The sequence below is a fragment of the Yersinia sp. 2541 StPb PI genome (assembly GCF_052217145.1).
GTDB classification, from domain to species: domain Bacteria; phylum Pseudomonadota; class Gammaproteobacteria; order Enterobacterales; family Enterobacteriaceae; genus Yersinia; species Yersinia enterocolitica_E.
The window spans coordinates 3,286,161-3,343,831 of the sequence record NZ_JAZGQB010000001.1; the positions used below are offsets into that span (position 1 = coordinate 3,286,161).

Sequence of the window (57,671 nt, forward strand, 5' to 3'; positions counted from 1 at the left end):
GGAAAATAGCTGTCAGCGGCGTAGCATCAAACTTTTAAATGCTAATAGGTCTTATTATTCATGAGTACATGGTTGATTTACGCCCTGCTATCTGCCTTCACCGCCTCTCTGGTCGCTATCTTCGGTAAAATCGGCTTGCAGCAGTTGGATGCCAATACTGCGACTGCCGTTCGTGCTGTCGTGATGGCGCTGTTCCTGGTCGGTGTGGTGTTAGCTCAAGGGAAATTCAATCTGATCAGTGGTGTATTGGCCGATAAAAAAGCCCTGTTATTCATTATTCTCAGTGGCGTTGCGGGTGCGTTATCCTGGCTGTTTTACTTTATGGCTATCAAGCATGGCAATGTCTCTCAAGTAGCCCCGATTGATAAACTCAGTGTAGTTTTTGCGGTGATCCTGGCGGTTATCCTGTTTGGTGAAAAAATCTCGCTGGTGGCGAGTTTGGGCGTCGCACTGATTACCGCCGGAGCATTGCTAGTAGCATTGGGGTAATCGGCTCCTGGCAATGGAAAACAGGGCTAAAAGAAGAAATATAATATTAGGTGTCAGCTTATCGGCTGATCTAACTTCTGGCGAAGAAATAGCACCAATAGGCGCTATTTCTTACCGGTTATGACTATTTACCCGCTAGCACTTCACTGACAATATCTACGGCTTCCTGCTCTATCTTTTCACGATGCTCTGGGCTGATAAAACTTTCACAGTAAATTTTGTAAGCGTCTTCAGTACCGGATGGACGGGCCGCAAACCAGCCGTTATCCGTCATCACTTTCAGGCCGCCAATGGATGCACCATTGCCAGGTGCTGTGGTTAAACGGGCAGTAATAGGATCACCCGCCAACATGTTGGCTGTCACCATCTCAGGTGACAGTTTAGACAACGCGTTTTTCTGCGCCTGAGTCGCCGGAGCCTGAATACGGTTATAGCTCGGTGCGCCAAAGCGTTTAGCTAAATCATCATAGTGATGCTGTGGATTTTTACCGGTAACTGCTGTGATTTCTGCTGCCAGCAAACACATGATAATACCGTCTTTATCAGTAGACCACGGCGTGCCATCGAAGCGCAGGAAGGAAGCCCCAGCACTCTCTTCACCGCCAAAACCAAAGCTACCGTCGTGCAAACCGTCAACAAACCATTTAAAGCCGACCGGAACTTCTACCAACTTACGGCCTAAATCAGCCACCACGCGATCAATCATCGCACTGGAGACCAGGGTTTTACCCACGGCCACCTCAGCTCCCCATTGTGGACGGTGCTGGAACAGGTAATTGATCGATACTGCAAGATAATGATTCGGATTCATCAACCCTGCCGGAGTCACAATACCATGGCGGTCATAATCGGGATCGTTAGCAAAAGCTAAATCAAATTTATCGCGTAACGCCAATAAGCCAGCCATGGCGGACTCTGACGAGCAATCCATCCGGATCACACCATCATGGTCCAGATGCATAAAGCGGAAGGTCTGATCGATAGAATCATTAACCAGTGTTAGATCCAGCTTATAGTGCTCACCAATACGTTGCCAATAAGCAATACCGGAGCCACCGAGAGGATCAACACCTAATTTCAAACCAGCACGTTGAATAGCCGGAATATCGACCACATCCACCAAGCCTGCAACATACGGCTGAATCAAATCTTGCTCACGCAGATGATTACCACGCCAGGCTTTATCCAGCGTTTGGCGTTTGATGCCCTCTAATTTCAGGCTGAGTAACTGATTAGCTCTTTTTTCAATTACCGAGGTCAGATTGGTATCGGCCGGGCCGCCATTCGGTGGGTTGTACTTGATGCCACCATCTTCAGGCGGATTGTGTGACGGTGTGATAACAATGCCGTCAGCCAAGGCTTTCCCCTGCACATTATGGCAGAGAATAGCATGTGAAATCGCCGGGGTTGGTGTAAAACCATTATCTTGCTGTACCACGACATCCACACCATTCGCCGTCAGCACTTCTAATACCGAGATAAATGCCGGTTCAGAGAGTGCATGGGTATCTTTACCCACATAACACGGGCCACTAATGCCATGTTGATGACGAACTTCGGCGATCGCCTGAGCGATTGCTAAGATGTGTGCTTCATTAAAACTGTGGCGTAATGAACTGCCACGATGGCCGGAGGTGCCAAATTTGACCGCATGGGCCGAATTTTCAGCATCTGGCTGCAATACATAATATTGCGACGTTAACTGCGCAACATTTATCAAATCGCTTTGCTGAGCGGGTTGCCCGGCACGAGGGTGATTGGCCACAGTCACTACTCCCTATATATCCCCTTCGCATTTGGAGCCGCAAGCTGCGTTCACTCACCCGAATCGCATATTTGCGTAAGTTCATCGGGATTATGAGCCTCTGATGAGGCTCACCCTGCGGGCCAGTGCAAGTGCTGTTCAACATGGTTTACAACCCATTTGTCGTTCGCTTGCTGCCTACCTGCAACTCCAATTTCTTTGGGTATCGGTTCAACGAAATTAAATAGTCCCGCACACTTTTTCGGTCAAATCCGGCGGGAACTGCATTGCCAGCATGAGATGTTGCACCATACTGCGTTTACGCTCGGTATTGGTATTGGTAATAACCCAGTATGGCGTACCTGGGACATGTTTGGGTTTGGTGTGCGTCCCGTTTTGCAACAATGTCTGTTGGTCACCGGCAAAATAAACCCGGGTGCGACCATGTAATGATTCAGTCGCCTCGGTAAACGCCTGTGCATCCAGCGTGTAAAGTGTGGATAACACCAACATAAAGCGGTTAACCGCCCTATTTTGCTCTGCATACTCATCGGACAACAGCAATTCACGCACTGCACGAACCCGATCTCGTGGTGCTGGAGCTGTAGCCGCTTTCACCGCATCAGTGCTGGCAGGGATACTGGGTACCGGCTGACCGGCCGTAAACTTCAGCATACGTCGTAAAATATCAGACGCGCTCTCGCCAATGTGCTGCGTATGGCTGGCAATATAGCGATAAAGTTCTTCGTCGAGTTCAATAGTTTTCATCTTTATCCAGTACGGGTTTCTACTTTCTTATACATATCTTAGGATTATAAAGTCAAAGTGCGCTGACGAGTACCTTTATAATGGCTTTATCGGGATAAATGGCCCACCCCACCCACAGCAACTCAATAATCTACATATGACTGATGATAAGGCAAATAATTGTGTAACAGCACACCTTTGTTCAGCCATGATATCCTAACCACATTATCTCTCAGTATGAACGTCGCTATGAAATTAAACTTCCGCTTACAAAACGCGCTTTCTGCCACACCTTCCCTGCCAATCATGCTGATTCATGGGCTATTTGGTAATCTGGATAACCTGGGTGTTTTGGCCCGTGACTTGCAAAGAGATCATACCGTGGTTCAGGTTGATATGCGTGACCATGGTTTATCACCCCGCTCACCGCAAGTGGATTACCCTGCAATGGCGCAGGATGTGCTGGAGCTGCTCGACCACCTCGCAATAGAGAAAGCCATTATCATCGGCCATTCGATGGGAGGTAAAGTGGCAATGGCACTGACAGCAATTGCTCCTCATCGTATTGCAAAGCTGGTCGCGATTGATGTCGCCCCGGTTAACTATCAAGTACGCCGCCACGACACTATCTTTACTGCCCTCAATGCTGTGAGTACTGCGGGTATAACCCAGCGACAAGAAGCCGCTCAATTGATGCGTGAGTCGATAAAAGAAGAAGGGATCATTCAGTTCTTATTGAAATCATTCCACAACGGCGAATGGCGGTTTAATGTGCCCGCACTCTGGGATCAATACGAAAATATTGTCGGCTGGCAGCCTATTCCACCGTGGCCGCACCCAATCCTCTTTATTCGCGGTGAGCTGTCGCCATACATTCAAGATAGCCATCGTGATGATATTGCCCGCCAATTTCCGCAAGCCCGTGCCTATGTGGTCGCAGGGACTGGCCACTGGGTACATGCGGAAAAGCCGGATTCTGTCTTGCGGGCTATCCACCGCTTTATTGATGAAAACAGCATCGATGAAAAAGAGGCTGAATAAAAAAAGTACAGCGCACGATGGGGATTGATTAAAAATCATCCCCTGGGGAAAAAAAATGTATTTCCTGTGGAAAAATTGTGCAAAAAAGAACGAATTAGCACAATCTAATCACAGTAAAGCATTGTCGTTGCTCAGTTGGCTGGGGTATTATGGCGCGCTCTAATTTTGCTGCGGACTTCGGTCGCTGTTCACAGATCGTAACCGGTGCAAATGCAAATTCAGGCTGCTGGTATATAGGTTATTCAATGCGCTCAAGCTATGTTCTCAACCTGAAACATGTAAACCGAATCGTCAGACAAGGCTTCGTTACGCTTTCTGATGTAAATCCCTTGTAGTACTGCTACCTATGGCAAAAGAACAAACGGATCGCACAACGCTGGATCTGTTCGCAGATGAACGCCGTCCGGGGCGTCCGAAAACAAATCCATTATCACGTGATGAGCAGCTTAGAATTAATAAGCGAAATCAACTACGGCGCGATAAAGTGCGTGGCTTACGACGCGTGGAACTGAAGATTAATGCCGATGCCGTCGATGCTCTCAACAGCCTTGCAGAGCAGCGTAACATCAGCCGTAGTGAGCTGATTGAACAAATGTTGCTGGCTCAATTAGCCCATTCACAAGAAGGGTTTTAACCCTATCGGTTACCACGACGGCGTGGCGTAATCACTTACGCTACGCCGTTTTTACTTTACCCCGCTCATACTGAAGTCACCGGGCTGTTAGCGGTTTTTAGAATGTTTCCCAGTTTGCGTTGTTATCCACTCTCGCGCTGGCAGGTGCTGCGGTTAATGGATTTGCCCGTGTTTTCACTGCCGGTTTTACTCGTTCGTCATCTGCCTTTAGTTTAAACACGGCCACCGCCCGGTTTAACTGAGTGGCCTGCTCTTCTAGCGAGGCCGCAGCACGGGAAGCTTGCTGTACTAACGCGGCATTTTGCTGTGTCACACTGTCCATTTCTGCCACCGCTTGTCCGACCTGGCTAATACCTTTGCTCTGTTCATCAGATGCAGAAGCTATCTCACCCATTAAATCGGTCACATTGGTGATGGAACGAACAATTTCATCCATAGTAATACCAGCACTTTCCACCAAGGCCGAACCACTACTGACACGGCTAACCGACTCATTAATCAAGCCATCAATCTCCTTCGCGGCCTGTGCACTGCGTTGTGCAAGATTACGCACCTCGCTGGCAACCACAGCAAAGCCACGACCTTGTTCACCGGCACGGGCGGCTTCAACGGCTGCATTCAGTGCCAAAATGTTAGTCTGAAAAGCAATGCTGTTAATTACCGTCGTGATATCGGCTATTTTCCGCGAACTGGCTGAAATCTCATTCATGGTGTTAACCACATCTGCTACCAATATTCCGCCCTTTTTCGCGGTGGCGGAGGCATTCGCCGCCAGTTGACTGGCATGGTGTGCATTATCAGCATTGTGTTTTACGGTTGCGGTTAACTGCTCCATGCTAGCCGCTGTTTCTTCAAGCGCCGCAGCTTGCTGCTCAGTGCGGGATGACAAATCGGTGTTACCGGCTGAAATCTCGGCTGCACCATGATAGATCCCATCGGTGCTACTACGAATTGCCTGAACAGTATTCACCAAACTGGTTTGTACATCACGCAGCAGCGGGAATAACCGCCCAACACAGTTGCGACCAAAATCAGCAATAGGCAGACCAAGCTGACCAGAAGCAATCACGCGAAAATGCTCGCGAATATCGTCCAGTGGGCGCACCAGGTTGGCAACCAGATAGCGATCTGTTGCCAGTAAAATCACCAGACCGGCGATCAGCGCTGAGATAAGGGTAATGCTGCTCACTTTGGTCAAATGAGAGAATTGATCTTTAGCCACCCCGATAGCTTTTGATGCCGCCTGATTAAACTTTTCAGCCACTGAACCATACTGGCGACTCAATGCAGGTACCGTTTTTTTCGCTAAATCCTGATAAGCGGCGCTGTTATTGTCCATTGCAGCTTGATACAGCGGCGTAACCCCTTGTTCAATTAACCCACTCCATCCATCAATCACGCCGCTAACCAAAGCGGAGTCTAACTGTGCATGGTCAATAGTTTTAAATTCTGCCAACTTTTGTTTCAGGTTTTCCAATGCAACATGGGATGATTTCAATTCTTTGTCAGCATCCACGATATTACCGCTCTGGCGGTAATCTACTGAACGAGACAGACGTGTCACCATACGGAAATATTGATCCGTCCCCTGATTAACCAAATTCATATTTTCAACCAACACAGTATTCGCGTTGGAGGATTGTGTCAGTTGGTTGAGTGATAACAAGGTATAGGCCGATACACCGCCCCAGAGCAGACAAAATGCGCCAAGTACCCAAAGCAATGCCGCCCTGATAGTAATATTTTTTAAAAACTGCATGTTCGTTCCCCTTATATATCGGATAGTTATCGTTAGAGACTCTGGTGTTATTTGATGACCGAAAAGCAATAAAGGACGTTCATACAGCTAACGACAACTCCTTTGCCGGCAGACCTTCATCTGACGGGTTTCCCCCTGGCACCGCAAATTGCAACTATTCAGTTACACAACGGTTATCGGCAATGGAGTTATAAGGTTGAGCGACTCACAAAAATTTAATATCGCATAAACTTGATAAAAGCCTGATGGGGTTCTCTGGCATTATGTCGCCCTATACATGTGTTATAATATTGGGCAGAACGCTCAGTAATTTGCATAACTATTTGAATTTAAAAGGTATTTAGCTATATGGCAACTGTAGGCATTTTCTTTGGCAGCGATACTGGCAATACTGAAAACATTGCCAAGATGATCCAAAAGCAACTGGGCAAAGATGTTGCTGAGGTTCACGACATTGCCAAAAGCAGTAAAGAAGATTTAGAAGGCTTCGATATTTTGCTGATTGGGATCCCAACCTGGTATTACGGCGAAGCGCAGTGTGATTGGGATGATTTCTTCCCAACACTGGAAGAGATCGATTTCAATGGCAAGTTGGTGGCGCTGTTTGGTTGTGGTGACCAGGAAGACTACGCAGAATATTTCTGTGATGCGATGGGTACCGTGCGCGACATCATTGAGCCACGTGGTGCCGCAATCGTGGGCCATTGGCCAACCGCGGGCTACCATTTTGAAGCGTCCAAAGGTCTGGCGGATGACGACCACTTTATTGGTCTGGCAATTGATGAAGACCGTCAGCCAGAACTTACCAATGAGCGGGTTGAGGCATGGGTAAAACAGATTACTGAAGAACTGAGCCTGTCTGAGATAGTGGGTTAATCAAGCCTGTCGGAAACGCTATGGTCGTGTTCAACACTGCCGGGCGTTTCCGTTGCCTTTTATCCTTTTGAGCTGTGCTTTTTGTCATAACGTTGTTTTCTCTCTCTTTAGCTCCCATCCATGGTGAACAGCGCGTCCGGCTATCCGATTGTGCTTTGTTAAGCGGCCCACATATCCACATCTTCCTGCGCGCAAAATGAAAATAAACTGCTACAAATTTGTAACTTTATCCCTCGTCACTGTACACTTAAATGATGTGTTATCCCCATTCATCAATACACTGCATGATTAATCTTACAAAGTGTGCAATTATATCTTTGTTAACAACCACGGTTTTCATTTGGGGCTAGCAGTTCTATAATGAGACGTAATTGTAATTATTGCGCCACGGATGTCATAGGCTGAACAGCCTTAATTTGAAACGATAGTAACAGGACTGAATCCGCATGACTGACAACAACAAAGCCTTAAAAAACGCAGGCCTTAAAGTAACACTGCCCCGGCTTAAAATTCTGGAAGTGTTGCAAGATCCGGCGTGCCACCACGTCAGCGCGGAAGATCTTTATAAAAAGCTGATCGATATTGGTGAAGAGATTGGTTTAGCCACGGTTTACCGCGTACTGAACCAGTTTGATGATGCCGGTATTGTTACCCGCCACAATTTCGAAGGCGGTAAATCAGTCTTTGAGCTGACGCAGCAGCATCATCATGATCACTTGATTTGCCTGGATTGCGGCAAAGTGATTGAGTTTAGCAATGAATCCATTGAATCGCTTCAACGTGAAATTTCTAAACAGCATGGTATCAAGCTGACCAATCACAGTCTGTATCTGTACGGCCATTGTGAGACCGGTGATTGCCGTGAAAACGAGTCGGCACACGATAAAAGATAATGTGCTTTGAAAGCATTATCTTATAAAGATTTTAAGCACTGAATACACTACGGCTTATGTTTAATCCAGATTGATAGGTTCTACTGTTTGGTTAACATAAGCTATCAGCAAGATGGCCACCTTTCCCGTTCTATACCTGAGTATCTCTCGGTTGGGAGTCAGGTGGTCGTTCTTATTTATGTCCTTGATATTTATCCCCTTGGTACTGAAAGCCACTAGAGTGTTAGCGATGTTCTGGGTTCGTTCGCCTGCTAGCTATCTGCAACACCAATAACATTGGGTATCTATCCCGTTATTGTTCTTTCCTGAGTGACAAATTCACTGTTTATCGCCCCCATTTATTGACTCTCCCCCCTTTAGCGAGCTGCATCAATTTTACAGCAAAAAAAACCCCGGACCTGCCGGGGGAAAAACCATCAACTCAACTTCACTTAAATTTGTTTGGCCAAAAAATAAAGCAAACAGGAGATAACATTAGACACAGCTCGATATTACCAATTTTCAGACTTTAACCGACTCAGCACGGCTACTACGCTTACCGTCTGGGCTGGTGGAGCGGATCATCACCTCGCCACTCACGGTAGGTTTTGCCTTCGCATCATACTTCTGCCACTGCTTACCGCCATCAGTTGAATACTCGATAATCAGGCCCGGCAGTGAGATATTGGCTTCCAACTGCCCCGCCACAACCCGAGCACCGGGGACAGGCAGGCGATATGACACACCGGCTTTATCCAGTTTTGCCAGTTCACGTTGGCCCATGATGTTGGCAAAACGTTGCCAATCGATGTCCAACGCCTTGGTATCGACGCTATGCGTCTGGCCACCTTGATATTCGCGGCCCGCTTTGTAATCTTGCTCCCACGAAGCGCGATGCCAGGCACGCTCGGCCAATGGCAACATCCGCGGGAAGATCATGTATTCCATCTGCTCATCAGTGCGGACGGTTTCATTCCATGACTGACCCGAGATGCCATGTACACCCGGCCAAGGTTTATCGCTTTTCGCGCTAAAGTGATTACCATCGCGGTCCACTGAGGTCTCGGCATTCTGCGGCATGTTATCTGGTGCGAAGCTGAATACTTTCGCTTCGTCATTAAAGCGGGTTGCCCAGTAGTAACCGCGTTCATTCGGATTAACTTCATATGGCATATCGAAGTAGACATAATCTGGATTTGACGCGACCACTTCATAACCTTTATTGGCCCAATCATTGATTGAGTCAGCACCACCCCAATAGAGGGTATCCCAGAAGTTGACACCAACGCGTTTAGTGGCAAACGCTTTGGCGTCTTTGGCGTCTTTCAACCCATCCTGCCAAGCCTGCATCTTCTCGATGCCGTGAGCATTAACCAACTTACTGACTTCAATGGCAAAATAGCTGGAAAGATGTTCAACATCCTGCACCTTGCCTTGTTTGACCATATCCTGACAAACTTGTGATTTGGCCCAAGGTTTATCTTCAACACTCTTATCAATAATGCCTTTACCCGCTTCAATCGGCCCGTTTTTGTCCTGATAACCCGCACCCAAACGGATATTTTTCGCTTCATCGCCACCAAAGTGCCAGGTAGTCAGTGGCATACCGGCTTCTTTATGCATCTGCGCCATTTCGCCAATCACTTTATCGACAAACCGCTTAGAAGAGTCGAGGCATGGGTTGAGATAGCTTTTACGCTCATAGAACTGAACTGACGTGGTATTGGAATCATCAGTCGGGTCAAGCAGACGGAATTCGTTAGCTTCTTTTTCTTTGCCCTGTTTCATTAGATTGTTATAACGGGCTTCCATCGACACTACGGCTGCACGGGCGTGTGCTGGCACATCGATTTCAGGGATCACATCAATCTGGCGTGCTTTGGCATATTTCAGAATCTCAATATAATCATCACGAGTGAAATGGCCGCTACCCATATTATTGCTGTCTGGGCCAGAACCCAATTGCGGCAGCAAGCAGGTATTCTCCGTCAAATCGTGACAACGTTTGCTACCAACATCGGTCAATTCGGGCAAGCCTGGGATTTCAATACGCCAGCCTTCATCATCACTTAGATGGAAGTGGAATTTGTTCAGCTTATAAGCTGACATCTGATCAAGTAAGCGCAGCACTGCATCTTTGGTTTTAAAATTACGGCCAACATCGAGGAACACACCCCGGTATTCAAAACGTGGCGCATCTTTCGCCTCAAGAGTGGCAATAGTCTTAGTGCCGTCAGTCGGAACCAACGATAGAATGGATTGCAGGCCATAGAACACGCCGCTCGGATCAAAACCAATAACCTGTGCCCCTTTCTCGCCAATTTTCAGCTCGTAAGCACCGGAAACCGCTAAGTCACCTTTAAACGCGGCAGGTTGAATCACAGTTTTTATCGGGAAACCGGCTGAATTGGCCTTCAGACCCAGTAATTCGAAGCGCTGCTGAGCTGCCTCTGCGGCAGCTTTAGGCAATACACTCAGATCCAGCGCAACCCCGTGACTCAGATCCACATCCTGTTTATAGAGCTTAATCTCCATAGGCGTAGGGATTATTTGCCCACGCAAGTTAGCCACAGATAACGTTTTTACCGCTTCGTTTTTAACAAAGCGTGATTCCGGCGTCATCAGCACATTATTGTCATCTTTGGTGCGTTTCCACTGATCGCCAGTAAACTGTGTCAGATACTCATTGATATCTTCGGTATCGGTATTTTTTAGTACTTTGGGTTTAGCATCGCCAGCAGTGGCATACCAGCGCGGCATAAAGTCAGTGGCAAACAACTGCCAGTATTCGCCAGTAATAGGGATTTCAACCGCTTGATTGGCGGGGAATCCGGTGAATTTGGCGGTAGGTTCAATTTTATGCAAATCGCCCGTCAGATGCGTAATTTTAAACTGGCTATTATCGACGGTCAGAATCTGGCGGATACTATGGAAATAAATAGCCCAGTCTTGGCCGACTATCTCATCCCCGGTGTTGGTCAGAGTAATCATGACTTTATTACATGATGCCCAGTCGGCACCCAGTTTGGCGCAATCAACGCCATTTTCAGCAGCACGGTTATCCAACAATTTATAATTAACTTTCAATGTGCTGAGTTGATCAACAAGTTGTTGATTACGGGTATCAGCATTGGCATATCCCATCAAGCCAAAGGTTGCGGTTATCGCCGCTAAAGCATTTAATTTGAATTTATTCATCACTAACCTCATCCGTAATTAATAACTGCTGCCAAAACGGCTATTGACAGTATTGCTGCTGGCAGCGTTATTGTTAGCTCAATTGCCGTTATCCTGGTCACTTTTATCAGGACTATTATTTATCTGGGTTATTATTACTGCGTATTTCTTGCCACAGCTTCCCGCATTGCGCGTCATAGGCCTGACCATTACCGGTATGTGCAGCATCAATGCAACGCTGGTAATCCAATACTCGAACGGTCTCTTTCTCAGTAAAAGCCTGATGCGCTTTCTCTTGTTTCAGCACATCTAGCACCGCCTTGCAGGGGATCAATCTTTCTGGCGAACCTTCGCTGGCATTGATGCACGCGCTGTAGGCTTGTTTGAGTTTGCTATCTTCCGGTTGAACTGGGGTTTGTGGTGCGCAGGCACTTAATCCCAATACTGTGGTAATAATAAAAAGCATTTTCTTCATGGCGGGTGCTCCATTATGTCCCCGGGTTGGTTACCGGGGATGGCAATCAAAAAGTGGTCAACATCAGAAGATGGTAAAGGGTGCAATCACGATGAATTTAACGTCTTTTTCATCCTGGAATACGTTGCCAAAACCGCCGCCAAAGCTTGGAATATTGGTGTGGTTGTCATACATGGTGTAATGCAGTTTGAAGAGCGTGCCTTTCGCCCGGCCTTCTTGCAGAGTGTAGAGAACATCAAAGTTCCAAGCAGATTCTTTCAGACGCGTATTCTGGTCATAAATTGGGTTAGTACTTGGTTTTGCATCCCAGCCATACGCATAGGAGGTTCCCACTGACCAACCCGCAAGATTCCAGTTTTTCAGGTCATACATCACGCCACCAAACAGCGCTTTTTCGCCGTTGGCGTTGAAATCAGAGCGGGAATCCCACCAAACATCCAAACGGCCATTAGAGGTCGCATAGCCTGGCGTCATACGTTGCAGGAAGTAACCTTGGTTACCGTCAGCTTTGGCCCAGGTACCTTCAAGACGCAAGTCAAATGGCCCGGTGGTGTAGCCCAATGTCAGCGCTTGTAGCCAGGCTAATCCGTCATAGACGTCGTTTACATTGCTGGCACCGCCATCAACTTTATCTTTTGCGCCGTAGAACTGATAAGAGGTACGAAGATCATTGCCAGCCACCGGGAAGGCGTAAGAAGCCTTGGCGAAATACTGGTCCATGTAATCTTTTGCCTGGCCAAATGCCGCTTCCATCACCAGTTTGTTTTTGAAATCGTATTTAGCACCGATTGAGTGCAGGTAACTTACTCCGGTCTTGCCATCAGCCTGGCGGAAGTTGTACATATTCTGATACCAAGGTGCTTTATATTCATCAGTCCACATGTAAGACATGGACAAGGCACCGGCAGTATCAAAATCGAATTTGGCGCCACCTTCAGCCCCACGGTAGGTCCCTGGCATAAAGCTCCAGTGTGGTGCGAGCAGTGTCTGACCCGTTGGCTGGATATAACCACCCCGCGCCCAGAAATCACCTAACTTAAATTTGGCCGCGGCTTTATAAACACTGACGCCACTCTTATCACCGGTCCATTTCTCATCCCAACGGGTTTTAGCGTCACTGAAACCAATTTCGTTTGGCGCTGCCGGGCCACTGTTGGTCATTTCAACTGCGCCGAAAGCAGCCAAGTCAATACCAAACATGTCAGCCGCATAACCGGAAGAGAAATCCAGATTGGCGTTAAAGGTAGAATGGTGCAAGTTGGCGACATATTTGCCGTACTCCGCACTCCCTGGCGTTAAATCTTTACGGTCACGCTGACGCTGCCAATAATAAATCCCACCGGTCAGTGACGAATCATCAATAAAGCCTTTAGCCTTGGCCTCTGGGGCTACCATGAACCCCGTTCCTAACAATGCACCCGCGACTGCGAGCGCCAGCGTTTTACGTTTAGCACCGTGCGTAACCATATGAAAAAATTCCTCTTTGACATCACATTTAAAGTGCGTTGCCTGTGTCCACCACAGCTCACAGGTTTAGCCTCAAAAAAACCCTAGTGGGTAAAATTTTTGCTGGGGAGAAATAACCACCAGCCATTACTGCTAAAAAACTTCTGTTGCGAAAAACAACCGCTCTGTAGATTGCTGCTGCCACACAGACTATTTTTCGCGACGCGAATTATCAATTAAAAATAACGCTAATTATTCAAAGTATGACAACGAGCACATAACTGTGAAAAAATATTACAGAGTTCACAAAAGCTTTAAAAACAATGCATAACGTCATATTCTTAATTATAAATCTTCTCTCATTGACATATTGAATGGTTTCAGCCGATGCAATAAAGCCTGCGTTTTCTCTCCATGAAATAGGGATTTTTCCTCAGTTAATTCGTAAAGCGAATATTTAAGAAAGACTTACAGACAGCCGCTTTGTTGCTAAAAAAAGGAGCAATATGTCGACATTGACCAGGGGATAAAACGCAGAAGTGGAAAAGAGAAAGGGAGTCATTAGTGTTTAGTACAATAAACAATTTCAGTTTTATTTCTAATAAACCTAGTGTGCAACCAGACAACGCACAGCTATCTGGATGAACTTACGCAGTCATGTGATTTGGGTGAATACCCATTGTTAACATCAAATTTGCAGGAAATCAGGGCATAAAAAAAGCGTGGACTAAGCCACGCCAATTCTACTGTTCTGAGTGAGAACTAAAACTTAACTGGTCGCTTTTGCCGCCCAGGTATCACGCAAACCGACAGTACGGTTAAATACCAAGGCATCAGGGCGTGAATAGCGGCTATCGGCACAGAAATAACCTTCACGTTCAAATTGATAGGTTCGCTCTGGAACCGCATCAACCAAACCTGGTTCAACAAAACCCTGACGGATAATCAACGACTCAGGATTGATGGTAGACAAGAAGTCTTCCGCCGCCGCAGGGTTTGGTACGCTAAACAGACGGTCATACAGGCGAATTTCTGCCGGCAATGCATGCTTAACAGAAACCCAATGAATAACGCCTTTAACTTTGCGGCCATCGGCTGGATCTTTGTTTAAGGTTTCTGCGTCATAACTGCAATAAAGCGTAGTCACATTGCCTTCTGCGTCCTTTTCGACACGTTCAGCTTTGATAACATAGGCATTACGTAAGCGCACTTCTTTGCCTAGCACCAAACGCTTGTACTGTTTATTGGCTTCTTCACGGAAGTCGGCGCGATCGATATAAAGCTCGCTATCGAAAGGAACCTGACGCGTGCCCATCTCCGGGTTATTCGGGTGATTTGGCATAGTCAGCCACTCTTCCCCGGCCACACGATTTTCAATAATCACCTTGATTGGGTCAAGAACCGCCATGGCCCGTGGGGCATTTTCGTTGAGATCATCACGGATACAAGACTCCAGTGACATCATTTCAACGTTGTTATCCTGCTTGGTCACCCCAATACGGCGGCAGAACTCCCGGATGGAAGCCGCGGTGTAGCCACGGCGACGCAAACCAGAAATCGTTGGCATACGTGGATCATCCCAGCCTTCCACGACTTTCTCGGTCACCAATTGATTCAGCTTACGCTTAGACATAATGGCGTATTCTAGATTCAGGCGAGAGAATTCATACTGACGCGGATGACATTCGATAGAGATATTATCCAGCACCCAATCATATAAGCGGCGGTTATCCTGGAATTCCAGCGTACAGAGTGAATGGGTGATCCCTTCAATCGCATCAGAAATACAATGGGTAAAGTCATACATCGGGTAGATGCACCACTTGTTACCAGACTGATGGTGTTCGGCAAACTTAATACGATACAGCACCGGGTCACGCATCACGATAAACGGTGACGCCATATCGATTTTGGCACGCAGACACGCAGTTCCCTCAGCAAAACCACCAGCACGCATCTTTTCAAACAGCGCCAGATTCTCTTCCACACTGCGATCACGGTACGGGCTATTTTTCCCCGGCGCAGTCAGTGTGCCGCGATATTCGCGCATCTGCTCAGCGGTTAACTCATCGACATACGCCAGGCCCTTATTAATCAGCTCGACAGCGTACAGGTACAGTTGGTCGAAATAGTCTGAGGAGTAACGCACATCACCGCTCCAGGTGAAGCCTAGCCACTCTACATCGTGTTTAATCGACTCGACGAACTCGACGTCTTCTTTCACCGGGTTGGTGTCGTCGAAACGCAAATTACACTGACCCTGATAATCTTGTGCGATGCCAAAGTTCAGGCAGATAGATTTGGCATGACCAATATGCAGGTAGCCATTTGGCTCTGGCGGAAAGCGGGTATGAACCGACGTGTGTTTACCGCTGGCTAAATCTTCGTCAATTATCTGACGGATAAAATTACTCGGGCGGGCTTCTGCCTCACTCATTGTTCTATTCCTCAATGCAAACGCAACAAATATAACCGCATATAATCCAACAAGCCCGACTTGGAAACAACCGTTTGTTACAGGAAACAAAACAAAAAAACGGGAAGAGATCGCTCTCTTCCCGCTGATTTGATTAAAACTCAGTCCGGTCATTCAATACATAAGTACTCTACTACCGCGAATTCTATACTCTAAATAATACGAGTTGCAGGAAGGCGGCAAGCGAATGAATCCCGATGAGCTTACTGTAGTAAGTGATTCGGGTGATTGAACGCAGCCAACGTACATGCAGCTTGAAGTATGACGAGTATAAGCCAATTATTTGCTCTGAATCTCAAACAACGGGCTTTGACCGGCAACAACAGAGCTGCCTGCCAATACCGAGATACCGGCATAATCATCAATATTGCTTACCACAACCGGGCTAATCATTGAGCGCGCATTGGCGTTCAGATAAGCCAGGTCCAGTTCCAATATCGGTTGACCGGCAACGACAGTGGCTCCCTCGTCAACCAGACGAGCAAAGCCCTGACCGTTCAGTTTTACCGTATCAATCCCGATATGAACCACAATTTCTGCGCCGGTTTCAGTTTCCAGACAGAATGCATGGTCAGTATTGAAGATTTTTACGATAGTCCCGTTCGCTGGAGAAACCACCATTTTATCAGTAGGACGGATGGCAACACCCTCACCGACTGCTTTGCTGGCAAAAGCTTCATCAGGAACCTGATCCAGTGCGACAACATCACCGGTAATAGGCGAAACCAGTACCAGAGAGGCTGTTTTAGTGGTGTTAATAACCGCCTGAGGCTTAACGTCTGCGGGTGCCACAGAACTGCTGGTGGCGGCAGGAACCGAACCACCTGCCAACACAGTACGCATGGCCGAAGCAATCAATTCTGCGCGGGTACCCACAATGATTTGCACACTTTGTTTATTCAGACGAATGACACCTGACGCACCTAAGCGCTTGGCAACACTGTCATTAACCTGGGCAGAATCTTTTACGTTCAGACGTAGGCGGGTGATGCAGGCATCAATGGCAGTCAGGTTATCTGAACCACCGATAGCACCAATATAGCGACGCGCTAAACCGTTGATTTCACTTTCGTTTACTGCTGGGGTGTTATCAACATTGACGTCATAACCATCTTCTTCACTGCCTTCAACTGCCAATTCACGCCCAGGTGTCAGCAAGTTGAATTTCTGGATGGTGAAACGGAACACCACGTAGTAAATGGCGAAGAACACCAAACCTTGTGGGATCAGCATATACCACTGTGTGGCTAGCGGGTTGCGAGAAGAGAGCACCATATCCACTAAACCGGCGCTGAAACCAAAGCCGGCAATCCAATGCATGCTGGCAGCAATGAACACCGAAATACCGGTCAGCACGGCGTGCAAGAAGTACAGTACCGGTGCGACAAACATGAAGGAGAATTCAAGTGGTTCGGTGATACCAGTGAAGAAAGCTGCAAATGCACCCGCCAACATGATACCAGCCACTTTCGCTCTATTTTCAGGACGCGCGCAGTGATAAATCGCCAACGCCGCACCCGGTAAACCAAACATCATGATTGGGAAGAAGCCAGCCTGATAACGGCCAGTGATACCCACAACAGCTTTACCAGAATCGATAGATTGTTGGCCACCGAGGAAGTTAGGAATATCGTTAATACCAGCAACGTCAAACCAGAACACTGAGTTCAGGGCATGGTGCAGGCCGACTGGGATAAGCAAGCGGTTGAAGAAGGCATAGATACCCGCCCCCACTGAACCCATATCTTTGATGTATTCGCCGAAGGTCACCAGCGCGTTATAAATCAGTGGCCAAACGTACATCAGAATGAAGGCAACCACGATCATCAGGAAGGACGTCAGAATTGGAACCAGACGGCGGCCGCTGAAGAAGGAGAGTGCTTTTGGCAATTCAACGCTGCTAAAGCGGTTGTACAACTCAGCAGAGATAATACCCACCAGAATACCCACGAACTGGTTGTTGATTTTACCAAAAGCTGCCGGCACCTGATCAACCGGGATCTTTTGAATCATCGACACCGCAGCAGGCGAGCACAGCGTGGTTAATACCAGGAAACCTACAAAGCCGGTCAGTGCAGCCGCACCGTCTTTGTCTTTTGACATACCGTAAGCAACACCAATTGCGAACAGCACGGACATGTTGTCGATAATCGCCGCACCGGATTTGATAAATAATGCCGCCAGTGCATTATCACCACCCCAGCTTACCGGATCGATCCAATAGCCTACGCCCATCAGTATCGCGGCTGCTGGTAGTGTGGCCACTGGGACCATCAAGGCCCGGCCCACTTTTTGTAAGTAACTAAGAATATTCACCTTTCCCCCTATTCGTCCGCTATCGGACCCTTTAAGTAGTTTATTTAATTGACTCACTACCTTTTAGAAAAACGCATGGCACACTTTTTATTTATTCACGGCACGTATTACTCATTGCGGAGTGTAAAAAAATTATTTCGTAACGCAAATTAAAACCCCCTATTCTGTGATAAATGTCACCAAAAACTAGTGAAAAAGCACCAATGCACTAGCCACGATACAAAACTTATTTTATCATTCGAAAAATGAACAAAGCATTGTACCAACGCATGAGTCAAAATCTGGGTTACGCTTAGCTGATGATTCAAATCGCGTAGAGTATAGCCACTATTCGCAATCCAAGAGGTGCAAGATGAGACTTATCCCACTGAAAAACACCACCGAAGTTGGTAAATGGGCAGCACGTCATATCGTTAGCCGTATCAACGCATTTAAACCAACCGCTGAGCGCCCATTTGTATTGGGTCTGCCAACCGGTGGCACACCGATGGAAGCATACAAACATTTGGTTGCGATGCACAAAGCCGGTGACGTCAGTTTTAAAAACGTTGTTACATTCAATATGGACGAATATGTCGGTTTGCCACAAGAACACCCCGAAAGTTACTACACCTTCATGCACTCCAATTTCTTCGATCATGTTGATATCCCAGCCGAGAACATCAACCTGTTAAATGGCAACGCGCCAGATATCGATGAAGAATGTCGTCGTTACGAAGAAAAAATTAAGTCTTACGGTAAAATTAACCTGTTTATGGGTGGCGTGGGCGTTGACGGTCACATCGCATTTAATGAACCGGCATCGTCTTTGGCATCCCGTACTCGTATCAAAACGCTAACGCAAGAAACCCGCATCGCTAACTCCCGCTTCTTTGGTGGTGATGCAAACCTCGTGCCGAAATATGCGCTTACAGTAGGTGTAGGTACCTTGCTGGATGCGGAAGAAGTGATGATTCTGGTCACTGGCCACGGTAAAGCACAAGCCTTGCAAGCTGCGGTCGAAGGTAGCATCAACCACATGTGGACCATCAGTTGCCTACAACTGCATGCCAAAGCCATCATGGTGTGTGATGAACCTTCCACTATGGAATTGAAGGTTAAAACTGTAAAATACTTCCACGAATTGGAAGCTGAAAATATCAAAGGTCTGTAACAGTCATCAGGGGGCTAAGATGTACGCTTTAACTCACGGCCGTATTTATACCAGCCACGAAGTACTGGATAATCATGCTGTTGTCGTGGCTGATGGATTGATCGAACGTATCTGTCCTGCCGCTGAACTTCCGGCTGATATTGAGGTGCGCGATTTGGGTGGCGCCATTCTGGCCCCCGGTTTTATTGATGTGCAGTTAAATGGCTGCGGCGGCGTGCAATTCAATGATTCTCTCGAAGCTATCTCCGAAGAGACATTGGATATCATGCAGCGCGCGAATGAAAAGTCTGGTTGCACCAGCTTCCTGCCAACACTCATCACATGTAGTGATGAGTTTATGAAGCACGGCATTAATGTCATGCGTTCATACCTGCAAAAAAACCAACATAAAGCGTTGGGTCTGCATCTGGAGGGGCCATATCTTAGCCCGCTCAAGAAAGGCACACATAACCCAGCGTTTATTCGCAAACCAACCGCAGAGATGATTGATTATCTGTGTGCAAATGCGGATGTGATTACCCAATTCACTCTGGCACCAGAGATGGTTGATGACAAATACATTCGCCAGTTGACTGAAGCCGGTATTTTGGTTTCAGCCGGTCACTCGAATGCCACTTATCAGCAAGCCCGCCAAGGCTTTGCGGCCGGTATCCGCTTTGCGACACATCTGTATAATGCCATGCCATACATCACCGGGCGTGAACCCGGCCTGATCGGAGCGATTTTTGATACGCCGGAAATCTACACCGGGGTGATAGCAGATGGCCTGCATGTCGACTGGGCCAATATTCGCAACGCAAAACGTCTGAAAGGTGACAAGCTGGTACTGGTAACTGATGCTACCGCTCCGGCGGGTGCTGAAATTGATCAATTTATTTTTGCTGGCAAAACAATATACTATCGCGATGGTTTATGTGTGGATGAGAATGGCACATTAAGCGGTTCAGCACTGACGATGATCGAAGCGGTACAAAATAGTGTGGAACACGTTGGCATCGCACTGGACGAAACATTGCGTATGGCGACACTGTATGCGGCCCGCGCTATTGGCGTGGATAAGCAGTTAGGGAGTATTGAAGTCGGCAAAGTGGCCAACCTGACTGCCTTTACCCGCGATTATAAAATCACTAAAACCATCGTTAACGGTAACGAGGTTTTAAAATAAGCGAGTAATTTTATTGATGAGCACCGGCGGACAGTCACAAATTGGTAATGTGGATCTTGTGAAACAACTCAATGGTGCCGTTGTTTACCGGCTTATTGATCAGCAAGGCCCGATCTCGCGCATTCAGATTGCCGATCTCAGCCAACTCGCCCCCGCCAGTGTCACCAAAATTACGCGTCAGCTGCTGGAACGGGGGCTTATCAAGGAAGTTGATCAGCAAGCCTCTACCGGCGGTCGCCGTGCTATATCTATAGTGACAGAAAACCGCCAGTTCCATACCATTGCGGTGCGCCTGGGCCGCCATGATGCGACTATTACCCTGTTTGATATGAGCGGTAAATCACTGGGTGAAGAACATTATTCGCTACCTGAACGCACGCAAGAAACGCTGGAACACGCGCTGTTTACTATTATCAGTCAGTTTATCGAAGCCTATCAGCGCAAATTGCGTGAGCTGATTGCCATTGCGGTTATCCTCCCAGGCCTGGTTGAACCGCACAAAGGTATCGTGCGCTATATGCCCCATATCAGTGTCAGCAACTGGCCATTAGTCGAAAATCTGCAAAATCGTTTTAATGTCACCAGTTTTGTTGGCCACGATATTCGTAGTTTGGCACTGGCGGAGCACTACTTTGGTGCAACTCGTGACTGTGAAGACTCCATCTTGGTTCGTCTGCATCGTGGTACCGGTGCGGGTATTATCGTTAACAGCCAGATATTCTTGGGCAGTAACGGTAACGTGGGTGAAATCGGTCATATCCAGATTGATCCATTGGGTGAGCGCTGTTATTGCGGCAATTTTGGCTGCCTGGAAACGGTTGCCTCCAATGCAGCCATTGAAAATCGAGTGCGCCACCTGCTCGCTCAGGGCTACCCAAGCAAATTAACGTTGGATGATTGTCATATCGGCGCTATCTGCAAAGCGGCTAACCGGGGTGACTTGCTGGCAAGCGAAGTGATTGAGCACGTGGGCCGCTATCTGGGCAAAGCCATTTCTATCGCCATCAACTTATTTAATCCGCAAAAAGTCGTTATTGCGGGTGAAATCATTGAAGCCGATAAAATCCTACTGCCAGCCATTCAGAGTTGCATCAATACACAAGTATTGAAAAACTTCCGCCTGAATCTGCCTATCGTGACGTCGCAGCTTGATCATCAGTCTGCAATTGGTGCTTTTGCTCTGGCTAAGCGCGCCATGTTGAACGGTGTATTATTGCAACGCCTGCTGGAAAGCTAACGCGTAGATGCAAATAAGGCAACGGCAGGGGTAAACGTCTTATCGGTCATGTTATAGTGGACCATTGCCGTGCAAAAATGAGTAATATAATACCCTTCTGACTTGAGGCTGCTGCTCTCACTGACCCGAATACTGACCAGCGTCAGCGCATCGGGATGCACTCATTTGCTGCCTAACTGTAACTCCAATTAATTTGGGTTTAACCATGACAATTAAAAGCGTTATTTGCGATATCGATGGTGTGTTGTTACATGATAATAAAGCGATACCGGGCGCTAACGACTTTCTGGCCCGGATCCAAAATGCCGGAATGCCGCTGGTTATTCTGACCAACTATCCGTCACAAACCGCGCAGGATCTGGCTAACCGCTTCAGTTCTGCTGGGTTGGACGTACCCGAAAGCGCCTTTTATACCTCGGCGATGGCGACTGCCGACTTCCTGCGCAATCAGGAAGGTAAAAAGGCCTATGTTGTGGGTGAAGGTGCATTAGTGCACGAACTCTATAAAGCTGGCTTTACCATCACCGATATCAATCCTGATTTTGTTATTGTTGGTGAAACCCGTTCCTATAACTGGGACATGATGCATAAAGCCGCCTATTTTGTCGCCAATGGTGCGCGTTTTATTGCCACCAACCCCGATAGCCACGGGCACGGGTTTGCTCCGGCGTGTGGCGCATTGTGCGCACCTATTGAGAAAATCTCCGGTCGCAAGCCGTTTTATGTGGGCAAGCCCAGCCCGTGGATCATTCGCGCGGCGCTGAATAAAATGCATGCCCATTCAGAAAGCACGGTAATTGTCGGTGATAACCTACGTACCGATATTCTGGCCGGTTTCCAGGCTGGGTTGAAAACGATTTTGGTCCTGTCCGGTGTTTCAACGCTAACAGATATTGAAGCCATGCCATTTCGCCCGAACTACGTTTTCTCTTCCGTGGTTGATATCAATATTATCTAATCTCTGTTGGCGGTCATGTCATGGCCGCCACTCTCTTTTTTGCCCCCACCCCCTTTAGCGCTATGCCTTTTTTTAGTGCAGTGCACCAAAGTTTCTTGCCATTACGCCCTATTTTGGCGCATTTTCTTTTATAGCCTTCGTCCTTGAAGCTGCTGGGGTGTTAGCTGGGTTCACTCACCCGAATCACTTGACTGAGTTAAGCTCATCGGGACTGACTCGCTGGCTGCCTGCCTGCAACGTCAAGTGCTTTGGGTATAGGTACCCATTGCCGTACCAACCATTGCACCAAAATAATAGCGCTGTGAATTGGCGTATAAATTGCATGTATTTCTCACATCTAGTTTAGAAATAATTTGGATGACTGCATCGTCATGGGGCATAACTTGCATCACTCATAAGCAAGTGTGAAAAAACAGATCCAGCGATGAACGACTCAAATTCAACATCATCACCGCCAAAGCAGAGAAGTTAGGGAGATTATTATGTGTTCTATTTTCGGGGTCCTCGACCTTAAAACCGACCCCATTGAGTTACGTAAAAAAGCGCTGGAAATGTCACGTTTAATGCGCCATCGTGGCCCGGATTGGTCTGGTGTGTGGGCAAATGATAAAGCCATTCTCGCCCACGAACGTTTGTCTATCGTTGACGTCAATACCGGTGCCCAGCCCCTGTTTAATGCGGCCCACACGCATATTCTGGCCGTTAACGGTGAAATCTATAATCATCAGGCATTACGTCAGCAATATGGTGACCGTTACGCGTTTCAAACCGGCTCAGATTGTGAAGTGATTCTGGCGTTGTATCAGGAGAAAGGGCCTGAATTCCTCGACGACCTGCAAGGTATGTTCGCTTTCATCCTGTACGACACAGAGAAAGATGCCTATCTGATTGGCCGTGACCATCTGGGGATTATCCCGCTGTATATGGGCCATGATGAAAACGGCAACATGTTTGTGGCTTCAGAGATGAAAGCATTAGTGCCGGTGTGCCGCACCATTAAAGAGTTCCCGGCTGGCAGCTATCTGTGGAGTAAAGAGGGTGAAATTCGCGAATACTATCATCGCGATTGGTTTGATTTCGACAACGTCAAAGACAATGTAACTGACAAAGTCCAGTTGGCTAACGCGTTAGAAGAAGCGGTAAAAAGCCACTTGATGTCTGACGTGCCTTACGGTGTATTGCTGTCCGGTGGTCTGGACTCTTCCGTTATCTCTGCTATCACCAAAAAATTTGCCGCCCGTCGTGTCGAAGACGATGAGCGCAGTGAAGCCTGGTGGCCACAACTGCACTCCTTTGCAGTAGGTCTGATTGGCTCACCGGATTTACGTGCTGCGAAAGAAGTCGCCAACCATTTAGGTACCGTGCACCATGAAATTCATTTCACCGTGCAAGAAGGTTTGGATGCTATCCGTGATGTGATTTATCACATTGAAACCTATGATGTCACCACCATCCGTGCCTCAACACCCATGTATCTGATGTCGCGTAAAATCAAAGCGATGGGGATCAAGATGGTGCTGTCTGGCGAAGGGTCTGATGAAGTGTTCGGCGGCTACCTCTACTTCCACAAAGCACCAAATGCGAAAGAATTGCATGAAGAGACTGTGCGTAAATTGCTGGCCCTGCACATGTATGACTGTGCGCGTGCCAACAAAGCGATGTCTGCCTGGGGTGTTGAGGCCCGCGTCCCCTTCCTGGATAAGAACTTCCTCGATGTTGCGATGCGTATCAATCCGCAGGACAAAATGTGTGGTAATGGCAAAATGGAAAAACATGTCCTGCGTGAATGTTTTGAATCTTACTTACCACACAGCGTCGCCTGGCGTCAGAAAGAACAATTCTCTGATGGTGTCGGCTATAGCTGGATTGACACACTAAAAGAGAAAGCCGCAGAGCAAGTTACTGATCAACAGATGGAAACTGCCCACTTCCGTTTCCCATACAACACGCCATCGTCAAAAGAAGGCTACTTGTATCGCGAAATTTTTGAAGAGCTGTTCCCGCTGCCAAGTGCCGCTGAATGTGTCCCTGGTGGCCCATCAGTCGCCTGTTCATCAGCAAAAGCCATCGAGTGGGATGAATCATTCAAAAGTATGGATGACCCTTCCGGCCGTGCGGTTGGCGTGCATCAGGACGCTTATAAATAATTGAATGTGATGGTCTGCCTATATTGACTGTCCAATCTCAAGGCTGCCCTAGGGTAGCCTTGTTTTTTGCTGGCAAATTCAACAATTAATCACCATAAGTGCTGCTTTAATCACCAGACTGTTCACAAGCCACACAAACGAACCCTTTCAGCGCTTTTTTGGGAAAAAATTAGTTGACGCAATTCGGCCATATACGCATAATGCGCCCCGCAACGCCGATGAAGGTAATGCGGAAAAAGATGGCTACGTAGCTCAGCTGGTTAGAGCACAGCACTCATAATGCTGGGGTCACAGGTTCGATTCCCGTCGTAGCCACCATCTTTTTGCGGGAGTGGCGAAATTGGTAGACGCACTAGATTTAGGTTCTAGCGCCGCAAGGTGTGCGAGTTCAAGTCTCGCCTCCCGCACCATTATTCGTTCATCGGTTTGTCACAGCGGATGGGATATCGCCAAGCGGTAAGGCACCAGGTTTTGATCCTGGCATTCCCAGGTTCGAATCCTGGTATCCCAGCCATCTTTTTTTTGGATGGATAGCTGTAAGGCAAGAGAGTTGTCATATAAAAAAGAATTGTATTTCAGTTGGGATATCGCCAAGCGGTAAGGCACCAGGTTTTGATCCTGGCATTCCCAGGTTCGAATCCTGGTATCCCAGCCATACAACTTCTCAAGATTAAAGATTTAAAGATGGCTACGTAGCTCAGCTGGTTAGAGCACAGCACTCATAATGCTGGGGTCACAGGTTCGATTCCCGTCGTAGCCACCATCTTTTGGGGTATCGCCAAGCGGTAAGGCACTGGATTCTGATTCCAGCATTCCGAGGTTCGAATCCTCGTACCCCAGCCAAATTTAGAAAAGCTCGCTTCGGCGGGCTTTTTGCATTCTGGGATTTCACTATATTCCCTCTTACTTGAGTCCGATGTCTCAAGTCCAGGTTGGATTAGGTTTCGATTGATGGTTGCTTGAGGCGACAACGCCCGCCAAAAGAACAGATCGAATATCAACCGAAACCAGCTCCGAACTGTCCCAAATATTAAGTATTGAACTCAAAAAAACAGACATCCCCTACAACCCCAATGCATACCTCAACGCATGTTCTTTCAATTTGCCCGCGCGCTGAGCGGCTATCAACGCCAGATTCCGTACGAATTTCACCGGTGGCAGATCATTGCTGAATGTGGTGTAAAACACATCCATACCACTTTGCATAATCAGATTATCAGTGCGGCGGCGGCGTTGATAACGCAGTAATACCCGCTCGCTGTGCCACGGCTCTGCCCGTTCACGCGCTTGATTTAGCACCTCCAACAGCGCATCGACATCGCGATATCCCAGATTCACCCCCTGCCCGGCCAGTGGATTAATGGTATGGGCTGCATCCCCGAGTAAGACCAATCCCGGCTGTACATAACGTTGTGCATGGCGCCGCACTAGCGGGAAAGAGCCAGCAGCAATCGCTTTAACAGCCCCCAAACGTGATGGGAAAGCCTTGGCAATTTCCTGATTCAACTGTGCCATCGGCAGCGCCTGAAGCTGACGAATACGCTGCGGGCTGTCGTACCAGACCAATGATGCCCACTGGCCAAATAGCGGTAAGAAAGCACGCGGCCCCGTTGGGAAAAACTGCTGCCAGGTGGTGTCTTGCTGAGCTGTATCCGTCTCTACCGTAATTAACATGCAAGACTGGCGATACTGCCAGCCATTGGTGCCGATACCAGCTAACCGTCGTACCAGAGAGTTGGCACCATCAGCACCTATCACTAAACGGCCCTGTATCTGTTGCTGAGCGTCTAACGTGATTTGCCAGCACTCATCTACTCTAACCATAGTTTGCAGCCGTGACGGGCACAGCAACGTTAAATTGGGGCATTCCGCTATCTGTTGCCATAATGCCAACTGCAAAATCCGGTTCTCAACCATAAACCCCAGCTCAGGTAAAGAGAGCGAGGCGGCATCAAACACCACCTGTGAACCGGGCTGCTCCCAGGTCTCCAACCGACGATAAGGTGCATAACGCATCTGCTGTACCTGCGGCCAGACACCGAGCTGTTTCAGCAACGACACCGAAGTGCAGCCGATAGCGGAAACTCGTAAATCGGGCACGCTGTCAGCCTCAAATGGGGCTGGGGCTTCATGCTCAAGTAACGCGACTGACCAGCCTGTTTGTGCCAGTCCAAGCGCGGCAGCAGCACCGACCATACCGCCCCCCACCACCACAACATCATAATTTGGTTGCGATTTATTCATTTTGGCCATTTTTTAAAAGTTAAAATAACATCCATACTTTATCTGCCCTCAGTGTACCGGATTTTTCATCACCCCACAGAATAACTAAGCCGAACTGCGGTGGTCATCGCAACTGCAAATGACTACAATACCCCGCAACTAGTGAGCCTTTGCGCCTGGCGAACACATGGATCACCGCACCGCGCGATGTGACATTTATGATGAATTTTTGATGGTAGATAAGCCATGACGAAAAAACTGCATATTAAAACCTGGGGCTGCCAGATGAATGAATATGATTCATCTAAAATGGCAGATTTGCTGGCCAGCACCCATGGCTACCAGTTGACTGAGATCCCGGAAGAAGCCGATTTACTGCTACTGAATACCTGTTCAATTCGCGAAAAAGCACAAGAAAAAGTATTCAGCCTGCTGGGCCATTGGAAGCTCCTGAAAGAAAAGAATCCCAATCTGATTATTGGTGTCGGTGGATGTGTAGCATCACAGGAAGGCGAACATCTGCGCCAACGCGCGCCCTGTGTTGATGTCATTTTCGGGCCGCAAACTCTGCATCGCCTGCCAGAAATGATTAACCACGTCCAAGGCACGCACAGTCCGGTGGTAGATATCAGCTTCCCTGAGATTGAAAAGTTTGATCGGCTGCCAGAGCCGCGTGCTGAAGGCCCGACCGCGTTCGTTTCTATCATGGAAGGATGCAATAAATATTGTACCTTCTGCGTGGTGCCTTACACTCGTGGCGAAGAGATCAGCCGCCCAAGTGACGATATTCTGTTTGAAATTGCACAGTTAGCGTCCCAAGGGGTGCGGGAAGTGAATCTGCTCGGCCAGAATGTCAATGCCTATCGCGGTGCCACCTATGACGGCGATATCTGTAGTTTTGCCGAGTTATTGCGGCTGGTTGCCGCCATTGACGGTATCGATCGCATTCGCTTTACCACCAGCCATCCGATTGAGTTTACCGACGATATCATCGATGTTTATCGCGATACGCCAGAACTGGTGAGTTTTCTGCATCTGCCAGTGCAAAGTGGTTCCGACCGAATTTTAACCATGATGAAACGCGCCCACACCGCACTGGAGTACAAAGCTATCATCCGCAAACTGCGGCAGGCGCGGCCAGATATCCAGATAAGTTCCGATTTTATTATCGGTTTCCCTGGTGAAACTCAGCAGGATTTTGCACAAACCATCAAGCTGGTCGCGGAGATTCATTTCGATACCAGTTACAGCTTTATTTACTCTCCACGCCCTGGCACACCCGCGGCAGAGCTACCAGACGATGTCAGTGAAGAGGAGAAAAAACAGCGACTGCATATTTTGCAACAGCGTATCACTCAGCAGGCCATGGAAATCAGCCGCGAGATGGTTGGTAGTGTGCAACGTATTCTGGTAGAAGGCCCCTCCCGCAAAAGTGCGATGGAGCTGGCCGGGCGTACCGAAAATAACCGGGTGGTGAATTTTGAAGGTACACCAGAGATGATTGGCAAATTCGTTGATGTCGAAATTGTAGACGTTTATGCCAGTTCACTGCGCGGTATTTTGCAGCGCACCGAAGACCAGATGGCGCTACGGGTTCATGAATCGCCACAATCGGTCATTGCGCGGACCCGAAAAGAAAATGAAATTGGCGTGGGGCAGTATCAACCCTGACCATAGTTGTTCGAGTTGACTCGCATTAGCAGGCGCTGCATTGTCAGTGCCTGTTTTATTTTAGTGGGCTGCTGCGCAGATTCGGACTGTTTAAGTTGCACCTCCAGAGGGTCGCTACTTGAATAGAGCGTGAAAGCACGGATTGATAAGTAAACTTGCGTCAGCACCATGCACCATGAATAATTCTTAAATGACATGTATGATTGACGTTATATGCCCAAGGCCATTTCCAATACGAAAGGTATAATCGGGTATCAGACAAATAATATCCGTGAATGATATATCCAGAGGAACACAGTGACTCAGAGAAATAGTTTGCACGTAGTGACACAAGAAATCTTGCTAGAGCCCACCGACAATCAGCGTTTGTTGAGTCTGTGCGGCCCTTTTGATGACAACATCAAGCAGTTGGAGCGCCGGTTAGGTATTGAAATTAATCGCCGAGACAACCGTTTCAAGTTAGTCGGTAAGAATATCTGCGTTGTTGCAGCGGCAGATATCCTGCGCCATCTGTATGTTGACACCGCCCCCATTCGGGGTGTTACCCCAGAGATATCCCCAGAAGATATCCACCTTGCGGTGAAAGAGAGTCATGTATTGGAGCAAACGGCACAGAGCGTACCCGATTACGGAAAAGCCGTGAATATCCGTACCAAGCGCGGCATGGTTAAACCGCGTACCCCCAATCAGGCGCAATACATCGCCAATATTCTTGATCACGATATTACCTTTGGGATTGGTCCTGCCGGGACCGGTAAAACCTATCTGGCGGTAGCCGCGGCAGTTGATGCTCTGGAGCGCCAGAATGTGCGCCGTATCTTACTGACCCGCCCGGCCGTTGAAGCGGGCGAAAAATTGGGTTTCCTGCCCGGGGACCTGAGTCAGAAAGTCGATCCATACCTGCGCCCACTTTATGATGCACTGTTTGAAATGCTTGGCTTTGAGCGCGTTGAAAAATTGATCGAACGTAACGTGATTGAAGTGGCTCCGCTGGCATATATGCGGGGCCGGACACTCAATGATGCCTTTATCATTCTGGATGAGAGCCAGAACACCACCATCGAACAGATGAAGATGTTTCTCACCCGTATGGGCTTTAACTCCAAGGCAGTTATTACCGGTGATGTGACGCAAACCGACTTACCGCGCCACCAAAAATCTGGCTTAAGTCATGCCATTGAAGTGCTGTCTGAGGTAGAAGAGCTGAGCTTTAACTTCTTCCATAGCGAAGATGTGGTGCGTCACCCCGTGGTGGCCCGTGTGGTTATTGCCTATGAGGCCTGGGAAGCGGCGGAACAAAAACGCAAAGAGACTATTGCCGAACAACGTAAGCGGGAAAACCATACCCCGTCTGAGCAGGAGGCTCCGTGAGCCAAGTTATACTCGATTTACAAATTGCCTGCGCCGATAGCCAGGGTTTACCTGCCGAAGCTGACTTTCAGCGTTGGTTGGAGGCGGTATTACCGCAGTTTCAAGACGTAGCAGAAGTGACCATTCGGTTGGTTGATGAAGCTGAAAGCCATGAGCTGAATCTAACCTATCGCGGTAAAGATAAACCGACCAATGTCTTGTCTTTTCCTTTTGAGGCCCCACCTGAAATTGAACTGCCACTATTGGGTGATTTAATCATTTGCCGTCAGGTGGTTGAACAAGAAGCTATCGAGCAAGAAAAAGCACTATTAGCTCATTGGGCGCATATGGTTGTTCACGGCAGTCTCCATCTGCTAGGGTATGACCACATCGTGGACGATGAAGCAGAAGAAATGGAGTCAATCGAAACTGAAATTATGCAAAGTCTGGGTTATCCAGATCCGTATATTTCGGAGAAAGACCCCGAATAAACCCATCATATCGGGTGTTATAATGCCCTGTTAGTCGGGGAAAACTGTCGGCGGTGTGAGTCTACTGCTACCGATAAAATATAATCTTTACCCAACGTCATTGGAATTGCAGGTAGGCGGCAAGCAAACCTCGCTAGCCCCTACGGCATCAGATACAAGGGTATAACATGAGTAAACTTAACTAAAACGCCATGAGCGACGACCACTCACAAAACAACGATAGCCCCAGTCCCAAGAAAGGGTTCTTTACTCTTATCCTTAACCAGTTATTTCACGGTGAACCTAAAAACCGTGGTGATTTGGTAGAGCTTATCCGTGATTCTGAACAAAACGATCTGATCGATCCCGATACCCGTGACATGCTGGAAGGCGTGATGGATATTGCCGAGCAGCGCGTGCGGGACATCATGATCCCCCGTTCTCAAATGGTCACATTAAAGCGTAACCAAACGCTGGATGAGTGTTTGGATGTGATTATTGAATCTGCTCACTCCCGCTTTCCGGTGATTAGCGAAGATAAAGATCACATCGAAGGTATCCTGATGGCCAAGGATTTGTTGCCGTTTATGCGCACCGACTCCGAGCCATTCAGTATTGATAAAGTGTTACGGACGGCGGTTGTAGTGCCAGAAAGTAAGCGTGTCGATCGGATGCTGAAGGAGTTCCGTTCCCAGCGCTACCATATGGCTATTGTCATTGATGAGTTTGGTGGCGTGTCAGGGCTGGTGACCATTGAAGATATTCTTGAGCTGATCGTTGGCGAAATAGAAGATGAGTATGACGATGAAGAAGACAGAGATGTGCGTCAACTCAGCAAGCATACCTATACCATTCGTGCGCTGACGCAAATTGAAGATTTCAATGAAGTGTTCAATACCCATTTCAGCGACGATGAGGTTGACACCATTGGTGGCTTAGTAATGCAGGCATTTGGCCATTTACCTGCCCGGGGTGAAACCATTGAAATTGAAGGTTACTTATTTAAAGTTGCCATGGCGGATAGCCGACGTATCATTCAGGTTCATGTAAAAATCCCGGATGATGCTCCGCAACCCAAACTGGAAGAATAAATCCTTGATGCCTATTGCTTCATATCTTCAACGCCAGTGGGTTCGCGCCCTACTGGCGCTATTTTTTGGTGCCTGCGGTACGCTGGCCTATTCACCGTTTGATTACTGGCCCGCAGCCATTGTTTCACTGTTTGGCTTACTCAGCCTAACCCTGAACCGTAATACCCGGCAGTCCGCCTTTATTGGCTTTTGTTGGGGAATGGGGCTATTCGGTAGCGGTATTAACTGGGTCTATGTCAGTATTTCCGAGTTCGGCGGAATGCCAACGGCAATCAATATTTTCCTGGTGGTACTACTAGCGGCCTACCTATCGCTCTACACCCTGCTATTTGCCGGTGTGTTAGCGCGTCTCAGCCCAAAAGCGACATGGTGGCGGCTAGCGATTGCCGCACCGGTTGTATGGCAACTGACGGAATTCTTGCGCGGCTGGGTGTTGACCGGCTTCCCGTGGCTGCAATTTGGCTACAGCCAGATTAATGGCCCGCTGCGTGGGATTGCCCCAATACTCGGGGTTGATGGCATCACCTTTGTACTGATGGCAATCAGTGGATTACTGGTCTACGCCTGCTATCAGCGCCGGGTGACTGCGGCAATAGTGGCGATGGCACTGTTATTGTTACCATGGCCACTGCGCCAAGTGCATTGGTTCACGCCAGAGCCGGAGCGCGCTGTCAATATCGCCATGGTGCAAGGTAACATTGCTCAGTCCATGAAGTGGGACCCTAAAGTCCTGCTTTCGACCCTGCAAGTCTATCTGGATGAAACTCGACCGTTTATGGGCAAAGCGCCGATCATCATCTGGCCGGAATCTGCCATTCCTGATATTGAAACCGATCAAACCGGCTTCCTGACAATGGTTGATGATCTGATGCGAGCCAATCATAGCAGCTTGATCACGGGGATTGTCGATGCCCAGCGTCGGCCTGAAGGTCAGGGGTATCATTTCTTTAATAGCGTCATCGTCTTAGGCGATAAAGAACCGTATCAATATCCGAGCCGAAACCGTTACAGCAAACACCATCTGGTCCCATTTGGTGAATTTGTGCCGCTAGAATCCTTACTGCGTCCGCTGGCACCGCTGTTTGACCTACCGATGTCAACGTTCAGCCGTGGCAGTTATGTGCAACCATCGCTCAAGGTGGCAGGATATAACCTGACTGCGGCTATTTGTTATGAAATCGTGTTAGGCCAGCAGGTACGGGATAATTTCAATCCTGATACCAATTTCCTGCTGACCGTCTCGAATGATGCCTGGTTCGGCCACTCAATTGGACCATGGCAACATTTCCAGATGGCACGGATGCGCGCGCTTGAATTGGGTCGCCCTCTGCTGCGCAGTACCAATAACGGTATCACTGCGGTGGTTGGCCCGAGCGGTGAAGTGCTCGCCCAGATCCCGCAATTTACCCAACAGGTGTTAGAGGCCAAAGTTACACCAACAACGGGCGTCACCCCCTATGCCCGTTTGGGTTCATGGCCGATGTGGATTATCACGCTGGTGCTTGGCGCCCTCACGCTGTACCGCGCGATCCGTAGTCGTTCTGATAACAAATAACATAATATGTGGGCATGTTATCTGCATGCCCGTTAATCTTGAGAGCCTTATGTCACTGAAGCCTGAATTTATCCTCACCAGCGAAGCACAACTCAGCGAGCACTACGCCGCCCCCTTTGAAACCGTGTTGAAGAAACAGATAGATCACATTGATGATTATGCTAAAAAACTCATCGCGGCAGCCCCCTTCGCCGTACTGGGTACCCTCGGCGCCAATGGTATCGACTGCTCACCCAAAGGTGGGGAACCGGGTTTTATCCATGTACAGGACAGTAAAACCCTGATGCTACCAGACCGCCCGGGGAACAACCGCCTGGATGGTATCCGCAACCTGCTGCATAACCCCGCTATCGGTATCTTGTTCCTGATACCCAACTGGGACGAAGGTTTTCGGGTGAATGGCCGGGCTAAGATTTCGGTCGATCCTGAACTGTGTGAGCGCTTTAGCCAAAATGGCCACCCCGCCCGCAGTGTGTTAGTGATCGAGGTTGATGAAGTGTTTATTCATTGTGGCCGCGCGATTACCTTTGCCAAGCTGTGGAGCCCAGAAAAACACGCCGCAAAAGAGACCATTCCGACAGCATTGGATGTGTTTAAGGCCCACGTGGCTATCAACAACCAGCAATTAGGCTAACTGGCAGTAAAGCCGCTGTTTGGCGGCTGATTAATACCCACAACTCCCCGTGGGTATTCTATAGCTCTCAATTGTAGAGCTATTATCCTCATCTCTTCGCCGCGACTGGCACAGACCTTGCATTGTTTCTAACCATTATGTGTTAACTCGCTGCCAATGCCCGCCAATCTTTTAGCCGTTGTCGGGGATTACCGCAACAAGTAGGGAACACAGCGTTTCAAATGCGGGATCAGGATTATTTACACGCTCGTTTATAGGGCATATCCCGCACCATAGAAGTGCATTGCTGTTTTATTGCCTCTATTTGGTGCGATTTGCATCCCAAAAAACAAACATTTATTCATCATTCGCATAACATTTGGCTATTTTTTAAAGATAATCTGATACAAGTAACAGCGAAAACCACGTACTGGCCAACAAAACATCGGTGGTTGTACCGCTGAAACGAAACAAAACGATTTCTCGCCTGACGAGATTTAGCAACAACGTATTTTTAGCATCACAACATCAAGTAATAAAACAACAGCAAAGGAGTTGGACCATGCATATGCGTAAATTGGCGTTAGCGCTACTGTTAGCTGGGATGGCAAGTGGCGTAGCCCAAGCAGAAGAAGCGGCAGCACAACCCGCAGCGAAAGCTGAAGCCCAGGCTGATACTCTGAAAAAGATTAAAGACAGCGGCGTTATCGTAGTGGGTCACCGTGAATCTTCCGTTCCCTTCTCTTATTACGATAATCAGCAGAAAGTTGTTGGTTACGCACAAGATTATTCTAATCTGATCATTGATGCAGTTAAGAAAAAACTTAATGCTCCAGACTTACAGGTCAAACTGATCCCAATCACCTCACAGAATCGTATTCCACTACTGCAAAACGGCACCTTTGACTTTGAGTGTGGTTCCACCACCAATAATCTGGAGCGTCAGCAACAAGCGGCGTTCAGTAATACCATTTTTGTAGTCGGTACCCGTTTACTGACCAAAAAAGGGTCTGAAGTTAAAGATTTCAAAGATTTGGCCGGTAAAGCAGTGGTTGTAACTTCAGGTACGACATCTGAAGTCCTGCTGAATAAGCTAAATGAAAAAGACAAAATGGATATGCGCATCATCAGCGCCAAAGACCACGGTGACTCTTTCCGCACCTTGGAAAGTGGCCGCGCAGTGGCCTTTATGATGGATGATGCTCTGCTAGCCGGTGAGCGAGCCAAAGCCAAGAAACCAGACCAATGGGATATCGTCGGTACTCCGCAGTCTCAGGAAGCTTACGGCTGTATGTTGCGCAAAAATGATCCGGCCTTTAAAGCCTTATTGGATGAAACCATTGCCAGTGCACAAACTTCTGGTGTAGCTGAAAAATCATTCGATCGCTGGTTCAAAAACCCAATTCCACCTAAAAATCTTAACCTGAATTTCTCACTGTCTGATGAAATGAAGGCGCTGTTCAAAGCACCTAACGATAAAGCATTGAACTAACAATAATAAATCAGGGCGGGTGGTTACCTGCCCGATTCGATTGATGATGGGCCGATAGGAGATACCCAATAGATTTCAGAGTGCAGGAAGACGGCAAGCAAGAGACAAATTGGTTGTAAACCATTTTGAACAGCGCTTGCGCTGGCCCGTAGGGTGAGCCTCTGATGAGGTTCACAATCCTGATGAGCTTATACAAATAAGTGATTCAGGTGAACGAGGGCAGCCAACACATCTGCAATTTGAAAGATGCAGGGTAAAGACAGGATGCGGGGTGGCCGTTCCCCACTCCGCATTTTTTTGTGAGTCCTCAAGGTCGCTACGCATTAAATCATCAGTCATCAGGGTGGCTTATCCATCCTTTTAAGGGAGTTTGTTATGTCAATAGACTGGAACTGGGGCATCTTCTTGCAACCTGCCCCCTTCGGCAATACCACCTACCTCGGCTGGATCTGGTCCGGCTTTCAAGTCACCGTCGCTTTGTCACTGTGCGCCTGGGTGATCGCGTTCTTTGTCGGTTCACTGTTTGGTATTTTAAGAACCGTGCCCAATCGAATCCTGTCAGGGATTGGGACCTGCTACGTTGAGCTGTTTCGTAACGTACCCTTGATTGTGCAATTCTTTACCTGGTATCTGGTGGTACCTGAACTGTTGCCAGTTGATATTGGCATGTGGTTTAAAAGTGAACTTGACCCGAACATACAGTTCTTTCTTTCATCGATGCTTTGCCTTGGCTTATTTACCGCAGCACGTGTTTGTGAACAAGTCCGTGCCGGGATTCAGTCACTGCCTCGAGGCCAGAAAGCAGCGGGTTTGGCTATGGGGTTGACCCTGCCACAAACCTATCGCTATGTGTTACTGCCCAATGCTTATCGGGTGATCATTCCCCCGATGACCTCAGAAATGCTCAACCTGGTAAAAAACTCCGCCATTGCTTCAACAATCGGATTGGTCGATATGGCCGCTCAAGCAGGTAAATTGCTGGATTATTCAGCTCACGCCTATGAGTCCTTCACCGCCATCACTCTTGGTTATGTACTGATCAACGCCGTGATCATGCTGTTGATGCGATTAGTTGAAAAGAAAGTGCAGTTACCCGGCAATCTGGGGAGTAAATAATGTACGAATTTGATTGGAGTTCTATCGCCCCCAGCATGCCCTATCTGCTGCAAGGGTTAGTGGTCACCGCCAAGATAACCATTACCGCTATCGTATTTGGCATTATCTGGGGGACGGTTCTGGCAGTCATGCGCTTGTCGCCGATTAAAGCCATCAGTTGGTTTGCAACTGCCTATGTCAACGTGTTCCGCTCTATTCCGTTGGTGATGGTGCTGCTGTGGTTTTATTTGGTTGTCCCGAGCTTATTACAAAATGTGCTGGGCTTATCACCAAAAACTGATATTCGGTTAATCTCAGCCATGGTAGCCTTTTCGCTGTTTGAAGCGGCCTATTACTCAGAAATTATCCGCGCCGGGATCATGAGTATTTCCCGTGGGCAATCCTCTGCTGCGCTGGCATTGGGCATGACCCATGGGCAGTCAATGCGGCTGGTTATCCTGCCCCAGGCTTTCCGCGCAATGGTGCCGCTGCTGTTAACTCAGGGGATAGTGTTATTTCAGGATACTTCACTGGTGTATGTCCTTAGCCTGGCCGATTTCTTCCGCACCGCCACCACCATTGGCGAACGGGACGGTACTCAGGTCGAAATGGTGCTGTTTGCCGGTTTGGTTTATTTCGTTATCAGTATTGCCGCGTCGATGCTGGTTAACTATTTGAAGAAAAGGACTGTTTGATGATTTCCCTGAAAAATGTTTCTAAGTGGTACGGCCACTTTCAGGTGCTGGCTGACTGCACCACCGAAGTTAAAAAAGGTGAGGTTGTGGTGGTCTGTGGTCCTTCAGGCTCAGGCAAATCAACCTTAATCAAAACTGTTAATGGGCTGGAACCTATTCAAAAAGGCAGCATTACAGTTAATGGTATTGGTGTGAATGATAAAGGCACTAATCTGGCCCAACTGCGTTCCAAAGTGGGCATGGTGTTCCAACATTTCGAGCTGTTCCCACACCTGTCTATCATTGAAAATCTGACGCTGGCGCAAATCAAAGTACTCAAACGTGATAAAGCAGAAGCACGTGAAAAGGGGTTGAAACTGTTAGATCGCGTGGGCCTTTCTACCCATGCAGATAAATTTCCTTCTCAGTTATCGGGTGGCCAGCAGCAGCGCGTGGCTATTGCCCGCGCACTCTGCATGGACCCCATTGCCATGCTGTTTGATGAGCCCACCTCCGCACTTGACCCGGAAATGATCAACGAAGTGTTGGATGTGATGGTCAAACTGGCATTGGAAGGGATGACCATGATGGTAGTTACCCACGAAATGGGCTTCGCCCGCAAAGTGGCTAACCGCGTTATTTTTATGGATGAAGGGAAAATCGTCGAAGACAGCAACAAAGATGATTTCTTTAATAATCCTAAATCAGATCGCGCCAAAGATTTCCTGGCAAAAATTCTGCATTAATCACACCACCTCCCCTGCGCCCGTAGGGGAGGAAATTTGCGTCTGTTCTCTTTTTACGCCCTGCGTGATTGCTTATCCGTTTTTTTGTGCGCATCCTCTGATTAACACTGTGACTAACAAGAGGAAAAGTGATGCCCCGCTCTATTATCATTGATTGCGATCCCGGCCATGACGATGCTATTGCATTGATTCTGGCGTTGGCCTCCCCCGAACTCAACGTAGCAGCGGTTACCACTTGTGCCGGTAACCAAACTCCCGACAAAACTTTGCGTAATGCCCTGCGCATTCTGACACTGCTCAAGCGTCAGGATGTCCCGGTGGCAGGCGGCGCACTCAAACCATTACTGCGCGAATTGATTATTGCCGACAATGTTCACGGTGAAAGCGGGTTAGATGGCCCCTCATTACCGGATCCAGATTTTGCCCCGCAAACTGACAATGCGGTGGAGCTAATGGCGAGAATATTGCGTGCCAGCCCTCATCCGGTGACCCTTGTGGCTACAGGCCCATTGACTAACATTGCCTTGCTGCTGGCCGGTCATGGCGCTCTGACGGCCAAAATAGAGCGTATAGTCATCATGGGGGGGGCCGTGATGCTAGGAAACTGGACCGCCGCTGCTGAATTTAATATTTTTGTCGACCCTGAGGCCGCTGATCGGGTATTTAAATCAGGTATTCCGCTTACTATGGCCGGGTTGGATGTGACCCATCAGGCACAAGTAATGGATGAAGATATCGATCGCATTCGTCAGTTGAATAATCCGGTCGCCGACGTGGTAGCAGGCTTACTGGACTTCTTCATGCTGTATCACCGCCAGGAACGCTGGGGTTTTCAAGGTGCCCCGCTACATGACCCTTGCACCATTGCCTGGTTATTGGCCCCCGAGTTATTCACTAGCATTGAACGCTGGGTCGGCATCGAAACGCGTGGTGAATACACCCAAGGCATGACGGTGGTCGATTATTACCAGCTCACAGATAATGTGCCTAATGCAGAAGTGTTGATGGGTATCGACAGGAAAGGATTTATTGATTTGCTGGTTGAACGGGTTGCCCGCTACAGCGAATAATCGAATGACACTCCGCCACTGCGGAGTGTCTCTTTTTAGCCCAATTTAATGTTAGGGCTGGAATGGCCGGCGGTTAAATTGGTCATGCCCACACTTAGGGCAGAGCGGCAACACTTCAGGGGTATAGAAAGCCAGGCGATGGTGGCACTTTTCACACACCAGATTCCCTAATCCAACCACCTCACCACTGTGATACACCCCATGGTGGCTGACATCTTTAAACACTTCACGCCACTCTAGCTGTGTTTTATCAGTGATATCCGCCAGCTCCTGCCACAGGCTCTCTTTAATCACCCGCATAAATACACTATCAGTGAATTCGTCCTTACTCTCTTCATAACTACGGGCAAACTCCTCCAGATCGCGGCGCACCGCCTGAATGATTTGCTCAACCTCACTCCGGCTCAACTCTTCTACTGCGTCTAACCGCTGCTCGGCGCTTTCCACCAGCTTATCGATATCACGTTCACCATTTTTCAAGCGTTCTGTCAGTGATGCCACCAACTCACGATAATATTGAGCTACCTTGTTCATACTGTCTCCTCGATCCGCGATTGTGATACAGCAAAGGTTGTTACAAAGAAAATAGTGATAGAGCCAATCTCTCGCCTGCTTATGGTTGCCCCGCTGCTGCTGTCTGCTGGTACTTACTCTGATATTAAAGCTAACGTTTATTATTTTAGCCGTAAATGACTGAAGTCACGTCATCATAAGGTTGTTACTCCCCCACTTTGATGATTTCTGCCATTCACCGCGCAGAAAAACCGTTCTGCGGGATGCTGAGTGTTGTTGCGCCTGCCGCTTATCAGCTATGCTATGCGGATCTCTCTTTATGATATGAAACAGATGATGCTACAGGCGTAGCTGTTTTTCACTATAGGACCACTGGCCGCCATGCAAGAGCAATACCGCCCAGAAGATATCGAAACGCAAGTACAGCTTCACTGGCAAGAGAAGCAAACATTTAAAGTCACTGAAGATACCAGCAAAGAAAAATATTACTGCCTATCTATGCTGCCATACCCTTCAGGACGCCTACATATGGGGCACGTTCGTAACTACACCATTGGTGATGTTATCTCACGCTACCAACGTATGCTGGGCAAGAACGTCCTACAGCCGATTGGCTGGGATGCGTTTGGCCTGCCGGCAGAAGGTGCAGCAGTTAAAAATAACACCGCACCGGCCCCATGGACTTACGACAACATCGAATATATGAAGAACCAGTTGAAACTACTGGGCTTCGGTTACGACTGGGATCGCGAGATTGCCACCTGTAAACCTGACTATTACCGTTGGGAACAGTGGTTCTTCACCAAGTTGTATGAAAAAGGCATGGTCTACAAAAAGACCTCTGCGGTTAACTGGTGTCCACAAGATATGACCGTGTTAGCCAACGAACAGGTAATCGACGGCTGCTGTTGGCGTTGTGATACCAAGGTTGAACGCAAAGAGATCCCGCAGTGGTTTATTAAAATCACCGATTACGCTGATCAGTTGCTTAATGATCTCGACACGCTGGAAAGCTGGCCAGAGCAGGTGAAAACCATGCAACGCAACTGGATTGGCCGCTCCGAAGGGGTTGATATCGTTTTCGACGTGCAAGATAGCGAAGAAAAACTGTCAGTTTATACCACCCGCCCAGACACCTTTATGGGTGTGACCTATGTGGCGGTTGCTGCCGGTCACCCATTGTCACTGCAAGCGGCTGCCACCAACCCGGCGCTAGCTGATTTTGTGGCTGAATGTCGCAATACCAAAGTTGCCGAAGCTGAAATGGCAACGATGGAGAAAAAAGGCATGGCGACCGGCCTATACGCCATCCATCCACTGACAGGTGAGAAGCTGGCTATCTGGGCCGCTAACTTTGTCTTGATGGATTACGGTACCGGCGCGGTAATGGCGGTTCCAGGCCACGATGCCCGTGACTGGGAATTTGCCACCAAATACCACCTGCCAATCAAGCCAGTTATTTTAGCCGCTGACGGTAGCGAGCCTGATTTGAGTCAGGAAGCCATGACCGAAAAAGGCACCCTGTTCAACTCCGGCGAGTTCGACGGTCTGGATTATGAAGCGGGCTTTAATGCCATTGCTGACAAACTGGTGGCTCTCGGTGTTGGCCAGCGTAAAGTGAATTATCGCCTGCGCGATTGGGGTGTATCACGTCAGCGTTATTGGGGTGCGCCTATCCCAATGGTGACATTGGAAGATGGCACCGTCGTGCCAACACCAGAAGACCAACTGCCGGTTATCCTGCCAGAAGATGTTGTAATGGACGGTATTACCAGCCCGATCAAGGCTAATCCTGAGTGGGCGAAAACCACCGTTAACGGGATGCCGGGCCTGCGTGAAACTGATACTTTCGATACCTTTATGGAATCATCTTGGTATTACGCACGCTACACCTGCCCACAATTTGACGAGGGCATGCTGGACCCTGCCGCCGCCAACTACTGGCTGCCGGTTGATCAGTATGTAGGCGGTATTGAACACGCCATCATGCACCTGATGTACTTCCGTTTCTTCCACAAACTACTGCGTGATGCCGGTCTGGTGAACTCCGACGAACCAGCCAAACGTCTGTTGTGCCAAGGCATGGTATTGGCTGACGCCTTCTACTACACCGGTACCAGCGGTGAACGTATCTGGGTTTCACCGGCTGATGCTATTGTCGAGCGTGATGAGAAAGGGCGGATTGTTAAAGCGACCGACGCGCAAGGCCATGAACTGGTGTATGCCGGTATGAGCAAAATGTCGAAATCGAAAAACAACGGTATCGACCCGCAAGTTATGGTAGAAAAATACGGTGCCGATACTGTGCGCCTGTTTATGATGTTTGCATCGCCGGCAGAAATGACGTTGGAATGGCAGGAGTCTGGCGTTGAAGGGGCTAACCGCTTCTTAAAACGTGTCTGGCGTCTGGTGTTTGAAAGCACTGCCAAAGGTGCAACTGCGCCGCTGGATATTGCCAGCCTGACGGAAGAGCAAAAATCACTGCGTCGTGATCTGCACAAAACGATTGCCAAAGTCACTGATGACGTGGGCCGCCGTCAAACCTTCAACACCGCCATCGCTGCGGTGATGGAGTTGATGAACAAGCTGGGCCGTGCACCTCAGGAAACTGAGCAAGATCGTGCTCTGCTGCAAGAAGCATTACTGGCAGTGGTACGTATGCTTTATCCATTCACCCCGCACGTTTGCTTCAGTTTGTGGCAAGCTCTGGGTGGTGAAGGTGATATCGATACCGCACCATGGCCAATTGCTGATGAACAGGCGATGGTCGAAGACTCTAAATTAGTAGTCGTACAGGTTAATGGTAAAGTGCGTGGCAGAATTACTGTGCCTGCCGATGCCACTGAACAGCAAGTTCGCGAACGCGCTGGTCAAGAGCACCTGGTGGCTAAATACCTGGATGGGGTTACTGTGCGTAAAGTAATCTACGTCCCTGGCAAACTGCTTAACCTGGTTGTAGGTTAAGACAAGGAGGAGTTGTGCGACATCGTATTCTGACATTGTTGCTGGGGTTAGCGGTGCTGGTCACCGCTGGCTGTGGCTTTAATCTGCGAGGCACCACTCAGGTGCCACCTGAACTGCAAAAACTGTTGCTGGAAAGTAGTGACCCTTATGGCCCGTTAACCCGAGCTGTACGTCAACAGTTGCGTTTAAGCAATGTTACCATTGTTGATGACCCGATGCGTAAAGACTTACCCGCCTTGCGGATCCTTGGTTCATCAGAAAATCAGGATACCGTGTCAATCTTCCGCAACGGGGTAACGGCGGAGTATCAGTTAGTGTTGCATGTGCAGGCGCAGGTATTGATACCGGGCCATGATATTTACCCATTACGGGTTAATATCTTCCGCACATTCTTCGATAACCCGTTAACAGCGCTCGCCAAAGATGCTGAAGCTCAGGTTCTCCGTCAGGAAATGCGTGAACAAGCCGCTCAGCAGTTAGTACGTCAGCTTCTGACCGTACATGCTGCAGAAGTCAAAAATGCGCAAGAAAATGGTGACAAGCCGGTTGGCAATAATACAGCAACAGGCGCCGCCAAGATGGCAGAAACTAAAGAAATCAATATTGGCAAACCCGCAGTCAGTACCCCGGCCCAATGATCCGAGTCTATCCTGAACAACTTGTCGCGCAGCTCCATGAGGGGCTGCGCGCTTGCTATCTGTTATGCGGCAATGAGCCATTGCTGTTACAAGAAAGTCAGGACCACATTCGTCGGGTAGCAATAGAGCATGATTTCACCGAACATTTCAGTTTTGCGCTGGATACTCATACCGAGTGGGACAATATCTTTAGTCTTTGTCAGGCACTCAGTCTATTTGCCAGCCGCCAGACATTGACGCTGAGCTTCCCTGACAGTGGTTTAACGGCACCAATGAACGAACAATTGGTTAAGTTATCGGGCCTGTTACATTCAGATATTTTATTGATTTTGCGCGCAAATAAACTAACCAAAGCACAAGAAAACAGTGCCTGGTTTAAAGCACTCGGTAGCAATGGCGTATTTGTCAGTTGCCAAACGCCGGAGCAGGCACAACTGCCACGTTGGGTCAGTACACGGGCTAAAAGCCTGAATCTGGAGGTCGATGACCCCGCCATTCAACTGCTTTGTTACTGCTACGAAGGCAATCTGCTGGCGCTATCACAAGCTTTGGAACGGTTATCGTTGCTCTACCCTGACGGTAAACTGACGCTGCCTAAAGTTGAGCAAGCGGTCAACGATGCCGCGCATTTCACCCCTTACCACTGGCTCGATGCCCTAATAGCTGGGAAGAGCAAACGCGCCTGGCATATCCTGCAACAATTGCAGCAGGAAGAGAGTGAACCGGTTATTTTGCTGCGCACCTTACAGCGAGAACTGCTCTTGCTGCTAACGTTGAAGCGCCGCATGGATCAGGTGCCACTGCGTACGCTATTTGATCAGTTAAAAGTGTGGCAAAATCGCCGGCCCATGATGACGCAGGCTCTGCAACGCCTTTCGCTGCCACAATTGCAACAAGCCGTTCATTTGCTGGCACAGATAGAAGTTCGCTTGAAACAGGATTATGGTCAGTCAATCTGGCCTGAATTAGAAACGCTATCTATGCTGATGTGTGGCAAAATATTACCTGAGAGCTTTTTTGATGCCCAATAAATCCCCGACTCGCGCCCTACATGCCCTGTTCGGCGGTACCTTTGACCCCATTCATTACGGCCACTTGACGCCGGTTGAAGCATTGGCTCAACAAGTGGGTCTGCAACATATTATTTTATTACCCAATAATGTCCCACCTCACCGCCCACAACCCGAGGCCAATGCACAGCAACGGCTGAAAATGGTGGAACTGGCGGTAGCCGGTAACCCGCTGTTCAGCGTCGACTCGCGGGAGTTATTGCGCGATACCCCCTCATTCACCATTGATACCCTGGAATCACTGCGTAAAGAACGTGGTGCTGAACTGCCGTTAGCGTTTATCATTGGGCAGGATTCATTATTGTCGCTGCATAAATGGCATCGCTGGCAATCGATATTGGATGTGTGCCATTTGCTGGTTTGCGCCCGCCCTGGTTACTCACAAACGCTGGAAACACCTGAGTTACAACAATGGCTTGATGAGCGACGGGTCTTGGATCCGCAAGCATTAAACCTGCAACCACAAGGGTTAATCTATCTGGCTGATACACCTTTATTGAATATTTCAGCTACCGATATTCGTCATCGGCGTCATAATGGTGAGAGCTGCGATGACCTGCTGCCACGTGCTGTCCAGCGATATATTGAGTTACAAGGTTTATATCGCGGTTGAGGAACTGAGGGTTTATATCGCGACGCATTCACCCATGTTATACTCCGCCGCTAAATTTCAGGTATTCGCTGAAAAACCGTTACATTCTAACTGTTCATACCGGTAACTGTTCGTGGGAACTCCTGCAAACAATACGGAAGAACGTTAATACCCAAAGAACTTGACGTTGCAGGTAGCCAGCCAGCGCACGAATTCCGATAAGCTTATTTATGTAGGGTCAACTACAGGTAAGTGATTCGGGTGAGAAAGTGCAGCTAACACCCCAGCAACTTCAAGGACGAAGGGTATGGACAGAAATCACCCGAGGGGGAACCTTTGCAAGGTAAAGCGCTCCAAGAATTTGTTATCGACAAGCTCGATGACTTGAAAGGCCAGGACATTATCACTTTGGATGTTCAGGGTAAGTCCAGCATCACTGATTACATGATCATCTGTACCGGGACTTCTACCCGCCATGTTATGGCGCTGGCAGACAATCTGGTGCAGGAATCCCGTGTGGCAGGCATGATACCGCTGGGCGTAGAAGGCCAGGGTGTGTCTGACTGGGTTGTTGTGGATTTAGGCGAAATCATTGTGCATGTCATGCAAGAAGAAAGCCGCCGTCTGTATGAACTGGAAAAACTCTGGAGCTAAGCGGTGAAACTGCAACTGGTGGCTGTCGGCACCAAAATGCCAGACTGGGTGCAGACAGGTTTCATGGATTACCTGCGCCGCTTTCCCAAAGATATGCCCTTCGAGCTGGTAGAAATACCGGCCGGTAAGCGGGGCAAAAATGCGGATATTAAACGCATTTTGGAAAAAGAAGGCGAACTGATGCTGGCGGCGGTTGGCAAGAATAACCGCATTGTCACGCTGGATATCCCAGGCACTCCCTGGGAAACTCCACAATTGGCTCAGCAATTAGAACGCTGGAAGCAGGACGGCCGTGATGTCAGTCTGCTGATTGGCGGGCCGGAGGGATTAGCCCCAGCCTGTAAAGCTGCCGCAGAGCAGAGCTGGTCGCTCTCTGTGCTTACGCTACCCCATCCTTTAGTGCGTGTTTTAGTGGCTGAAAGCCTCTATCGCGCCTGGAGTATTACGACCAATCACCCTTATCATCGGGAATAAGCGGCGATGAACCTGAGTAAAGTGATGGCTTTGAGTAACGTGTTGGTTTTGGACAAGATGAAGTAGCTGCGGGATGAAAAAAGAACCTAACCCTTTTCGCGACTATTCAGCTGAATCAGCCTTGTTTGTCCGCCGCGCCCTTGTGGCTTTCCTCGGTATCCTGCTGCTAAGCGGAATATTGACTGTAAACTTGTACAATTTGCAGATAGTGCGTTTCGAAGACTATCGCACCCGTTCCAATGAAAACCGCATTAAGCTGGTCCCTATCGCTCCTAGCCGCGGTATGATATTTGATCGCAACGGCACCCCGTTGGCGATGAACCGGACCATTTATCAATTAGAATTGATGCCGGAAAAAATCGAAGACCTCCCCGCGACACTCAATGCACTACGCCCGATAGTGGATCTGACGGATGAGGATATCGCTAATTTTGAAAAAGAGCGTAAGCGCTCACGCCGCTTTACCTCCATTGCCGTTAAGACCCCCCTTACCGAGGTGCAGGTCGCCCGTTTCGCCGTTAACCAATTCCGCTTCCCCGGTATTGAAGTCAAAGGCTATCAACGCCGCTTCTATCCCTATGGTTCGGCCCTGACTCACGTTATCGGTTATGTATCGAAAATTAACGATAAAGATGTCGAACGGTTGGATAAAGAAGGCATTCTGGCTAACTATGCCGCAACCCACGATATCGGCAAACTGGGTATTGAGCGCTATTATGAATCCGTATTACACGGCAAAACCGGTTATGAAGAAGTTGAAGTCAATAACCGTGGCCGGGTGATCCGCCAGCTACATGAGCAGCCGCCGCAGGCCGGTAAAGATATTTACCTGACGCTTGATTTACATCTGCAAACCTATATTGAAAAACTGCTGAGTGGCAGCCGCGCCGCAGTGGTGGTCACGGACCCACGCACCGGCGCTATCTTAGCCTTGGTATCGAACCCAAGTTATGACCCGAACCTATTTGTCGATGGGATCTCCAGCAAAGATTATCAGGGGTTGTTGAACGATCCTGACCGCCCGCTGATTAACCGTGCTACCCAGGGTGTCTACCCCCCTGCGTCTACAGTAAAACCTTATATTGCCGTTTCCGCCCTGAGTGCCGGGGTTATCACCAAAAATACCAGCTTGTTTGACCCTGGCTGGTGGCAACTGCCTGGCTCAGAAAAACGCTTTCGCGACTGGAAAAAATGGGGTCATGGTCGGTTGAATGTCACCAAGGCGCTGGAAGAGTCGGCGGATACCTTCTTCTATCAGGTTTCCTATGACATGGGGATTGATCGTTTGTCCTCATGGATGAGTAAATTCGGCTACGGTGAATATACTGGTATCGATCTATCCGAAGAGCGCGCGGGCCTGATGCCGACCCGTGAGTGGAAACAAAAACGCCACAAAAAACCGTGGTACCAAGGGGATACCATTCCGGTGGGTATCGGCCAAGGGTATTGGACCGCCACCCCAATCCAGATGGCAAAAGCGTTAATGACGCTGATTAATGATGGCGCGGTTAAAACGCCACATCTGCTACAAAGCACCCGGATTAATGGAGAGTTAGTCCCCTATCAACAAGAAGATCGCACGCAAATTGGTGATATACATTCCGGTTATTGGGAAATTGCTAAAGATGGCATGTATGGTGTAGCCAACCGTCCGAACGGAACGGGGCGTAAGTTTTTTGAAGGTACACCTTATAAAGCAGCGGCAAAATCCGGTACCGCCCAAGTGTATAGCTATGAAACCTATAATGCCCATAAAGTGGCAGAACACTTACGCGACCATAAATTGATGGTTGCGTTTGCGCCCTACGAAAATCCAACGGTATCTGTCGCCATGATTTTAGAAAATGGGGGTGCCGGGCCTGCGGTGGGGACCATTACTCGCCAAATTCTCGACCACATTTTGTTGGGTGATAACAATACTGAATTACCGGATGCGGCCCCTCTGCCTCCAGGTGTTGAAGCAGATTAATTGAAGTGGACTAAGGTAACTCATGACTGATAATCAACAAAAAGGCTCTTTGTGGTACAAAATGCACATCGATCTGCCGTTTTTGATTTGCATCCTGGCGCTGTTGGCTTATAGCGCCTTTGTGATGTGGAGCGCCAGCGGGCAAGATATCGGCATGATGGAACGCAAAGTTGGCCAAATCGCGATGGGCCTGATTGTCATGCTGGTTATGGCGCAGATACCGCCGCGCGTCTATGAAAACTGGGCACCCTACCTCTATTTCGTGTGCGTAATTTTGTTGGTATTGGTTGATGCCTTTGGCCAAATAAGTAAAGGTGCACAGCGCTGGCTGGACTTGGGTTTTATCCGCTTTCAACCTTCTGAAATTGCTAAAATTGCGGTTCCGCTGATGGTGGCTCGCTTTATGAACCGTGACGTCTGTCCGCCCTCATTGAAAAACACCGGTATTGCGCTAATTTTAATCTTTATGCCCACCTTATTAGTAGCCGCTCAGCCCGATTTGGGTACCTCTATCCTGATTGCGGCCTCTGGCCTGTTCGTACTGTTTCTCTCCGGTATGAGTTGGCGTTTAATCGCTATTGCCGCCGTATTGGTCGCTGCATTTATCCCGATATTGTGGTTCTTCCTGATGCACGGCTATCAGCGCGACCGCGTGATGATGCTGCTGGACCCGGAAAGTGATCCGCTCGGCGCCGGTTATCATATTATCCAATCAAAAATCGCCATCGGCTCAGGTGGCTTATCAGGGAAAGGCTGGCTACACGGGACTCAGTCACAACTGGAGTTTTTACCGGAACGCCATACTGATTTTATCTTTGCCGTACTGGCAGAGGAGCTAGGTTTAATTGGCGTGCTGGTACTATTAGCGCTTTATCTCTGTCTCATTATGCGTGGTTTGGTGATTGCCGCCCACGCACAAACCACCTTCGGCCGAGTGATGGTAGGAGGATTAATGCTGATACTATTTGTATATGTGTTTGTTAACATAGGTATGGTCAGTGGAATTTTACCTGTGGTTGGCGTACCTTTGCCTTTGGTCAGCTATGGAGGCTCGGCACTGATAGTTCTGATGGCCGGGTTTGGTATCGTGATGTCGATACATACTCATCGCAAAATGTTATCGAAGAATTTATAGAGGTGAGCAATGCGTAAGGAATGGCTTTGGATAGGCATCGCAGGCGTGCTGTTATCAGCATGTACCAGTCAGCCTCCGGCACCCCAGCAACAGGTGCAACAGACGTACAACGGCCCGGTTGAAGAGATTGGCGGGGCAGAACCGCGCTATGAACCCTTTAATCCTAATTTTAATCAGGATTATAAAGCCAATGGCCAGTCTTACAGCATTATTAAAGATCCACAAAACTTCACTCAGGTGGGTCTTGCCGCTTGGTATGGCGAAGAAGCTAACGGCAATACAACCGCCACTGGCGAAACGTTCGATCCTAATGCATTGACCGCCGCCCACCCTACTTTGCCCATTCCAAGTTATGTGCGCGTCACCAATGTCAGTAATGGCCGCCAGATTGTGGTGCGCGTGAATGACCGTGGCCCGTATACCCCTGGGCGAGTAATTGATTTATCCAAAGCGGCCGCTGATCGCCTGAATATTTCGAATAATACCAAAGTGAAAATTGATTTTATCAATGTCGCACCTGATGGCTCGCTGTCAGGCCCAGGTATGGTCGGTACCACCATTGCCAAGCAAAGTTATGCCTTACCAAGCCGCCCGGACTTGACCTCCAGCGGGATGGGGACGCCAGTGCAACAGGATGCGCCCGTAGTAAGTGCGCCAGTGCGCCCTATCGCTAACAGTAATTTGTCTGGTGCGGATGCCACTCAACCGGTCGCGCCACAAAGTAGCGGCTTCCTGAGGGCATCGACCCCGGTACCGGCTGGCGTGTTGGAAAGCTCAGAACCTGCCGTGGATTCTGTATCCACTCTGGGTGCAGGGCCGGTGACACCACCGGTTGTTGCCAACCCCGGTCCCGTGACCTCATCAGTAGCAACAACAGGTGCTGCGACCTCTGGTGGTTATGTGGTTCAGGTCGGTGCGTTGAGTGATGCTCAACGGGCGCAAACTTGGCAGCAAAGCCTGAGCCAACGTTTTGGGGTACCGGGTAAAGTAGACACCAATGGTAGCGTGCATCGTGTCCAACTTGGGCCATTCAGTAGCCGCCAACAAGCCGTAGAACTGCAACAGCGCCTATCGAGCGAAGCTCAGCAGCAATCCTTTGTGGTCGCGGCGCCTTAAAACATACATACCTTGTAGCAATTTAAGGTCTGTCAGATAAAAATAACCGTAACCCCTTGTGCAAACAGGATGTTACGGTGAAACCAATAAACGCCACACAGGTGTATAGCCAAATTTATTGGCGTTGCAGCAAGGCCGCAAATGAATGCATCCCGATGAGCATGTGATTCGGATGAGTAAGTGCCGCTAACGCCGCTACAACGTTAAGTAAGTGAGGGTATGGTATAGTGTGGCACTTTCTTAACTTACTCCCACGGATGTTGTTGTCCTGATCATGAAATATGTAACTACTTCTCGCATTATCAAGAGCCTGGCGCTCAGCACTGTTATTGTTATGAGCACAGCGTCTGCTGCAAACGCTGATGACGTCAATCTGAAAACCATGATCCCCGGCGTGCCACAGATCGACTCAGAAGCGTATGTGCTGATTGATTACAACTCCGGCAAAGTATTGGCAGAAATGAATGCTGATGCGCGTCGTAATCCGGCCAGCTTGACCAAAATGATGACCAGTTATGTTATCGGCCAAGCAATCAAAGCAGGCAAAATCGGGCCAGAAGATATGGTTACCGTGGGGAAAGATGCCTGGGCAACCGGCAATCCAGAATTCAAAGGCTCTTCGTTGATGTTTTTGAAACCCGGTGACCGTGTACCGGTTTCTAAACTGACTCGGGGTATCAATCTGCAATCCGGTAATGACGCCTGTGTCGCGATGGCTGATTATGTTGCTGGCAGCCAGGACTCATTCGTCAACCTGATGAACAACTACGTTAAAGCACTGGGCCTGCAAAATACCCAGTTCAAAACAGTTCACGGTTTAGATGCTGAAGGCCAGTACAGCTCTGCGCGCGATATGGCGCTGATTGGTCAAGCACTGATTCGCGATGTACCGGATGAGTATGCCATTTACAAAGAGAAAGAATTCACCTTCAACAATATCCGTCAGATGAACCGTAACGGTTTACTGTGGGATACCAGTTTGAATGTTGATGGTATTAAAACCGGTCATACCGATGCTGCTGGCTACAATCTGGTGGCCTCCGCTACCGATGGTCAAATGCGTTTGATCTCAGCCGTGCTGGGCGGTCACACCTATAAAGGCCGTGAAACCGAGAGTAAAAAATTACTGACCTGGGGCTTCCGTTTCTTTGAAACTGTCGCACCATTGAAAGTGGGTAAAGAGTTTGCGTCAGAGCCAGTCTGGTTCGGCGACAGTGACCGAGTGCAGTTGGGTGTTGATAAAGACGTCTACCTGACTATTCCACGTGGCCGTATGAAAGACCTGAAAGCCAGCTATGTACTGAATACCCCAGAGATTCATGCGCCACTGGCGAAGAATCAGGTTGTTGGCATGATTAACTTCCAGTTAGATGGCAAAACTATCGATCAGCGCCCATTAGTGGTGATGAATGAAGTTAAAGAAGGCGGATTCTTTAGTCGCATGGTGGACTACATCAAACTGATGTTCCACCGCTGGTTCGGTTAGTTGGCGGGCTTGAAAATCAGCAGACTATCCCCATATTATAAATAATCTGAAACTCCCGCCCCGGCGGGAGTTATAATTTTAAGGTCGGATAATTCTTTCTTTATCCTAGCACCTATCCGGCAGTAATCTGTCCGTCAACACCCCAGGAGCGCACATGAAAACTAAACTGAACGAACTGCTTGAGTTCCCTTGTTCTTTTACCTACAAGGTAATGGGCATTGCAGAACCACAGTTGGTAAACCAGGTGGTAGAAGTGGTACAGCGCCATGCTCCGGGTGATTATACCCCGCAGGTAAAACCGAGCAGCAAAGGCAACTTTCACTCCGTCTCCATCACCATTACAGCCACCCATATTGATCAAGTGGAAATCCTGTATAAAGAGCTGGCCGACCTTGAACTGGTGCGAATGGTACTGTAGTTAAGACCATATAGTTAGGACCATCGAGTTAAGTCCATATTGCCTACGAGCAAGATACCTAATTTGTACCAAGCCCGCCTTATTATGGCCCGGAGCGGTTATTCACGCTCTGGGCCTTATTTTGCCTTTTAACCCCATGGTTGAACCGCAAACCTGCTTTTTTAAATGTCAAAATAGTAGCCCCACATCGCTGGGCTGGTATACTGACGCCACCATTTCTGTAACCAGATGATGCCTCGCTTGCAACAACACAAGATCATTTTACGTCAGCTAGGGCTACAACCCTATGCCCCCGTATCTCAAGCTATGCATAATTTCACTGAGTTCCGTACTGACGCCACTCCAGATGAAATCTGGCTGGTTGAGCATCAGCACGTTTTCACTCAAGGTCAGGCGGGAAAAGCCGAACATGTGCTGATGCCTGGTGATATTCCGGTTATCCAAAGCGACAGAGGCGGTCAGGTCACCTATCATGGCCCCGGCCAGCAAGTCATGTATGTCATGATTGACCTCAAGCGTGCCAAAATTGGCGTGCGGCAATTGGTTACCGCGATTGAGAATACCGTGATTCAGACATTGGCTCATTTTGCTATTGACTCACAAGCCCGCCCAGATGCCCCCGGTGTCTATGTCGGCCAGCAGAAAATATGCTCGTTGGGATTACGCATCCGTAGAGGTTGCTCGTTTCACGGGCTGGCCTTGAATATCGATATGGACCTGGAGCCGTTCCAACGCATAAACCCATGCGGTTATGCTGGCATGCAAATGACCCAAGTCAGTGCCTTAAAAACAGGGACAACTGTTGCTGATATCCAGCCAATCTTGGTGCGCGAATTTACCCGCCAATTGGGCTATCCGCAAGCGGAGCAGCAACCATGGTCACTGGCAGACTATTTATCATCTGACGTATCCTAAGTTAGCCAATTGAAATCGTGAATGCCCTGACTCTTTTAAGATAGCCCACGTAATTGGGGGCTGAATAGGATAGGGTAATGATGATATAATTTTTAAACAATTTTCAAAAAATTTTTAACGAAAGCCATATCACGTTGAATTTAATGAAAAATCTCAAATTGAGAGATTCAGAACTGGAACCTGCACGATTATGAGTAAACCGATTCAGATGGAACGTGGCGTAAAATACCGCGACGCAGATAAAATGGCGTTAATCCCGATTAAAACCGTGGTTACCGAACGTCAGGAACTGTTACGTAAACCCGAATGGATGAAAATCAAGCTACCCGCTGACTCCAGCCGCATTCAGGGTATCAAGGCAGCAATGCGTAAAAACGGTCTGCACTCGGTTTGCGAAGAGGCATCCTGCCCTAACTTGTCAGAGTGCTTCAACCACGGAACGGCGACCTTTATGATCCTCGGCGCAATTTGTACCCGCCGCTGCCCATTCTGTGACGTTGCCCATGGTCGTCCGGTTACACCTGATGCCAATGAGCCAGAAAAGCTGGCTCAAACAATCAAAGATATGGGATTACGCTATGTGGTTATCACCTCGGTTGACCGTGATGACTTACGCGATGGTGGCGCTCAACATTTTGCAGATTGTATCGCAGCCATTCGAGCCAAAAATCCGACCATAAAAATTGAAACATTGGTGCCTGACTTCCGTGGCCGTATGGATCGCGCGTTAGATATTTTGACTGTCACCCCACCGGATGTGTTTAACCATAATCTGGAAAACGTACCACGGGTGTATCGCCAAGTGCGACCTGGGGCTAACTATGAGTGGTCGCTTAAATTACTTGAGCGCTTTAAAGAGGCTCATCCTGATATTCCGACTAAATCAGGTTTGATGGTTGGCTTGGGGGAAACCAATGCTGAAATCGTTGAGGTTATGCATGATCTGCGCCGCCATGGAGTAACCATGCTGACTCTAGGGCAATATTTGCAACCAAGCCGCCACCATTTACCCGTACAGCGCTACGTCAGCCCGGCTGAGTTTGACGAAATGAAAGCAGAAGCTATGGCAATGGGCTTTACCCACGCTGCTTGTGGCCCGTTTGTTCGCTCTTCTTATCATGCCGATCTGCAAGCAAAAGGGTTGGAAGTAAAATAAATAAATTGGCCTGATGAGACTTTCAGGCCAATTTTATGAAATATTTAGTTACACCTTAAATGCCAGACAAGCAAAAACGGATTTCCACTGGAGATCCGTTTTCTGTTATCAGACATAATAAGTTTGCTGATAATAGCTAAGTTAAAGAATTTTCATCCTGCCGCTTTCACCGGAATACCGGTTATATCGAGCGAGGGCAATCAGTCCTTATGCTCAATTGGCGGTGTTGTTTTGGTTTCAACGGCCGTTTTAGCTTCAGCAACAGGCGCCGCCGCAGGTGCATCATCATTACCCATAGCCTTTTTAAAGCCTTTCAGGGCAGCCCCCAGATCCGCGCCCAACGTGCGCAATTTGCTGGTTCCAAACAACAACACAATCAATATGCCGACTACCAACAATTTGGTAATACTGATACCTTCCATACTCACCTTCTTGATTAGCTCTGTTCATTAAACAATGAATATATCCTTCTTACTGGATATTGCGCCAATGTGAGCACATCTCACGCCCTGAATCACTCACATGAGTCAGAATGGTGGGATTCACTCGCGAGCGACAACGCCAATGACGTTGGATATTGTTAAATAATGGCCTATTTACGAATAAATTACCGATTAAAACAACAGTAATATGTAACAGATTTCGTTAGTGAACTATGATTACTCAGAGTCTATTATCACTTATTTTGACTCATTCCGGATGAGACATTGCCGTTAACATCCCCCCAAAGCAAAAAGAAAGAGGGAGCCGCCAATTGCCTTATTCAAGTAGAATAAACACCCGTCGGTCAGGGTTAAGTTTTGCTAAAAGAACTTATTTACCTCGAGCATTTGGCTTAGGTGTAGGTATGTTTTGTGTAGGCTCAGTGCTCTACACACAGCATTCCCCATTATGGCTATGGCTGATGCTAGCTATTAATGGGTTGATATGGCCACATATTGCATTCTTGCTGGCGTTGCGGTCTGAACAACCGTTTGAGCAAGAAATAATCAACATGAAAATAGACTCTGCGTTGGGTGGCGTCTGGGTGGCAATAATGTCGTTCAATGCTTTGCCATCCATTGTTATTCTATCCATGATGAGTATGAATAATATTGCTTCCGGGGGTAAGAACATTTTTTGCAAAGGTTTAGCCTTGCAAATCTCCTGTAGCTTATTGACCGCATGGATATTTAACTTGCCCTTTGAACCTGAAACTTCCCCCATTCAGGTTTATGCTTGTTTGCCGATGATAATTATCTACCCTTCCCTACTCGGATTAGTAACCTATCGAACTGCAAAGCGTTTGGCCGAAAACAAAGAAGAGCTATTACGTATTAGTGTAAGAGATGGGTTAACTGGTTTGTATAACCGCAGACATTGGGAACACCAGTTACATAATCAATTTGACAGTTGCCGGCGCTATCAGCACGGCGCAACACTCATTTTACTTGATATTGATAACTTCAAAGCCATAAATGACACCTTTGGCCATGCCGTCGGCGATGAAGCCATTACGGTTCTTGCTGAGGAGTTATTATTAGGGCTGCGGGCCATTGATATTGTCGGTCGCTATGGTGGCGACGAGTTCGGTGCTATTTTGCCCAATACCACCGCCGAACAAACCCGCGAAGTATTAACGCGAATTCAAGAAAAACTAGCTGAATTAGCCTTTACGCAAGCCCCCACGCTGCAACTTAGAGTAAGTGCCGGCATTGCTGATTACAGGCACGACATGATTAATTATCAGCAATGGTTGAAAGCGGCTGACTCCGCACTGTACCAGGCAAAAGATAATGGTCGTAATCGTATTGAGCTGGCCAGTTAAAAACTATTCCCAATAGATTTCATGATGTAAAAAGTCAGTGTATTATTGATTCGTAAGCTCTGGAGATGACATTCCTCCATAACCGCCCTTCAAGGCTGATGATGTCTACGTAACCTTTTCATTAAGGTGCGTAGTATTGCGCCTAAGCCTTTCTGAAAAGCCCATTAATAATGACCAACTACCCCGCACGATGGGTATCCATAATGAAAGGTATTTATGTTTAATACATTACTCGCAGTATTTATTGGTGGTGGCGTGGGCAGCGTTGCTCGCTGGCTGGTCAGTATGAAGCTAAACAGCTTATCACCCCATGTCCCCGTGGGAACACTGCTGGTAAACCTGATAGGTGCTTTTATCATTGGTCTGACATTGGCGCTGTTTACCCGCATTGCACATATTGATCCCGTATGGAAGCTTCTGATTACGACAGGTTTTTGTGGTGGTCTAACGACATTTTCCACCTTCTCTGTGGAAGTGGTTTATCTCATTCAGGAAGGTAAGCTGGCATGGGCGGCGGGGACTGTTTTACTTAATCTGGCCGGGTCACTTGCGATGACGATGCTGGCCTTTATATTGGTCAATCACTTCGCGGGGCAATAATAGCGAGTAACTATAAATAGTTTAACTTTCCGGGTAGTCCATTATATTGCCCGGAAACGTGCAAGATAAAGAAAGTCACGGGTCGGGTGGTATCGTCTTAATGTTTTCTTAATCTACGAACCGGATAATCATTTGCCAGAGAACAGTTAGCCGATGGTGGTGACTGATGTGCTGGATAACACTATGTTTGGATTACCAAAAAAACGGGCTGAGTGGCTAACAGTTATTTTTTGCCTGGTCATCACCGTGATATTTCTCAAAGCCTATCTGTTCTAACCTTGATGTGTTACTTCTCTCAATTCTACTTTTGTTGATTGTAAAACAACGAGTTGTGTCGTGTCGTTCAACAAAAGCCCTCTTTTTACCTTATTGGTAATACCCATAAAAAACCCGCCTATAGAGGCGGGTTTTAACAAATATGGGCTACTTAGATAGCGATAACATTAGCAGCAGATGGGCCTTTGGCACCGTTCGTGATTTCAAATTCTACACGCTGGCCTTCAGCAAGAGTTTTGAAACCATTGCTAGCGATGGCTGAGAAATGAACGAAAACGTCCTTGCTGCCATCTTCTGGGGTAATGAAGCCGAAACCTTTGGACTCATTGAACCACTTAACGCTACCTTTAATCTTAGACATCAAACTTACCTTTACGTGAATGTTGGACACAAATAGTGTGTCAACTACAGTACAGCAATAGAACCGTTTTTTGTCCACAGCCGAGATCACAAAAAGAAGAGAAAAAGTGAAAAACGCCGTTTTTTGGCTCTGTTTCTAGCACAGAAAACCACATTTTTTTGCTTTTGTAGTTCACCATTATGGCGCTGATAAACGCCTCAGCGAACTGACAGGCTGTATCTGAACGCTATTCACCTGTATTATACTTAGCCATTGGATACGCTAATATGAGATGCATGATGAACGGTAGAATAACAACTTTTTTTGAAGATAAAGGCTTTGGTTTTATCACCGATGAGAACGGAGATAACCGTTATTTTCACGTTATTAAAGTTGCTAATCCCGAGATGATCAAAAAAGGGGCCGAGGTTACCTTTGAGCCAACAACCAATACCAAAGGGTTGTCGGCATTTGCGGTAAAAGTAGCAATCGAGAGTAAATACATATTCATTGCTAACGAGAGAATCAAACTCACCAGCATCAAGTCATTCAATACTTTTACTAAAGAAGTCCCTGCACAGGCCGAGGTAGACAAGGCTAATACTATACTTTCAGTAAATTTACTGATGAACAAAATCCGGCCGCAGGAAGAAGATATTTCAGAAAAAACCGTGCCATTGAAAATGTTATCAATTACGACATTCCAGAATGTAACTTATACGTTTTCTGAACATGAGGTTGATATCGAGAGTACGGTTGCTAAATTGAAGAGTATTTAATACTGAT

The 57,671-nt window shown here is 48.2% G+C and carries 49 protein-coding genes, 6 tRNA genes and 1 riboswitch; of the genes, 43 read left to right on the forward strand and 12 right to left on the reverse strand.

What is annotated here, in order from left to right:
* The first annotated feature begins 60 nt into the window (after nt 1-60).
* The gene (locus tag V1953_RS14855; RefSeq protein ID WP_442821114.1) at nt 61-489 is read left to right on the forward strand and encodes an EamA family transporter; all 429 of its coding nucleotides are present in this window, start codon (nt 61-63) and stop codon (nt 487-489) included.
* Nucleotides 490-613: 124 nt separating this feature from the next.
* On the opposite strand, the gene pgm is transcribed toward V1953_RS14855, so the two are convergent.
* On the reverse strand, nt 614-2,254 hold the full coding sequence (pgm, locus tag V1953_RS14860; RefSeq protein WP_083163809.1) for a phosphoglucomutase (alpha-D-glucose-1,6-bisphosphate-dependent): 1,641 nt from the start codon (nt 2,252-2,254) through the stop codon (nt 614-616).
* 219 nt (nt 2,255-2,473) lie between these two features.
* Nucleotides 2,474-3,001, reverse strand: coding sequence for a replication initiation negative regulator SeqA (seqA, locus tag V1953_RS14865; RefSeq protein WP_083159628.1), 528 nt, complete (start codon nt 2,999-3,001; stop codon nt 2,474-2,476).
* 228 nt (nt 3,002-3,229) lie between these two features.
* On the opposite strand from seqA, the gene ybfF reads away from it, so the two are divergent.
* Nucleotides 3,230-4,021: an esterase gene (gene ybfF / locus V1953_RS14870; RefSeq protein ID WP_442851083.1), complete on the forward strand. Its 792-nt coding sequence runs from the start codon at nt 3,230-3,232 to the stop codon at nt 4,019-4,021.
* A 346-nt stretch (nt 4,022-4,367) separates the two neighbouring features.
* Nucleotides 4,368-4,655 carry a LexA regulated protein gene (gene ybfE / locus V1953_RS14875; RefSeq protein ID WP_005163374.1) on the forward strand — a complete coding sequence of 96 codons (288 nt, stop codon included), beginning with the start codon at nt 4,368-4,370 and terminating at the stop codon, nt 4,653-4,655.
* 97 nt (nt 4,656-4,752) lie between these two features.
* Here ybfE and V1953_RS14880 read toward each other — a convergent pair whose 3' ends face one another.
* Entirely contained in the window at nt 4,753-6,414 is a 1,662-nt protein-coding gene (locus tag V1953_RS14880) for a methyl-accepting chemotaxis protein (protein ID WP_083159632.1), read from the reverse strand.
* A 348-nt stretch (nt 6,415-6,762) separates the two neighbouring features.
* Between V1953_RS14880 and fldA the strand changes: the two genes are divergently transcribed.
* Together fldA and fur are read left to right on the forward strand one after the other, a co-directional pair.
* Complete coding sequence (fldA, locus tag V1953_RS14885) at nt 6,763-7,290, forward strand: flavodoxin FldA (protein WP_083159633.1); 528 nt, start codon at nt 6,763-6,765, stop codon at nt 7,288-7,290.
* Between the two features lie 446 nt (nt 7,291-7,736).
* Nucleotides 7,737-8,183, forward strand: a complete 447-nt coding sequence (gene fur, locus V1953_RS14890) for a ferric iron uptake transcriptional regulator (protein WP_083159634.1) — start codon at nt 7,737-7,739, stop codon at nt 8,181-8,183.
* Between the two features lie 501 nt (nt 8,184-8,684).
* Here the strand turns inward: fur and V1953_RS14895 are convergent.
* From V1953_RS14895 to nagE, 5 genes are all read right to left on the reverse strand, one after another.
* Nucleotides 8,685-11,360 (reverse strand): beta-N-acetylhexosaminidase, encoded by a 2,676-nt coding sequence (locus V1953_RS14895; protein ID WP_083159635.1) that lies wholly within the window; start codon nt 11,358-11,360, stop codon nt 8,685-8,687.
* A gap of 115 nt (nt 11,361-11,475) precedes the next feature.
* Nucleotides 11,476-11,814, reverse strand: a complete 339-nt coding sequence (gene chiQ / locus V1953_RS14900) for a ChiQ/YbfN family lipoprotein (RefSeq protein ID WP_083159636.1) — start codon at nt 11,812-11,814, stop codon at nt 11,476-11,478.
* A 63-nt stretch (nt 11,815-11,877) separates the two neighbouring features.
* Nucleotides 11,878-13,281, reverse strand: a complete 1,404-nt coding sequence (gene chiP, locus V1953_RS14905) for a chitoporin ChiP (RefSeq protein ID WP_083159637.1) — start codon at nt 13,279-13,281, stop codon at nt 11,878-11,880.
* A 748-nt stretch (nt 13,282-14,029) separates the two neighbouring features.
* Nucleotides 14,030-15,697: a glutamine--tRNA ligase gene (gene glnS / locus V1953_RS14910; protein ID WP_442851084.1), complete on the reverse strand. Its 1,668-nt coding sequence runs from the start codon at nt 15,695-15,697 to the stop codon at nt 14,030-14,032.
* A 318-nt stretch (nt 15,698-16,015) separates the two neighbouring features.
* On the reverse strand, nt 16,016-18,052 hold the full coding sequence (gene nagE / locus V1953_RS14915; RefSeq protein ID WP_083159639.1) for an N-acetylglucosamine-specific PTS transporter subunit IIBC: 2,037 nt from the start codon (nt 18,050-18,052) through the stop codon (nt 16,016-16,018).
* Nucleotides 18,053-18,404: 352 nt separating this feature from the next.
* On the opposite strand from nagE, the gene nagB reads away from it, so the two are divergent.
* The 11 genes from nagB to V1953_RS14970 all read left to right on the forward strand — a co-directional run bounded on the left by nagB (nt 18,405) and on the right by V1953_RS14970 (nt 25,555).
* Entirely contained in the window at nt 18,405-19,205 is an 801-nt protein-coding gene (gene nagB, locus V1953_RS14920; protein WP_083159640.1) for a glucosamine-6-phosphate deaminase, read from the forward strand.
* 19 nt (nt 19,206-19,224) lie between these two features.
* Nucleotides 19,225-20,370: an N-acetylglucosamine-6-phosphate deacetylase gene (gene nagA, locus V1953_RS14925; RefSeq protein WP_083159641.1), complete on the forward strand. Its 1,146-nt coding sequence runs from the start codon at nt 19,225-19,227 to the stop codon at nt 20,368-20,370.
* A gap of 16 nt (nt 20,371-20,386) precedes the next feature.
* Nucleotides 20,387-21,607 (forward strand): DNA-binding transcriptional regulator NagC, encoded by a 1,221-nt coding sequence (gene nagC, locus V1953_RS14930; protein ID WP_193784698.1) that lies wholly within the window; start codon nt 20,387-20,389, stop codon nt 21,605-21,607.
* A gap of 205 nt (nt 21,608-21,812) precedes the next feature.
* Nucleotides 21,813-22,565, forward strand: coding sequence for an HAD-IIA family hydrolase (locus V1953_RS14935; RefSeq protein ID WP_032908027.1), 753 nt, complete (start codon nt 21,813-21,815; stop codon nt 22,563-22,565).
* 482 nt (nt 22,566-23,047) lie between these two features.
* Nucleotides 23,048-24,712: an asparagine synthase B gene (asnB, locus tag V1953_RS14940; protein WP_050132662.1), complete on the forward strand. Its 1,665-nt coding sequence runs from the start codon at nt 23,048-23,050 to the stop codon at nt 24,710-24,712.
* A gap of 241 nt (nt 24,713-24,953) precedes the next feature.
* Nucleotides 24,954-25,030 (forward strand) — tRNA-Met (locus V1953_RS14945).
* A 7-nt stretch (nt 25,031-25,037) separates the two neighbouring features.
* A tRNA-Leu gene (locus tag V1953_RS14950) sits at nt 25,038-25,122 on the forward strand.
* A gap of 29 nt (nt 25,123-25,151) precedes the next feature.
* Nucleotides 25,152-25,226 (forward strand) — tRNA-Gln (locus tag V1953_RS14955).
* Between the two features lie 66 nt (nt 25,227-25,292).
* Nucleotides 25,293-25,367 (forward strand) — tRNA-Gln (locus tag V1953_RS14960).
* 31 nt (nt 25,368-25,398) lie between these two features.
* Nucleotides 25,399-25,475: transfer RNA gene (locus tag V1953_RS14965), tRNA-Met, on the forward strand.
* Between the two features lie 5 nt (nt 25,476-25,480).
* A tRNA-Gln gene (locus tag V1953_RS14970) sits at nt 25,481-25,555 on the forward strand.
* Nucleotides 25,556-25,774: 219 nt separating this feature from the next.
* Here V1953_RS14970 and ubiF read toward each other — a convergent pair.
* Nucleotides 25,775-26,956, reverse strand: a complete 1,182-nt coding sequence (gene ubiF, locus V1953_RS14975; protein ID WP_083163811.1) for a 3-demethoxyubiquinol 3-hydroxylase — start codon at nt 26,954-26,956, stop codon at nt 25,775-25,777.
* A gap of 225 nt (nt 26,957-27,181) precedes the next feature.
* Here ubiF and miaB point away from each other — a divergent pair, with 225 nt between their 5' ends.
* The 11 genes from miaB (at nt 27,182) to rihA (ending at nt 38,762) form a co-directional block, all read left to right on the forward strand.
* Nucleotides 27,182-28,606, forward strand: a complete 1,425-nt coding sequence (gene miaB, locus V1953_RS14980) for a tRNA (N6-isopentenyl adenosine(37)-C2)-methylthiotransferase MiaB (protein ID WP_083159649.1) — start codon at nt 27,182-27,184, stop codon at nt 28,604-28,606.
* Between the two features lie 297 nt (nt 28,607-28,903).
* Complete coding sequence (locus tag V1953_RS14985) at nt 28,904-29,977, forward strand: PhoH family protein (protein WP_193784699.1); 1,074 nt, start codon at nt 28,904-28,906, stop codon at nt 29,975-29,977.
* Nucleotides 29,974-30,447: an rRNA maturation RNase YbeY gene (gene ybeY, locus V1953_RS14990; protein WP_083159651.1), complete on the forward strand. Its 474-nt coding sequence runs from the start codon at nt 29,974-29,976 to the stop codon at nt 30,445-30,447. Before V1953_RS14985 ends, ybeY begins: the two co-directional genes overlap by 4 nt.
* A 191-nt stretch (nt 30,448-30,638) precedes the next feature.
* Nucleotides 30,639-31,517: a CNNM family magnesium/cobalt transport protein CorC gene (gene corC / locus V1953_RS14995; RefSeq protein ID WP_083159653.1), complete on the forward strand. Its 879-nt coding sequence runs from the start codon at nt 30,639-30,641 to the stop codon at nt 31,515-31,517.
* Between the two features lie 7 nt (nt 31,518-31,524).
* The gene (gene lnt, locus V1953_RS15000) at nt 31,525-33,072 is read left to right on the forward strand and encodes an apolipoprotein N-acyltransferase (RefSeq protein ID WP_083159655.1); all 1,548 of its coding nucleotides are present in this window, start codon (nt 31,525-31,527) and stop codon (nt 33,070-33,072) included.
* Between the two features lie 49 nt (nt 33,073-33,121).
* Complete coding sequence (locus V1953_RS15005) at nt 33,122-33,706, forward strand: MSMEG_1061 family FMN-dependent PPOX-type flavoprotein (RefSeq protein WP_372568856.1); 585 nt, start codon at nt 33,122-33,124, stop codon at nt 33,704-33,706.
* A 541-nt stretch (nt 33,707-34,247) separates the two neighbouring features.
* Complete coding sequence (locus tag V1953_RS15010; protein WP_083159659.1) at nt 34,248-35,177, forward strand: amino acid ABC transporter substrate-binding protein; 930 nt, start codon at nt 34,248-34,250, stop codon at nt 35,175-35,177.
* 375 nt (nt 35,178-35,552) lie between these two features.
* Entirely contained in the window at nt 35,553-36,293 is a 741-nt protein-coding gene (locus tag V1953_RS15015) for an amino acid ABC transporter permease (RefSeq protein WP_005182751.1), read from the forward strand.
* Nucleotides 36,293-36,967, forward strand: a complete 675-nt coding sequence (gene gltK, locus V1953_RS15020; RefSeq protein WP_032905734.1) for a glutamate/aspartate ABC transporter permease GltK — start codon at nt 36,293-36,295, stop codon at nt 36,965-36,967. Before V1953_RS15015 ends, gltK begins: the two co-directional genes overlap by 1 nt.
* The gene (locus tag V1953_RS15025; RefSeq protein WP_025377565.1) at nt 36,967-37,692 is read left to right on the forward strand and encodes an amino acid ABC transporter ATP-binding protein; all 726 of its coding nucleotides are present in this window, start codon (nt 36,967-36,969) and stop codon (nt 37,690-37,692) included. The genes gltK and V1953_RS15025 overlap by 1 nt, the downstream gene beginning before the upstream one ends.
* A gap of 131 nt (nt 37,693-37,823) precedes the next feature.
* Nucleotides 37,824-38,762 (forward strand): pyrimidine-specific ribonucleoside hydrolase RihA, encoded by a 939-nt coding sequence (gene rihA, locus V1953_RS15030; RefSeq protein ID WP_442851085.1) that lies wholly within the window; start codon nt 37,824-37,826, stop codon nt 38,760-38,762.
* 51 nt (nt 38,763-38,813) lie between these two features.
* Here the strand turns inward: rihA and V1953_RS15035 are convergent, their stop codons facing one another.
* Entirely contained in the window at nt 38,814-39,296 is a 483-nt protein-coding gene (locus V1953_RS15035) for a zinc ribbon-containing protein (RefSeq protein ID WP_083159663.1), read from the reverse strand.
* A gap of 360 nt (nt 39,297-39,656) precedes the next feature.
* Here V1953_RS15035 and leuS point away from each other — a divergent pair, with 360 nt between their 5' ends.
* The 13 genes from leuS (at nt 39,657) to lipA (ending at nt 53,862) form a co-directional block, all read left to right on the forward strand.
* Nucleotides 39,657-42,239 (forward strand): leucine--tRNA ligase, encoded by a 2,583-nt coding sequence (gene leuS, locus V1953_RS15040; RefSeq protein WP_083159665.1) that lies wholly within the window; start codon nt 39,657-39,659, stop codon nt 42,237-42,239.
* Nucleotides 42,240-42,253: 14 nt separating this feature from the next.
* The gene (gene lptE, locus V1953_RS15045; RefSeq protein WP_083159667.1) at nt 42,254-42,877 is read left to right on the forward strand and encodes an LPS assembly lipoprotein LptE; all 624 of its coding nucleotides are present in this window, start codon (nt 42,254-42,256) and stop codon (nt 42,875-42,877) included.
* The gene (gene holA / locus V1953_RS15050) at nt 42,874-43,908 is read left to right on the forward strand and encodes a DNA polymerase III subunit delta (RefSeq protein ID WP_372568855.1); all 1,035 of its coding nucleotides are present in this window, start codon (nt 42,874-42,876) and stop codon (nt 43,906-43,908) included. Before lptE ends, holA begins: the two co-directional genes overlap by 4 nt.
* Complete coding sequence (gene nadD / locus V1953_RS15055) at nt 43,898-44,560, forward strand: nicotinate-nucleotide adenylyltransferase (protein WP_083159671.1); 663 nt, start codon at nt 43,898-43,900, stop codon at nt 44,558-44,560. Before holA ends, nadD begins: the two co-directional genes overlap by 11 nt.
* A 315-nt stretch (nt 44,561-44,875) precedes the next feature.
* Nucleotides 44,876-45,193, forward strand: a complete 318-nt coding sequence (gene rsfS / locus V1953_RS15060) for a ribosome silencing factor (protein WP_083159674.1) — start codon at nt 44,876-44,878, stop codon at nt 45,191-45,193.
* A gap of 3 nt (nt 45,194-45,196) precedes the next feature.
* On the forward strand, nt 45,197-45,667 hold the full coding sequence (gene rlmH / locus V1953_RS15065; protein WP_083159676.1) for a 23S rRNA (pseudouridine(1915)-N(3))-methyltransferase RlmH: 471 nt from the start codon (nt 45,197-45,199) through the stop codon (nt 45,665-45,667).
* Nucleotides 45,668-45,740: 73 nt separating this feature from the next.
* Entirely contained in the window at nt 45,741-47,636 is a 1,896-nt protein-coding gene (mrdA, locus tag V1953_RS15070; RefSeq protein ID WP_083159678.1) for a peptidoglycan DD-transpeptidase MrdA, read from the forward strand.
* Between the two features lie 22 nt (nt 47,637-47,658).
* A complete protein-coding gene (mrdB, locus tag V1953_RS15075) occupies nt 47,659-48,771 on the forward strand; it encodes a peptidoglycan glycosyltransferase MrdB (RefSeq protein ID WP_005182719.1) in 1,113 nt (370 codons plus the stop codon).
* A gap of 9 nt (nt 48,772-48,780) precedes the next feature.
* Nucleotides 48,781-49,887 carry an endolytic peptidoglycan transglycosylase RlpA gene (rlpA, locus tag V1953_RS15080; protein ID WP_442851086.1) on the forward strand — a complete coding sequence of 369 codons (1,107 nt, stop codon included), beginning with the start codon at nt 48,781-48,783 and terminating at the stop codon, nt 49,885-49,887.
* A gap of 274 nt (nt 49,888-50,161) precedes the next feature.
* Nucleotides 50,162-51,373, forward strand: a complete 1,212-nt coding sequence (gene dacA / locus V1953_RS15085) for a D-alanyl-D-alanine carboxypeptidase DacA (RefSeq protein WP_083159682.1) — start codon at nt 50,162-50,164, stop codon at nt 51,371-51,373.
* A gap of 154 nt (nt 51,374-51,527) precedes the next feature.
* Nucleotides 51,528-51,791 (forward strand): DUF493 family protein YbeD, encoded by a 264-nt coding sequence (gene ybeD, locus V1953_RS15090; protein ID WP_032905731.1) that lies wholly within the window; start codon nt 51,528-51,530, stop codon nt 51,789-51,791.
* Between the two features lie 228 nt (nt 51,792-52,019).
* The gene (gene lipB / locus V1953_RS15095; RefSeq protein ID WP_083159684.1) at nt 52,020-52,706 is read left to right on the forward strand and encodes a lipoyl(octanoyl) transferase LipB; all 687 of its coding nucleotides are present in this window, start codon (nt 52,020-52,022) and stop codon (nt 52,704-52,706) included.
* 190 nt (nt 52,707-52,896) lie between these two features.
* Nucleotides 52,897-53,862, forward strand: coding sequence for a lipoyl synthase (lipA, locus tag V1953_RS15100; RefSeq protein WP_083159686.1), 966 nt, complete (start codon nt 52,897-52,899; stop codon nt 53,860-53,862).
* A 200-nt stretch (nt 53,863-54,062) separates the two neighbouring features.
* On the opposite strand, the gene tatA is transcribed toward lipA, so the two are convergent.
* A complete protein-coding gene (gene tatA / locus V1953_RS15105; protein ID WP_083159688.1) occupies nt 54,063-54,284 on the reverse strand; it encodes a Sec-independent protein translocase subunit TatA in 222 nt (73 codons plus the stop codon).
* Between the two features lie 332 nt (nt 54,285-54,616).
* On the opposite strand from tatA, the gene V1953_RS15110 reads away from it, so the two are divergent.
* Both V1953_RS15110 and crcB read left to right on the forward strand, forming a co-directional pair.
* Nucleotides 54,617-55,669, forward strand: coding sequence for a diguanylate cyclase (locus V1953_RS15110; protein WP_083159690.1), 1,053 nt, complete (start codon nt 54,617-54,619; stop codon nt 55,667-55,669).
* A gap of 52 nt (nt 55,670-55,721) precedes the next feature.
* Nucleotides 55,722-55,784, forward strand: a riboswitch (Fluoride riboswitch).
* A 101-nt stretch (nt 55,785-55,885) separates the two neighbouring features.
* Nucleotides 55,886-56,269: a fluoride efflux transporter CrcB gene (gene crcB / locus V1953_RS15115; RefSeq protein WP_083159692.1), complete on the forward strand. Its 384-nt coding sequence runs from the start codon at nt 55,886-55,888 to the stop codon at nt 56,267-56,269.
* 427 nt (nt 56,270-56,696) lie between these two features.
* On the opposite strand, the gene cspE is transcribed toward crcB, so the two are convergent.
* Nucleotides 56,697-56,906 carry a transcription antiterminator/RNA stability regulator CspE gene (cspE, locus tag V1953_RS15120; RefSeq protein ID WP_002210315.1) on the reverse strand — a complete coding sequence of 70 codons (210 nt, stop codon included), beginning with the start codon at nt 56,904-56,906 and terminating at the stop codon, nt 56,697-56,699.
* Nucleotides 56,907-57,184: 278 nt separating this feature from the next.
* Here cspE and V1953_RS15125 point away from each other — a divergent pair, with 278 nt between their 5' ends.
* Nucleotides 57,185-57,664 (forward strand): cold-shock protein, encoded by a 480-nt coding sequence (locus V1953_RS15125; protein WP_083159694.1) that lies wholly within the window; start codon nt 57,185-57,187, stop codon nt 57,662-57,664.
* Nucleotides 57,665-57,671: the final 7 nt, after the last annotated feature.

Coding starts and splice junctions, on each gene's coding strand:
- V1953_RS14855 (WP_442821114.1), top strand. CDS start 61: ATGAGTACATGGTTGATTTACGCCCTGCTATCTGCCTTCACCGCCTCT.
- seqA (WP_083159628.1), bottom strand. CDS start 3,001: ATGAAAACTATTGAACTCGACGAAGAACTTTATCGCTATATTGCCAGC.
- ybfF (WP_442851083.1), top strand. CDS start 3,230: ATGAAATTAAACTTCCGCTTACAAAACGCGCTTTCTGCCACACCTTCC.
- ybfE (WP_005163374.1), top strand. CDS start 4,368: ATGGCAAAAGAACAAACGGATCGCACAACGCTGGATCTGTTCGCAGAT.
- V1953_RS14880 (WP_083159632.1), bottom strand. CDS start 6,414: ATGCAGTTTTTAAAAAATATTACTATCAGGGCGGCATTGCTTTGGGTA.
- fldA (WP_083159633.1), top strand. CDS start 6,763: ATGGCAACTGTAGGCATTTTCTTTGGCAGCGATACTGGCAATACTGAA.
- fur (WP_083159634.1), top strand. CDS start 7,737: ATGACTGACAACAACAAAGCCTTAAAAAACGCAGGCCTTAAAGTAACA.
- V1953_RS14895 (WP_083159635.1), bottom strand. CDS start 11,360: ATGAATAAATTCAAATTAAATGCTTTAGCGGCGATAACCGCAACCTTT.
- chiQ (WP_083159636.1), bottom strand. CDS start 11,814: ATGAAGAAAATGCTTTTTATTATTACCACAGTATTGGGATTAAGTGCC.
- chiP (WP_083159637.1), bottom strand. CDS start 13,281: ATGGTTACGCACGGTGCTAAACGTAAAACGCTGGCGCTCGCAGTCGCG.
- glnS (WP_442851084.1), bottom strand. CDS start 15,697: ATGAGTGAGGCAGAAGCCCGCCCGAGTAATTTTATCCGTCAGATAATT.
- nagB (WP_083159640.1), top strand. CDS start 18,405: ATGAGACTTATCCCACTGAAAAACACCACCGAAGTTGGTAAATGGGCA.
- nagA (WP_083159641.1), top strand. CDS start 19,225: ATGTACGCTTTAACTCACGGCCGTATTTATACCAGCCACGAAGTACTG.
- nagC (WP_193784698.1), top strand. CDS start 20,387: ATGAGCACCGGCGGACAGTCACAAATTGGTAATGTGGATCTTGTGAAA.
- V1953_RS14935 (WP_032908027.1), top strand. CDS start 21,813: ATGACAATTAAAAGCGTTATTTGCGATATCGATGGTGTGTTGTTACAT.
- asnB (WP_050132662.1), top strand. CDS start 23,048: ATGTGTTCTATTTTCGGGGTCCTCGACCTTAAAACCGACCCCATTGAG.
- ubiF (WP_083163811.1), bottom strand. CDS start 26,956: ATGAATAAATCGCAACCAAATTATGATGTTGTGGTGGTGGGGGGCGGT.
- miaB (WP_083159649.1), top strand. CDS start 27,182: ATGACGAAAAAACTGCATATTAAAACCTGGGGCTGCCAGATGAATGAA.
- corC (WP_083159653.1), top strand. CDS start 30,639: ATGAGCGACGACCACTCACAAAACAACGATAGCCCCAGTCCCAAGAAA.
- lnt (WP_083159655.1), top strand. CDS start 31,525: ATGCCTATTGCTTCATATCTTCAACGCCAGTGGGTTCGCGCCCTACTG.
- V1953_RS15005 (WP_372568856.1), top strand. CDS start 33,122: ATGTCACTGAAGCCTGAATTTATCCTCACCAGCGAAGCACAACTCAGC.
- V1953_RS15010 (WP_083159659.1), top strand. CDS start 34,248: ATGCATATGCGTAAATTGGCGTTAGCGCTACTGTTAGCTGGGATGGCA.
- V1953_RS15015 (WP_005182751.1), top strand. CDS start 35,553: ATGTCAATAGACTGGAACTGGGGCATCTTCTTGCAACCTGCCCCCTTC.
- gltK (WP_032905734.1), top strand. CDS start 36,293: ATGTACGAATTTGATTGGAGTTCTATCGCCCCCAGCATGCCCTATCTG.
- V1953_RS15025 (WP_025377565.1), top strand. CDS start 36,967: ATGATTTCCCTGAAAAATGTTTCTAAGTGGTACGGCCACTTTCAGGTG.
- rihA (WP_442851085.1), top strand. CDS start 37,824: ATGCCCCGCTCTATTATCATTGATTGCGATCCCGGCCATGACGATGCT.
- V1953_RS15035 (WP_083159663.1), bottom strand. CDS start 39,296: ATGAACAAGGTAGCTCAATATTATCGTGAGTTGGTGGCATCACTGACA.
- leuS (WP_083159665.1), top strand. CDS start 39,657: ATGCAAGAGCAATACCGCCCAGAAGATATCGAAACGCAAGTACAGCTT.
- holA (WP_372568855.1), top strand. CDS start 42,874: ATGATCCGAGTCTATCCTGAACAACTTGTCGCGCAGCTCCATGAGGGG.
- nadD (WP_083159671.1), top strand. CDS start 43,898: ATGCCCAATAAATCCCCGACTCGCGCCCTACATGCCCTGTTCGGCGGT.
- mrdA (WP_083159678.1), top strand. CDS start 45,741: ATGAAAAAAGAACCTAACCCTTTTCGCGACTATTCAGCTGAATCAGCC.
- mrdB (WP_005182719.1), top strand. CDS start 47,659: ATGACTGATAATCAACAAAAAGGCTCTTTGTGGTACAAAATGCACATC.
- rlpA (WP_442851086.1), top strand. CDS start 48,781: ATGCGTAAGGAATGGCTTTGGATAGGCATCGCAGGCGTGCTGTTATCA.
- dacA (WP_083159682.1), top strand. CDS start 50,162: ATGAAATATGTAACTACTTCTCGCATTATCAAGAGCCTGGCGCTCAGC.
- ybeD (WP_032905731.1), top strand. CDS start 51,528: ATGAAAACTAAACTGAACGAACTGCTTGAGTTCCCTTGTTCTTTTACC.
- lipB (WP_083159684.1), top strand. CDS start 52,020: ATGATGCCTCGCTTGCAACAACACAAGATCATTTTACGTCAGCTAGGG.
- lipA (WP_083159686.1), top strand. CDS start 52,897: ATGAGTAAACCGATTCAGATGGAACGTGGCGTAAAATACCGCGACGCA.
- tatA (WP_083159688.1), bottom strand. CDS start 54,284: ATGGAAGGTATCAGTATTACCAAATTGTTGGTAGTCGGCATATTGATT.
- crcB (WP_083159692.1), top strand. CDS start 55,886: ATGTTTAATACATTACTCGCAGTATTTATTGGTGGTGGCGTGGGCAGC.
- cspE (WP_002210315.1), bottom strand. CDS start 56,906: ATGTCTAAGATTAAAGGTAGCGTTAAGTGGTTCAATGAGTCCAAAGGT.
- V1953_RS15125 (WP_083159694.1), top strand. CDS start 57,185: ATGAACGGTAGAATAACAACTTTTTTTGAAGATAAAGGCTTTGGTTTT.